Origin of the sequence: Halobacillus sp. B23F22_1, from assembly GCF_043497005.1 — a bacterium.
Lineage (GTDB): Bacteria > Bacillota > Bacilli > Bacillales > Halobacillaceae > Halobacillus_A.
Genome location: NZ_JBIEKE010000005.1, coordinates 1 through 57671 on the forward strand (window position 1 = coordinate 1; position 57671 = coordinate 57671).

The following is a 57671-nucleotide window of genomic DNA, read 5'->3' on the forward strand; positions in this document are numbered from 1 at the left end:
TCCATAGAGAGTCCACTTGTCTATCTTCGCTTTTTCTACTGTAAACAATTTAGCTTGATATTCTTCAAGTAACACAGTCCATTTATCAACCCCAACAATTCCGTCTTGGGCCAACTTCTTTTCAGCTTGCAATTGACGGACTCGTTGGTCTGTATGCGAACCAAAAACCCCATCTACATCTGTTTTAAATCCAAAGTGATTTTAGTGGTTCAGAAACACTCGACTTGGGGACTATTACTTGATGTTTAAGAAATAGACATTAGAGGAAGATTTCCTATAATTAGTAATGCATGCCTTTATTATTTGTGCATTATTCAGTTATATAGCATCCCCTCGTGTTAATGGATCCGTTCCTCTTGTAATCAGTTTAAGCATTTACTATTAAAAAAGGGGAGAGTGATGTGGAGCACAGTCGTGTATTAAACAGTTTTCTTGAGTCTATATTGATGGGTGATTATGAAAATGTACAGGTACAGGACTACCCATATCTTGCCTACGGAAAAAAAATAGTTGATCAGCAGGGCGATTATATGATTATATATTTTCATGAAGAATTCAATCGCTTTGTCTATACCTTCAAAGGGACAGAAGATATCTTTTTCTTTTTACAACTGAAAGAGAAGTAATCCAATTATTTCCTAGGGACTTACTGTTTTTTCCCGGGAGGCTATTTAACTGCAAATCCAAAAAACGTTTACGTTGATGTCAACGTAAACGTTTTTTGGTGATGGAAAGGAACTGATTAGACAGTTTAATTGATGAAATAGTTTCCATTCTATTATGTGGAAACTGTTGAATTTAGTATAGCAGTTCCACCTATCCAACTTCATCGATTATAAAAGGGCGAAAAACAACTTATATAAACTTATATATGTAAACATCAACGACAACGTTTAAAAAATTAGCAATCCAATATTTTTGATTCTATAGACGCGTTAATGAGGTGCATCGATATAAATTTAGGAAAATCTTACATATTTAATTGTATATTGTAATTATGGTACGATCATACTTTGGATATAGGAATTTGACCTTATTATATAATAAAGGAAGGAATTAATTATGGATCTTACGTACGAGACCTCAATGGATTTGAAGGCTTTTATTCAGACGAATAAGCAAAGATTTGAAAACACTTTATTATGTGAAGCTATGAATGTCAACGATAAAATTGACGAAATCCTACGTATAGGGAACATTGACCTCGTGCAAAATGCTCATGAACTTGTTGGGTATATTATTGACGAGGAGGAGGACTCTCTCAGAAGCTTTGCCCAACAGGAAGGCATTGCATGGGCTACTCATTCACTCACGTTATCTTTTAAACTTGAATGGATTTATGCCATTCGTCGGGCTTTATGGAGCTTTATTCAAAAGTTCTACGAATATACCGGCCAAAAGGATATCAAATACTTTTTCGAAGTGGAATATAAAATTAATAATAGCATTGATAATTTTCTGAACACCTTTTTTATCAGATACTCGACTTATAAGGATAAACTGCTGAAAGCACAAGAGGAAATGGTAGATAATCTCTCTGTACCTATCATTCCTATTAATCGTTCCATTTGTATTCTTCCTTTAATTGGCTCTATCGATTCTCATCGCGCCGACATATTAAATGAAAAGGTACTCACCGAAGTTGCCAGCCTCCGCATCCAAACCCTGATCCTGGACCTTTCCGGAATCGCAGAAATGAATAAAGACGTCATTGTCGATTTCATGAAGGTCATAGAGGGAACTTCCTTAATGGGATGCAAAATCGTGATCACCGGTATGAGGAAAGAAATTGTAACAGAGATCACTAAGTCCGGTATACCATTTAACCAAAATACTGACACACTGGCCACCCTGCAGCAGGCACTGACGGAGTACTGTAGTTGGTAAAGACCAACTCATCCACCTGCACAAGTAATTAGAATGCTCCACTCGTATTTTGTTACTAACTAAGTACTTCGGTGTTTTTTTAACAGCACCTCCCTCTCAACAAAATGGCATTGTATAGCCAGTTATTTTTTCTTTCATAAAAAAAGGGCGATCATTCTTATTGAATAATCGCCCCTTTAGTTTACTTCTTGAATTCGTGATACCTTACATATTATTCGATATTCAATCAATCGTGTGAAAAAATGACGCATTCCAATTTAATGAAAAACCGATCCGCCTGTACCCAAACAAATGATCCTGTGAGATAATGTTATATAGAAATAATTTATTAAACTCAAAGGAGAGTTTACCCTTATGTTTTTAATCACTAGAGTGGTTAATGAGAAAACGGAGATATTAAAGGATACAGTCAGCAATATGGCTAAAACCTTTCCTACTTCCACATCAGCCGATAAATTTTGTAAAAAACTAAATAACTCAGTTACTCCTGATAAACATTGGAAAGTGAAGAGAAGCGATTACTGTTAAATTATCAGTTAGAGGTTCTTATTTTTGAGTCATAAACATACATCTTAACTTGCAAAACGATTTTTTCCAATAAACTGCATCTTTGTTCGAACGGGTTGGAGGAAAAGTATCTCCACTCCTTAATTCAAGATGTTTTTCATCTTCAGTTAATTGGTTCTCATTTCCTTCGTTCACTAGGCCATCGAATTCATATGTTCCTTTTCAGGTGCTTTTTCTCCAGTTTAAAAACGGGGGAATTTACCTTAGTAAAGTGAATTCAATGGGAAAGCCAATTCTACTTAAGCAGTTAAGTTTTAAATTCTATAATCACACTGACCTTTCAGACCTAGACATCAAATGGATTTCACCCCAATTTCATTGTCTGAAATTAATCATTAGGGTCAGAAAATGAAAATAGATGATTTTGTAAAAGATACCACTGATTTTAAAAATTGGAATGAGTTCTTTAGTGCATCCAAAGATTTTCAACTTACGTAGGACATAGAATTGAGCACCGCCTATTATTAAGATCGGAGTGGGCAGCAGGAGAGTAAAATCGGCCAAACCCTAATGATTTTAGTTGAATATTTAGGTTAATGAAAGGTGAGAATAGTACATGAGGCAGACCGGCATCACCTTATCTACAGTAATTCCCATGTCGGTCGAGTCCTCCTCCTTGCCATGGGATTCTGTTCCTGACCAAAAATCAATGGTGGTATAAATGTGAAAGTCTTTTTATTTCTTGTATTGCTTATATTGTTATATTTGTTATTGTAGTTGGAACCACATAATTTTCTGGCCATTATGATTACTGATAAGAAATATTTTCCTCTAGAATATCCACACTCAATATAATAAAATTGAAGTCCTGCTGTTGCCTTCCTCAACTTAGAGAGGAGGTATAACTTGAAACGATATGAAGTGGGAGCCTTAATAAAACATAACTGTTTTAATTGTCGTAATCATGAGCAACAGATAATTAAGGTTGTACCCAAAGAGTTCTCCGAAAAAGTAGTGAGTATACTATGGACCCAATGCATAATCTGCGGACAAAACTATACCCGTTACAATACTTCTAAATAAAGGATCGATCATTTATCTATCCATGTGCCAGAGCTTAGGCTCTGGCATTTTCTATTGCAGTTGACCTTCAGTTAGCCTCATAAATCCTTTTCCAATTATAGGTTACTGGTCCTAAAACCTTAGCCCAGTCTTTTCCTTCTTAACACAGGTATAATTGCTGATGTAGCCAGAGTACCAATTAAATTCTTAACAAAATAATACTCCCACCTAGCAGGTCTTCCTCTTAATTGTGCTAAATGGTTTGGCAGGGTTCACCTCACACCGAGATGAGATTTATTTTCTAAAGTATAAATCTAATATATGATAATGTTATTTCCTCTAATTCAGTAATCCTATAACAGTATTGAAGGAAGAGCCGGGTATGTTTTTCACTGAGCAAGCAACTGCATTTCCATTTTTATTTCCATTGTATTTCCTACTAATTCATTTACAATTTCTAATTTGACTCTTAATGCCTTTATTTCAAACATTTAAATAGTTCTAGCTTTTTCTTTAAATAATAAAAAACGACGTTTATACGCCCCATCGCTTTTTAAAATTAAGTGGTTTTAAACAAATATTATCTCGAATTCAAGTCTTCAACTAACCTGCCCTATTGTTCAATAGAGATATATGCCTTAACGTTTTAAATTCACATTTTCCTGCCAATAATACTACTTAATATAATAAAAACAAACGTAAACGTTTACGTTTGTTAATTTTAAACCTATACTTTATGGTAATAAACTACTTTAAAGTATTTTTAGGCTCATGGTTGTTCTCTTTTCAATAATCGAAACCACAATCCTTGCTTCTGTTTTTGTTCCATGATTTCTCTCATGGTTTTGATTAATAACTGATATCGTCATCATGTCGTTTGATACGTCATCGATCGTAATAGCGGAAACTAATTTCTGTAATACCCCCGAACCCGTTCATATGTTCATCAAAATCTTTGGTGCTAAAACTAACACAAACATAAACGTTTACGTTTGTGTTTTAATGCACTCTCTTAAAGTATGTTCAGGCTTGGGGGTCTCCTCTTTACGAGAAGCATAAAAGCTGATACCAAAATTTTTGATTTTCCCTCTCGTGTTTTCCATTAACAATTCATTTCGACGGTTCATGACCACATCATCCGTTCCTTAGACATCTCGTTTGTTTCCAGAAATATTCATACTGTTCCGCCAACAATTTATTCTGCAGTTGAATTTCTTTAAAGCAAACTTCATCCCCCAATCATCGTAGTCACAATAAGGTATCGTCATCATGTCGTTTGATACGTCGTGTCTCATAATACGGATGTGGAGCTTTGTAATACCTCCGAATCCTTTCATGGGGTTCATCAAACTTTTTAATTATTTATATTTAAAAAAACACACAAACGTAAACATCAACGTTTACGTTTGTGTGTTTTTCTGATTTTATGAGAATACGCTACTTTAAAGTATGTTCAGGCTCATGGTCATTCTCTTTTCGAGAAAATAATCGAGACCAGAACCCTTGCTTTTGTTTTTGTTCCATGATTTCTCTCATGGTTTGCATTAACAATTCATCTCGACGGTTCACTTGCTGGACCATCTGTTCCTTAGACATCTCGTTTGTTTCCTTGAGATTGTTTAATTGTTCTTTTAATTCTACGTACTCTTTTTTTCGTTCTTCGTTTTGTTTGCGGAAAGATTCATTTTGTTCCATCAACAATTTATTCTGCAGTTGAATCTCTTTAAAAAAAGATTCGTATCCCTCAATCATCGTATTCACAATAGGTTTCGGCATCACATTGTTTGATACGTTGTCGATCGTAATAACGGGTACGGAGCTCTGTAATACCTCCCGAATCCGTTCATGTGGTTCACCGGCTTCTTTCATTTTCTCAATGATACAAAAAACTTCTAATGCATCTTCTTCGTAACGCATGTTCCTTCCTCTACCTACAGAAGGAAGAAACTCAGAAAACTGATCCTTCCATGATTGTAGGGTAGTGCGGGGGCGTTTCATCTTTTTTGCGATTTCAGCAAGCGTGTACGTTCGTTCGTAGTCCATCATTGCCACCCTCTTTCGTATTATCGTCATCTCAACGGCACATATCGTTAGATCAACTTTACTGGTTGTCTTTTATATTCGTCACATCGTCATTTGTTTCCTTGATAGAAAGATAGGAGCTTTTGGAATTTAAGAACGAAGTTTGTATATACCTTTTCTCGGCTCATTTAGAATTAGTTCCTTTATTAACCTTTATTAAAATGAAATCGGATTTTAAAGAAAAAAAATAAATTTTTTATAATTTATTTACGTTTACGTTTACGTAAATGTAAACAAATGTTAAAACCTCACAAGGTCAATTGTCCAGCGTGATTTTAACAAACGTAAACGTAAACATTTACGTTATGAATCCGGTTACAATAGCTGATTTGAAAGGAATAAGGGGGTAGACGAAGGGGAAGAGACCTTGTATAGTATAAATAAATTCGATAGATTACTAGAAAAGAAGACAAACAATTACATAAATAAAAAGAGCGTTGCTGACAACAACGCTCTTTAAGAAAGCTAGCCCCAAGGCTCACAACCACATGCTAGCTTCAAATAGGAACCATGATGCTGACAACATCATGTCTTTGAATATATTATATACTTTACTATATAATATCATTCATTTTTGCGCAAGAATTTTCGGCTTCTTTATTCAATTTTAAAAGTGGAAAATTCTGTGTACCTCTTATTTGAAGTTATGGTGAAGACCGTTATGGGCTAAGGCTTGTAACGGTTTTTTGTATGCCATTTTTCATTAAGGGAGGGTATGTTATGGATGTATCGAGTGTTATAGAATTTATCACCCGTAAAAGTTTAAAAACCTTCAAAACAAAAGGATCCAGGGCTTCTTTACCAAAGCAGCATGAGGCTTATAAAAGAGAATCTGATAATAAAGGCATCGTGTTTGTTTCGCCTTCTAAAGAAAAATTGAGTCAGGGAAAAGGTCATATCGTAACGTCTTATGAGACGCTGCAGGAACAATGTGACCACCTGACGCATTGGACGCCGAATACCTTTTTAGGTGGTACATACATAGATTTCAAAAAGCGTATTCTCCAAGGACATACGAAAGAGAACTTAAAACAGATCAATACCTTCGTTGTTGATGTTGATACCAAAAATACGGACTTATTTGCCTTTTTCTTAGCCTGTGAAGAAGAAGGGATCCCAGCTCCAAGTATCATCTTAGAAACGCCAAGAGGCTATCAATTTTATTTTGTGCTGGAAGCTCCCATGTTTTTGACTAAAGAGAGCAATTATCAAGTGCTCAAAGTAGCCAATCGTATTGTAGCCAACATAAAAGAAGCATTGGGCAGCCATGTTCCAGTTGATCAAGGGTGCACTCCTTTTGGGTTTTATCGAATTCCTAACAATGAAAATGTGTTGTACTTTAATGATCAACAGACGGTGTCTGCTGCTGCTTTTATTGAGTGGTCCAAAGCGTATGAGAAAAGAAAGCGTAAAGGAGCTTTTCATGTAGTCTACGCTCCGAATCAGGAAGCTCAGATTCATCAAGAATGGTATCGAACACTTCTAAACTCAACTCATATCCAACAAGGACACTACATGAGCAGTCGTAATAATGCTCTTTTGACGCTGGCCATTGCGAATTATGCGAGTGGCCGTACATATGAAGAAGCTTTTAATGAGCTGGATCAATTTAACTCTAATTTAGAAAACCCTATAAATCCAAGAGAGTTTAAACGCACGATGAAGTCTGCTTACTCAGGACGCTACAAAGGGGCTAAGAAAGAATATATTCAAGGGTTACTCGATCAATGGACCGATCAATCTATTAATCTTGCAAAGGGCAAGGGGTGGTATAAGTTTAAGAAGGCAAGAAAAGACCGTGAACGCTCTCATTATGAGGAATGGGAACAGGATATCCTAGATTATTTAAAAACGCACACAAGCTCAGAAGAGGAGCTTACAGATGTATTTATTTGTGATTCCCAAGCAAAATTAGCTGAACGACTAGGGATGGCTGTATCTACGTTAAAAGAAGTCTTAAAGCGTTCCACTAAGATTATGAAAGTAGTAAAAGGAAAAGGCCGTGGACAACAAACTTATATAGCTAGCCGAGAGGTTTTATTTAAGTGCTTTTTACAGCTACGTAAAAAGCTTATTCATCATGGAGTCACATGGAAAGCAATGTACCAGGCGTTTCTGTTTGAAGATAAATCTCTAGAAGATGTATTTGAGTTGTTCTTTCTCCCATTTGAACAGTGGACGATTGAGCATGAAAAACGATGTAGAACTCCAATGATTTGTTGAAAAAATAATAAGCCAGTCTGCCAATACATATCTGTATTCTCCTGTGTGTCGTTAACGTCTAATTAGGTTGATGGGATGTTTTAAGCTATTTTGATTATTAAAAAATAATTCTTAGATGGGTTTCATTAAAAGTATAAGCTGAATATGCAGATGAATGATTATCATAAACTTTTGAAGAAGAAAAATGCCTTTAATAAATTAATTAATTTAAGTTAAAGTCATAAAAATAATAAGTTTTTTCTTCATATAAAATTACATAAAATTATTCATTAGTTTTTAGTATGTCTAAGATTTTATTAAGCTCCTAAATTTTTTATTCAATATTTACTCTTTTTCTTCCAAAGTGTAATTCTTTATTTAGGATATATTCATCTGGAGTTGGCGTGATGGTTCAGTAAGAAAATCATATGACTTTATTTTAATTTTTTGTAAATTTGGAATTTTCAACCTTGCCCCCCTTGTTTTTCTATGGTAAACTTTGGTTATAAAATGGTAATTTAAAGGTAATTAAGTGGTTTTGATCCCACCAGTTAATTTTGGATTAAAAGGCGATATAAAAACATTATCTAACAAACACTCTCGTGACCACTCAATCACTACGTCAACGATTGAGTGGTCACGAGAGTAAAAGATAATATTTTTATATCTAAGTGTGTAGTGGTATTGGTGGGGTCAGTTTAGCTAGTTATTTTGTGGTGGAGAGTAAGGTGATAGAGATTAAGTTCAAGGGATTAAGTTCAAGAGATAAGTTCAAGGGAAAATAGTGATTTATGGAGGGAGTTTTTTATGATTTATAGTGGTAATTTAAAGGTTGTTTAGTGGTAATTTAATGGTGATTTGATTGTCGTTATTGTGGCGTTTGATTGTTCAGGGAAATTTATTCCTTTATATTTGGAGGTGCTTACATTGATTATGAAAGGGTTGTTATGATGGATTTTATTTTAAGCGAAAAACGAAAGGAAGTATTAGAGACGATTGATCGTTTTGGGGTGATTACGAATCGGCAGCTGGAAAAGTTTTTGAGTTACATGGGAGTTAATACGATCCGACGGGGGAGGCAACAGTTAAAGGAATTAGGTTTCATTGAAGAAAAGTCGTTTGGAAGAAGAAAAGTTAGCACGATTACGAAGAAAGGTTCTGAATATGTCGGTCAGATCATGACGGGAGCGAGTTCTTCTTATTCTCAATTGCAGCATGATTTGACGGTGAATGAGATTGTGCATGCTTTGGTTCAGCAATATAAAGAGAAAGGTCATTCGGTGACGTTTCTGACAGAGAGGGAGGTCATACGTAAAGCGTTTCTATCTTTATCGTATGAAGAGATCAAGAAGCCGAATAAGTTAAGGCATTTATCTAAAGAAGTCCCTGATTTTTTATTGAATTTCCGAGATCAGAGTTTTGCTTTTGAAGTGGAGCTGAACCGAAAAACTCACCAGCGTATTGAAAAGAAAGTGCAGCAGTATAAGCAGTCTGTTGAAGAAAATACTTATTCCAGGGTTTTTTATATTTGTAAAGATGAAGGGATTCGAAGACATGTGGAGTCTTTTGCCAAGGGGGTTGGAGTCGATATTCATTTTTTGATGTTACATGAGGTCATTGACGACGAGGAGGTTTGATTCCTTTTGGCTGATGAAAAGGAGAATGATGTTTTAGAGGTAATCGGAGTGGTGGCAGGGATTCTTTTAGGTGTAGCTTTATTGGCTGTACTGTGTCCCATTGTTTTACTCGCTCTTTTGATTTTTGGTCTGACGTTGAGCACGAAGAAAGTTAAATGGCTGACTTACGCTAGTATTCTAGGCGGCATTACTTTTGCTCTGACGGTTTACTTTGCCGGATGGACCGAATTGTTTCAATATCTTCCTATTGTGTTTTCTTTGTTTGGAATGGATCGTTTCATCGATCCGATTCAAGAGGCGATCAATCAAGGAGAAGGTTTTCAACTTAGTTTTGCTTCTTATGTTTTGATTCTTTCTTCTGCTTTTGTCGTTGCTCGAATCTTCCTCAGCGTTTACCAGTTTCTGAGAGGAAAAGTGGTAAAACCCAAAGAGGATTACATTCAGGAATACCGAGCATCTAAAGACTATCAATCTATCTTTAACCAGCGCTATCAGTTGAATCGTAAAGTACAGTCCAAGTATCGGAAATCTAAAAGAGCAGAAGTTCAAAAAGAAGGACGTACTACGGATGTTTTACTGGGGATTGATGAATATGGGAAGCCGGCTCATATGGACTTAAAGGAAACGAATCAGCATGTTTTGCTTCAAGGAACGACTGGAAGTGGGAAAACCATTGTCTCTTATTCTTTAGTCGAAACGACATTAATGAATGGGGAAACGGTCTTTTTCATCGATGGAAAAGGTGATCCTAAAACGATCAAAGAACTCCAGTCTTTATGTGATTCTTACGGAAGGAAACTGCATGTCTTTTCCGAGCATACGAAACTCAAATACAATCCGATCCGTAATGGCAACCGTACGAGCGTGACCGATCGAATCATGGCGATCTTCGACTGGAGTAATGAATTTTACAAAAATGAAGCTGAAAATCAATTGCAGAAGGTGATTCATTTTCTAGATGATTACGGCTTTGGGCGTGATCTTGAGAATGTGACCCACTATTTATCCATTCCTCGGATTTATGAGGTGTTAACTAAGGATTATGAAACGGTAGAAGAGACGGTTTATGAGAAGATTCCTGTAAAACAAGAGGTTCCAGATAAAGGTGATACCGATGACATTTTAGGCATCATGAGTGATGAAGAACAGCCGAAAGAAGCCACTGAATATAAAGTTCAAGAAAAAACGATTGAGCGAAGGAAGCAAACGGATCGAGCTAAAAAATACATGCGGTATTTTTTTGATAAGGAAGTCCTCTCTGATGAAGAGATAGAAGCTATCTTAAGCGGTGAAGATCAAACTAGCCAATTATTTAGAGGGATGCAGTCTCAATTAGAAAAGTTGTTGTATTCGGAACTTGGACACTTACTAGAGGATACAGAAGATGGGCTTGATCTGATGGATATTGTGCAAAAAGGAGAGAGTGTTGTATTCTCTTTTAACTCTTTAAGTTATGCCGAATTCATGAAACGTTTTGCTCGTTTCGTGATTGCTGATATCTCTAATGTGGTGCAACAACAGTTTGGAAATGAGCAGAACCACGGCATCACGGGCGTTTTTGATGAATTTGGGGCTTATGGGTCAAGTACTATTGTCGATATTGTTGCTCGGTCTAGAAGCGCTAATTTTAGAGCCGTTATTGGGATTCAGTCCTTTGCTGATTTAGATATTCAAGGTCAGGATATTTCTCAACAAGTCATTGATAACGTGAACACCTTTTTCCTCGGGCGTTCGAATAGCGATTCATCACCAGAAAAGGCATCCAATGTGATGGGTACTTTTAAAGACGTTGATATCACACACCAGCTTGAAAACAAAGGGAATTTGTTTAAACGCATCGATTTCAAAAGCGAAAAAGGGACCACCCGAAATGTTAATCGGTTTTATGTTCATCCTGATCAAATCAAGGAGTTTACTACTGGAGAATTTGCTGTTTTTCAAAAAGCTGTAAAGGAACGGGCGAAGCGTAGGATTATTTATTTTAGGAATCCTCTAGAAGGATTAGATGATTCAGCTCCTAAAAGGGGTTTTTCACTTTTGAAAGGAAGATGAGATATATGAAGGCATCGATCAAAACTCTTAAGCCAAAACTCCAAAGGTTTTTCTTTCAATTTAAGAAGCCGAAGAAAGATAGCCGAAAGCTCCCTAAAGCTAAACGTTCTTCTGGAAAAGGCCTGCGTGTCCTCTTATGGATGTTGCTTTTCTTGGTCGTTGTGGCTTCTCCCTTAGCATTTATTCGATCAGGGAATGCGCTTTTATCGTCGAAAGACAATACGGAGCGTTTGGAAGAAGTTCAAGCCAATGTTGGAATGGATCGTCAATCGTATTCTCGGGAAGAAGTTGAGATTTATGGAAATCAAGTGGTGGATGCGTATATCAATATTCCTCAAGATGGAGAGGAACGCCAGGACACTCTTGATGGACTAGAAAGCTATTATGCGGAAGACGTTCCGATTCCTTCTTATCAGGACTTAAACGGTTATCGATCCCTCGATGAAAAGACGCTTTATAACATTGAGGAACATAAAGATTGGATTGTTTTACAGTACCGTGTTGATTACACCAATGTCACCATCGAAGAGGTAGAAAAAGAAGTGGAGAAAGATGGAGACGATGATGAAAGCAAAACAGAAACTGTGGAGGAAGAAGAAGAGAATACCCAATCTGCTCTGTTGAATATTCCGATTCAAGCTGATGAACGCCAATATAGTGTCGTAGAACAACCTTACTTTACGGAAATTCCTTCCCTTATGGGAGAAGGGGAAAAGATTACGGATTCTATGGAAGGTCAGGAAGAAGTTAGTACTCAAGAAGTTCAGGAAGTGAAGACATGGCTTGAAGATTTCTTTACCACCTATGCCAATGATGAGCCAGAGGACATGGAGTATATCATGGAGGAACCTCAAACATTAGGAGGACTTCAATCCTTTGTGGCTCTAGATGATCCTACCATTTATCGAGATGGAGAGCAGCAGTATGTTGTGAAAACTGGAGCTACTTTTGAAGATGAAGATATTAAGGCTCGTCACCAAGAGAATTTCACCTTAGAGATTGAGAAGAAAGACGGTCGTTTTTACGTGAATGAATTCAATAATACCTTAGGAGGTCAATAATGATGAATTTACTTGAAATGATGAATTACTTGGTACTTGGTTCTTTGCCGACTTTGGATGGCATTGAGAGTTGGATTGTGAATGAAGGAGGAAATGCGGTTGCAATCATCTTGGTAGGCTTTGCGATTTTCTACCTTGTGAGACAAAGCTGGGGCAAACTTATTGGTTTTATGTTGATCGCTGCACTTGTATTCTTTGCTGTCGGTAATCCTGACACCATGCTTACGAACATTGAAGGCATTTGGAGGGAAGTAACAGGGGGGTAATCATGAAAGTCACTTACAATTACAAACGAGTGTTTCAACACCCGATCACCTTATACCGGATTGGCGATGTCCGGCTCCCGTACGGCATCGCCCTTCTACGGGTGACCGTTGCGGGTATCATTTTAGGGATTATGTTTTTGTTTCGTGATGTAGTGAACGCTGTGGGTTCGATCATGTCTGGTTTAACCTTGGTTCTGTATATAGGGATTCCCTATCTTTTATCAGGTTTTTTATTGAAGAAGTCCTTTAATGGCAAACGAATCCATTATTTCATGTACGACTTTATTCGGTACTTTTTTGGCTGGTATCTTCCTAAGAAACGTCTAGCCAATGATGAAGAAGTGCTTTATAGCAACACGAAAGCTATCACTTTTGAGAAAACCATTATCCTACGGAAAGAAGGGAATGCTCATGCAACTTCGAACTCCGATCAAGACCGTACACAACAATCTGATGCTTACGAAAAGCGGGGAAATCTGGGCGTATTACCGAATCTCTCCGAGCGTCATTCCAGTCGCGAATTACGAAAAGTTAGAGAATCATAAAGCTTTCTACCGGCAGCTGTTTGAACAGTTGGCTAAATATCGTGAAATCCATTTAGAAATGTACCCTCGTTCGATGGATTTAGAAAAACGTTTTGAATATTTAGAGCGTGACTTCTCAAACGATACGAAAGAAATTGGACAATATTACAACCAAGAAACGATGAAGATGCTGGAACATGAGTTAGGCTCCATTACGGATGCTGATTTTGTGTTAGGGGTTCGCTTAAAAGCCAATCTGTTAGATGAATCGGAAGATATGCGGGGGATGGTCAAAAATGCTTTTGCTAACGTGGCCGATTCCATCGTTAATTGGTTTGGGCTTGAGCGCGAATTAACCGATGAATTTTTTGATCGATTTAAAGAGGTCGAGCAAGAGTTGTTTGAACAAATCATTCGGGTAGATGGACGGAGGTTGACGGAAGACCAGCTCATTTACGTGAACCGTTATAACTTCATTCGGGATATTCATCATGCGGTCGAAGAAGAAAAGCAAAAACGAGGCACAACGAATATTACAGATGCGATTATCGATCCTACAGACATGGGATTTTTGAAGCTTCAAACGACAGAAGGAGAATCGTATATTAGTTTTATTGTCGTTGATGAGTTCCCTAGTGATTTAGAATACACCCATCTTTACCAACGAGCACAGAATATGCCCTTCCCCGTCGAGTTGCACATGAAAGCGAGATATAAAGACAAAGACCAAGCGTTACGCAAAATTGGCTTTTCGAAGCAACGGTTTAAAGAAACGGATAAGGATATGGCCGAAGCTGGGGAAGACGTTGACGATAAACTTGTTCATTATAATCGATTTCTCAATCGTTTGCAGTCAGGCATCAAAGGGAATGAGGAAGTCTTTATGGATTGGGTTGCGGCTTTTGTTGTGTCGGGCCCGACCAAAGCCGAGTGTAAGCAACGAGCGAATCATTTAATTACTTCTTTGAAGGATCAGGAAATTTATTGTGTTCGTCCGATAGCCGATCAACTCACTCTCTTCTATAAGTTTTTACATGGTGAACCGTTACGGTTTGAAAAGAATTGGGTTCAGCAGACAACGCATACAGGATTTGCGGAAAACCTCTTCGGAGTGAGTAATCAACTAGGTTCTAACATTGGGTTTTACTTTGGTCGAGTAGCCAAAAGTATAGGGAAGAAGTATCTGGATGAATCGGTTGCCTCTAGTCGTGATGTGGTGCTGTTTCACCCGTTTATCGCGAATGAAGGGATCAAGGGAGCTTCGACAGACTCCCCTCATATTTCGATTACCGGACAGACTGGGAAAGGCAAGAGCTTCTTAGTCAAATACATCTTGATGTATCTTTCTTTCTTAAAAACCAATGTATTGATTACCGACCCGAAAAATGAAATTGAAGAAAACTTTAATAAAGCCATTGAAGATCCCGAAGTCCGTGTCAATTATCCTTTATTTACTGAGCTGATCCGTTCCTTTCACTATGTGACGCTAGACCCTTCTATTCCTTCCAATCATGGCGTATTAGACCCTATTTGTTTTTTAGAAGGGTATGAAGCCAAGGATACAGCTCAAGGGATTATCGAACAAATCTATGATATGAACGGCAAAGATGATGTAAAAACCGAGCTGCTTAAAACGTTGACGAATGTGATTGAAGAACGAGCAAAAGGACAGCAGCGAGGAATGATGCATGTGGTGGAACGTCTTCAACAAAGTGAAAATCGCAACGTTCGAAATGCGGGAGACCTTTTATTTCAGATTGTCCAGAATTCGATTCTGCAGCTGGTATTTTCCGACGGTTCGTATGAAGGCTTACGATTAGGAAACAAGATCAACGTGCTTCAAATTCAAGGGCTAGATTTACCTGAAGCTACCGATGATCCGAATTTTTATAGCGATAGTGAACGGAAAAGTCTTTGCTTAATGATTCCTTTGGCTAAATTCTGTGAGAAGTTTGGCAGTCGAAGCAAACAAGAAAAAACAGCGATCATCTTTGATGAAGCTTGGATGCTGACCAAAGCCAGAGGCGGTAAAAAACTCGTGAAGTCGATGAGACGCATAGGGCGTTCGTACAGCAATCAACTCTATTTTGTGACCCAATCGGTGAGTGACGTAGAAAGTGATGATGATGTAGGGAACTTCGGGGCCAAGTTCGCATTTGATGAAGTGGCTGAACGAGAAGACATTCTGTCCTTTATGAATCTAGAAAACGTAGAAGAAAACCGAGAGCTATTAAAGAACATGACGAAAGGACATTGTCTCTTTACCGATTTTTATGGACGGACTGGAAAACTAGCGATTGACTGCTTATTTGAAGAATGGAGAGAAGCCTTTAAAACAGTCGATCAATCATACTCCGCCAAGGCTGAGGAGGAAATTATGCAATGAAGAAACTGCTTTTGATGGTCATACTGGGGGCTCTTGCGTTAGGGGCTTGTAGTCCCTCGTATGATCAAGAAATTGACGAGATCGTGGAGAAAGAGAATGAAAGACTAGAAGAAACGCCGAATGAGGATAACGTTGAAAGTATAGAGAGAGAAGATGCTCAAATAGCCGTTTACAACGATGGGAAATATATTGAGATAGCTTACATGATACGGTCGGACTATGAAGCTGATTTTGTTTATGAATCTACTGATAATGGTTATGAGCTTAATTCTAGTGGCGAGCTTCGAGAACAATTGAAGAATGAGGAACCGGATTATACGGAGAACATGGAAGACTCATAGAAAGGAGGATATGTGTGAAGGACTCCTCAAGGATTATTCTATTGTTGCTTGTGTTTTGCTTTTTTACTTTTGTTCCTTTGGCTAGTGTTTCAGGTGCCCCTAAGGTCGACCCCAAGACCGAAGAACAAGGGGGCGTGGAATTAAAAGGTGAAGAATATGATTTAGAGCAATATCAAGCGACCACTCATTTTGAAGAAAGCTGGAACCCCTTTAGTCTGGATGAACTTGACAAGATGATGAATGGGATTGCGAATATGTTTTTTGGGATGACAAAACTCGTAGCTAATATCATAGATGCGGGTTTGAGAGAATTATATGGTTTGGAAATCGTCAATCAGTTTGCAGATCAAATTGGAAGTGCCAGTGAAGAATTATGGAATGTGCTCTATGAGAATTTTGGAGTGGCTCTCTTTGTGATCGCTGTCCTTCAACTGTTCTTTTTCTATGTGGGTCAACGCAATGGCACTAAAGCAGGGCAAGCTGCGTTGAAGTTAATTTGTGTGCTTGTCGTTGCGGGGATTTGGTTTTCTCAGTCCAGTTACTTCTTAAAGACGATGAATAATATCAGCAATGAAGCCCAAGGAGCCATTATGACAGCTGGAGCCTTTTTAACCACGGAAGATATTAACCAATCCAACGGCGTGGAATCCTCCCAAGCTTTGTTGCGCAATGCTTATTTTGACATGGCGGTTTATAATCCCTACCTTGCGATGAACTATGGAACAACAGATGAAGACGCCATTACGGCTGATGATAGTAACCGAATTACTAATCTTGTAAGCACTCCTTTAACCGAAGAAGGATATTCTGAGAGGGAGCAAATTGCGGAACGAGAAGTTGAAGAGCTTGGAAACACCAGCATGAACATATCTACGATTTATGGAAAGATTGCTGTTAGTGTATTCTCCTTAGCCTTTGCGCTGATTTTGGGTTTACCTTTACTGCTGGTGGCTTTTGTGAACTTCTTGCTGCAAGTATTGATGCTTCTCATTGCCTTATTTTTACCTGTTAGCTTCGTGATCTCCATCCTTCCGAGCTTTGCGAATAGTGGATGGTTCACGTTTGGCCGTTTAATCGGAGTCGGGGCTATGAAGATATTTGTGGGGATCATCCTTTTAATGACCTTTATGATCGTGAGTATTACGGAACAAGTACTTCCTGCTACGTCTACGGAAATGTATATGTTGAATGCGATTATTACCAGCGTTCTTTTAATCTTAATGATTAAGTATCGAAACAAATTGATTGAATTCATTACAGCTGGAAAAGTTGCCAGCGTTGATATGAATTCGGCCAGCCGAGTTTATGATAAAACCATTAAGGAGCCTTCGCAAAAACTGCGGGATAAAGGAGCTAAAGTGGTCGCTGCGTATGCAGGTGCACGAGCTGGAGCCGCCTTTGCAGGAGGACAACTTGAAGATCGTGACGAGCAACGTACCCCTCAAACTTCTGATGGTCAACAAGGGTCAGATCAAAGGACAAACGATGTGGTTGATCTTTCGGGTTATCGAGAAGCTAGAAGCCAACGAACAGCTCAATCTCAACAAGAAAAGCAAAAGCCAACGTCTGAAACTCCAGCAATTGCAAAAGAACAACAAGGTTCCAAAACCTCTAACACCACTCATGATGAACAGCCTTTACAAATGGGGAGCTATAACCGCCGAGACTTAGAGAAAACAAGGAATCCGCAACAGAAGGAAAGACAAAATCAAGCGTCTGCGGATACACGAAAACGCATGAGTCGAACACCACAACAACAAGGTATCTCTCAACAAGAACGTCAATCCATCCGAGAACGCTACAAGATTGAAAAGGATAAACCTATTACTCAATGGGAAGCTCAACAGCAGATACAAGATCGAAAAGTGGGAGGGGCGTCTCGTACTATGGACCATTCCTCACAGGGGGCAGCATCGACTAGCCATGACAACAGCAACTTAAGAGAACCTTCCATTGGTTCAAAAGAAGTTGCCAGAAGCAAGGAAATCCAACAGGTGTCGAGGGATGCTGTTCGTAGGCAAGGTGTTTCCCAACAAAACCAAGACCAGAGAGAACCAACTCAGCGAATGGACGCGAATGCTAAAGGTTCTCCATCAACAGCTGCTAGACCATTAGAAAGAGAAAAAGTTAAAAATCATCCGTCCGTAAGAAAAGGTGAACCTTCAAAAAACGTGGACTATTCTAAACAACGGGAAGTGAAAGTGAATCGTACGTCTCAGGTCAAACCCGACCAGGCTCGAAAACAACAAAAACCTTTATCCAAACGGGAATCGAAGACGACAGAACGAGATTCTGTTCGTATCCACCGCAGAAATTCTAATTAAGGGGGCTTTCTTTTGAAGAAGATCATTATTATTATCGCCCTCTTTTTTATTCTCGTTTTTGGTTCCATCATCGGCCTTCTGCTTATGATCATGATGGATGAAGAAGATTCTCGGTATGGGGTGGTTTCGGAATCGGGAACCGCCCAGGTGTCCGAAGCTGTGGAACGTTACCGTCCTTTATTTGAGAAATACGCCAAAAAATACGGAGTGGAAGATTACGTAGAGCTTCTAATGGCGAAGACCATGCAGGAGTCAGGAGGAAGACTACCTGATGTGATGCAATCCAGCGAGTCGATTGGTCTTCCTCCCAATACCATTAAAGACCCCGAACGTTCCATTGATGTAGGGACCAAATACTTTGCCGAAGTCTTAGAAGAATCTGATTATGATGTGGAGTTAACCCTTCAAGCTTATAATTTCGGTGGTGGTTTTATCGATTATGTACAAGATCATAATGACGGCAAATACAGTCGAGACGTAGCCATCGCTTTTAGTGAACAAAAAGAATCTGAACTCGGTTGGGATAATTACGGAGACGTCAATTATGTAGACAACGTTATGCGCTATGTAGATGGTTTTGATTCGAGCCCGGTTGAATTTGAAGGTTCCGAGGGAGAATGGGCGTTACCTTTAAAGAATATCACGGTCACTAGTGATTTTGGTTGGAGGACGCATCCGATTTCCGGGGAACGAAGTCATCACAAGGGTACAGACTTTGATTGTTCGCTTTCGGATACCATTTATAGTGTCAAAGAGGGTGTGGTTTCTAAAGCTGTTCATTCCAATGGAGGATTAGGCAATTATGCGGTGGTTCAACATAATGACGATGAATTTAGCGTATATGGTCACCTTAGTTCTTTGAATGTTCATACAGGAGATTCCATCGATCAAGGAGATAAAGTCGGCATGTGCGGAAGTACCGGTGATTCAACAGGCCCTCACTTGCATTTAGAATATAGCACCGGCCCCCGTTATCAAAACGGTTCTGAATTTCTCGATCCTGCCGATGCTTTAGGATTATAGGAGGGAAGGTATGAAAAAAACCCCTTGGATCATCACAGCTATTCTTGCGGTCTTTTTGATTGTGGTGACCCAGAACAATCAGGAATTGAAAAAAGAAAGGACACAAGCCCAACAAGAAGTTCAGGCTCTGGAAAAAGATCAGGAAAACCAAGAGCATCGACCTTCGGAAGCCTCTTCTACGGATACCATTCATGAAGAAGCTGGGGATGCAGCTGAACAATTTGTGGAAGCTTACTTTGAATACGAACGCAATCCTATTCAAGAAGAGGTTCAACCCTATGTCACGGATCAACTCATGAAGGATTTAAGCTTTGAAGACACGGCGGGAGCTGGAGAGTACGAGGGTGAGAGTGTCGAATCCAACGTGCAAGAATTAGAGGTTTATTACGGGGATTATTCGAGCTCCACCCAGACCCTATTTATAACATTTACAAATGATCTTTCTTTTGACGGAGTACCTAGTGATGCGAAATCCTTGTTGAAGGTTGAGATGATTGAGGAAAATGGAGAATGGAAAGCCGACTCTATGGAGTTTAATCAGTATTGATGTACAGATACGTCACTTAAGTGACGGGACAAAAACTTAGGTTTTGAAAGGAGTCTCTACAATGAAAAGCACGGGAATGGTTCGCAAGGTTGATGAATTAGGGCGAGTGGTGATACCGATAGAATTAAGAAGAACGCTTGATATCCATGAGAAAGACTCATTAGAAATATTTATAGACGGTGACCAACTAATATTGCAAAAATATAAGGCGAATAAAGCTTGTGCTGTTACTGGAGAAGTTTCAGATGATAACCAGGAGTTTGAAGGTGGGATTTGGTTGAGTCCTAAAGGGATACGTATTCTTGCAGATGATTTAGATAAAGCTCGTGTTTGAAATTAAGAATTTCTTGGAATTCCTGTGTTGAAGTGAGAAAGGGGATAGGTCACCAAACTTTATTTCGATGCAACACAGACGTCCTCATTCACACACCTTTTATTACATTTATGGAATATTGTGCTAATTAATTAATGTAATAATGTTATTTTGTGTTTATGTAATATAAAAAAGGAGTGTTGATATATGCCAGCTTACTTTATACCTTCTACACCTATGCAAGTGGTTGATTTCGATTACGAAGCATTTTTTAATTCTTTTAAAAATCGATTTGAGCATCTATACTTTTATCCAGAATGGAAAAATTACTGGTTAAAGATTTTTCATGAAACGGAAAATGAGGTTTTAGACTATGTTAGAAGATTTCCTAATTCTAATCCAGTATTACAGAGGTTAAAGCATGGAGTGGCGCCGGATGCTTATGAAATGTATGTTTTTGAACATGTTACAGAAGTTGGGTCCTTCTATTTACACTTTGATGTTGAAAAGATGAAAAACTTTCAGCGAAACGCCTCTTTAACAAAAGAGACCTTATCTATTGATGAACTTTATGTAGACCCAACTACTCCCCTTAATAAAGAACAAGAGAAGGATACGAGGATGCCGTTTTTTATTCGTATGTATGGTACTCCACAACCCTATATCTGTGTAGACGGGAATAAACGAATAAAAGCTCGAATTGCAAATGGACAAGAAAAATTTGAAGGCTACATATTTGAGGACAAGGATGTAGTTGATATGTTCTTTGGCTCTCCTGATCAATATTATTATATCTTTTTAAGGGAGTGTGAATTTATGGTTAAAACACAAATTCTAGAAGAGTCCACGCAAAAGGATATTTTCCAAACGACTCAAATGTATCTTCAAGGTAAGGGTTAATTAATATTAAGGAGTGCTGTTCATTATGATGATGGTGGAAGATCGTATTCTTTAGTCTTCTATACATTTTATAGACATACTTTTAGACGAGAAACAGGGTAGATTATCGATAAAAAAATCTGATAACCTATCCTGTTTAAAAGTTTGTACCTTTTAGACACTATTCTAATATTTCTATAAAAAAGTTATGTTTCTCAAAATCCTGCTATTTATCTTTTTAGTTTATTAGGGTCTCAACCCATCCAACAATTCTTCTGCAGTAGCTGCTTGATCATTAGCTTTTTGTATTTTTGCTGTTTCTGCCATTCCTGCTTCCTTCAGCAAACTTAGTTCCATTTCGATCAATTCTTCTACTGCTATAATAAATTCTGACATAGACTCATTATCTGCATCGTTTATATGCTGGTTCGTTTCGGGATCAGCTATCATCATTTTCAGGTTATCCTTTTCTATTATGACAGCATCCAATATGGCATAAGCCTCTTCTTCATTCACACTCATTGCTACCATCTCATCATTTAAATTTTGAATCTCTGAAATCAGCTCTCCAAGGGCATCATATGCACTAGTTAAATACTGCTTACCATCCCAGTCTCCTTCTTCATTGGACTTTTCAATAGGTTCACCAGAAGTTGCTTCATTTGGAGTGTTGTCTTCCTCAATAATCGCCTCATCCGATGGCACTTGGGCCGATCCATATACATCTTCCAAAATTTCTGCAGATTCAATATCTCTCCTGATTTCATCAGCTTCTCTTTCATCTTCTTCCTGATTTCTCCTCTTCTCAATCTCCTCTACACTTGCGAATTTTTCACCTAGATTTTCTAATTTTGCACGACTTGTAGTTGTCATCGGCTCGGTGGTGAACATTCCACCATAGGCTCCAGGAATGTAAGCATTCTTCATCACTTGGTCTTCTCCAAGGTGCATTTCATATTTGAATTCTTTATCTTGATAATATGCATAAGAAGCTACATAAAAGTCACCATTAGTTCTCTCTACTACAAAAGCATTAGAAAAGTCTTCGAACTCAAGATCGTTTCTCCCCATTATGGTACCTGCATATACTTGGGAATCTTCATATGCTTTCTTAAGTTTTTCCTTTTGTTCTGGATTATCAGGTATATCAACGTTCAAAAGATTGGCCATTTCTTTTTCTTCTGTATTCAAACTTCTGATATCGTCGTAAAATATTTCAGCAGACATATAATCAAATAAAGATTCTTCCATCTCTTGGTAGGTACCGTTATAAGTCAAAATGATATTACTAACTGCCTGACTCAATTCCCACTCTTCGCTAGTTATGTCTCCTTTCTTTTTTGCTTTTCTGTGTTCCCAAGACAAATCCATTCCAGTTTCCCAATCAGTTTTTGGATCGTTCTTTTGGTCTAAATACCTTTCAAAAACCTCTTGAAGGTCACCATATACTTCTTTGCTAACATTTTTTGGTCGTTCCTCAGAATTCGAACATGCACCCAATAAAAGAAGACAAAGAATAGTCAAAAAAGCCCGATTCACATATTTCTCCCCCTACATGTTTTAACCATATTTTACTATTTTTGAAGTAATATTGGTATGAAATACACAAAAAAGCTCAAGACCAACCTAATTATTGGTATGGGAGTTAGGTTTCCTTTCGTTGGGGTGTTTTAAATATGGAATGTTCAACCCGGGTACACCCTGCACAAACAAAGCTAAATACGATAAAATCAAGGTAATCACGTGTTCAAACAGACTTGTTTAATAAGTAGGAGGAAGGAAAATGATTTTTGGCTACGCCAGAGTAAGTTCCAAAGACCAAAATTTGTCACGCCAAATAAAAGATCTTGAGGAATTTGGTTGTGAACGAATTTATGAAGAGAAGCAATCTGGAAAAGATTTAAACCGGCCTGTTTACCATGAGATGCGATCCAAAACGAATATTTTTGAGACTATGTAAATTATTTACTATGGGATTTAATCAATATTTCTTACATAAGAGGTTCGATAGGTAGTCATTGTAGGGTAGGAAAAAATCCATTGAAATCTCGGATTCGAGCCTTACAAAATTAGGCAGCATTGTTGAAGGCTCAATTTCGAGTTAATTAGAAATTTTTGCGCATTTTTATTAATTGTACTATATAATTAAATTTAGAAAATTGGTGTAGCTTAAATGAAGGGTGACAACAGTACTAAAAAGAATATAAACGAACTGGTAGCGATGATGGAAGGCTATTAACAATAACTAATATAAGGAGAATTAAAATTGAAAAAAGATTTTCCTGAAAAAAAAGATTTTGTATATTGGCTACTTATACTCTTAATTTTTATATCAGTAGTTATTGCATGGAGGACAACTGATCCTGAAATGCTGATAAATGAAATTTCACTAGGAAGCACATTTTTATCTATTCTATTAGCGGTAGTCGCTATATTCTTTTCTTTTATTCAATCAAATCAAAATACTAGACAGAGTAATGACATGATAAAAGAAATAAATAATGTTACTAGACAGATAGTGGAACTTAATGGAATTAAGGATGACCTCTCAGTTGCAATAGAGAAATACGACGCTGCTCTTGAACAAGTTGATCAGAATCTAGAAAAGATAAATAGCGAGGATTTATCAAAAGAATTTAAATCAGAAAAGGTTGAAAATGTCGCGAAAGATTTTAAAGAAGTAATAAGGGGTGTAAAATCTGGAAGAATGAAAGTAGATAAATTTATACTTGAATATGGCCTAATTGATAAAAATTACGATTTTAGTGAAGTGCTTTCAGGTATATCGAAGAACCGTAATATAAAAGCGGTATCATATAAAATCGCAGAAGAAAATATGGATGACCAGACATTTAGATCGACTATAACAATTTTTTCTACAACCGGTGTTGGTAATGAAGAAGTTCTTCAAGCAATACTTGCTGAAATGGACGATACACGTGCCGAATTTTTAAGTTTGTGGAATGTTGACTAGAAAAATAATGAATTACATGAATAATAAGACTGTTATATCGGAAGTAGCCATTATGTAGGCAGCTATGAAGGCTGCTTTTTTTATTTTTTGAAATGTGGTCATGCTAATGCTTGATACCATACTGAAAAGCTTTAGCATTAGCAAGGTATGCAAACCATTTAGAAAATATGCAAACCATTTTAATTTTTGAGGTATGGTGCTTTTTTATTGAGGATTTTTTTCATGTAGGGGAAGAGCCAAGATAATAAGAACCATTACCCTGACTCTACCTCTATAATTTTCTAATTTGTTGTTGCCCTTAAATTTATTTGCACTATTATTTGATTTGAACTTTTTCTTCACCTATTTGAATATACCATTTGCCTTGAGAAAATTTATCTTTAGAAACTTCATAAACTTCAGTTGCTGTAACACTGATATCGGGGTTTAAGTCAGACAAAATTTTAGAATTATCAATATCTGTTTCCACCGCATAACCACTACTAGCATCAACATCAGAGTCAAACTTTGTACCCTTTTCATCAACTAAGTTAATCGAAGGATAATCAAACATGCCGACGGGTTCTTCAGAGACATTTTTCATTGTATACTGAATGGCTGCAAAAGTCCCCCCATCCGATACCTTCTTACCAAGAAAATCAGGATCTCCGACTACATCCTTCTCTTCAAATTTAGTTAGACTTATTTCTAACTGATCTCCTTTGGCTGTAAAAGTATCACCAACATTATAGACGGTTTCTTCACTTTCAGACTTAGCTTTTGTGGCTTTTTCACTACTAACTGTTGAAGCTTCTTCACTTCCAGCCCCACTTAATGCACTTCCTAGGATAGATATAAGGATAATACCAGCTATAAACGTCATTATTTTGTGCCTCATAAACCAGTTACGTTGATCCTTCCCACAGTCCGGACACTTCTTAACACCCTTTGCAATATCCTTATCACACGCTTTGCATGACACCAATTTAGACATAATTGAAAAGCCCCCTAATTCTAATTTGTAATCTATTTAATATTACTTCAATACCGAGATATAATCTATAAAAATATGTATCTATTGTAAAATACTTAGAAATAAAGGGTATAAATGACCGGAATCTATTGTACTATATATTCATGTCTTGCAAATTCATAAATTTACAAAAAAGGGTAAGGGAGGTAGTCTTATGAGAAGATTGATCCTAGCCATATTACTTTTAGGAATACTTATAGGATGTTCTACAGGTACAAATGTAGAGCAACCAAAAAAAGAAGTGACAGACATGAAACCATCCACTGAAGAGCAGCCTGAAGAAAAGCCAAGAAAAAGAGGCAAAATTAACGTGGTAGAAAAAGAATATTATGCTGAGCAAGACGCTATTTTTGAATACGAAACCGCCATCCGTGAACTGCTGAATCGTTACACTGAAGAAAGTGATAAAACTTTACAATTTTTAGAGGCTTATGCTTTTGGAACCGACACACAAGATGATTATCGGTCCTTTAAAGTAACAACGGCCGAATCTCTCGCAATGCTTGATCAGATTTACGCTCTCAATTCTCCAGCCACAACGGCAGAGGCGCAAAAACACTTTCTCAAGTTTGAAGAAGATGCCCGTTTCTTTACTGAAAATATTGTAATAGCTGTAGATAAAAATGATCCTAATCTCTTTGAATTGTGTAGTGATCGTTTAAGACAAGCTAGGCATCACATGGAGGATGGCTATAAAGTATTGGATAATAAAGAATGAAACGTGCCTTTTATGGGTGAATTTCAAAAGAAAACCTAACTACCACAAAGGATAGCAGGCGTACGCCTGCTTTTTATTATGGTTATTTTTCCTTTTGCATTCCGAATCGTACTTCTAAGCTTCCAATGGGGCAGGAACTGTATGCCTTTCCCCATTGGAAACTAAGAAGATAAGGAACCCATTAATAAACTTTCACGGCATAGCCTTCACTTCGTTCCGGTATATGAGAAGTAACGGAATCTTTTATTGTATTACGCCTATTTCTTTACATATAATAAGAACAAATGTTCTAGTTATTAGGAGGAGAAACCATGGCTAATATGAAAGATCGTGGGACTATCAAATGGACGTCCATCATGATGCCAGAACACATCGAGATGTTAAAAGAAGTGTGGAAAGAAGATGAGCGAATAGAAAAGCCAGTTATAGATGAACAGCAAATGGAGGAAAACAGCTTTGCGCTGCAGCGATCCATGGCTAATGATTTAACTGTTAAAGTAAAGTACCACAATGGTTTTAATTTCAGTTATGCATCTATAAAAGTGATAGATATGAATCCTAGTACCAAAAAAGTGAGGGGCACTGACCCGAAGTCCAAAGAAGTTCTAACTCTTTTGTTTGAGGATATTTCGGAGGTTACTATCCTTTGATGCATCTGTGAATTTTTAGGAATGGGGCTATGCTAATGCTTGATACCATACTGAAAAGCTTTAGCATTAGCAAGGTATGCAAACCATTTAGAAAATATGACTACAGCCATACTTTAATTTTTGAGGTATGGCTTTTTTGTGCTTTGAGATGGATCAAGGGAGTAGGCCAAGATCAAAAGAAAAGGCCATGGACAGAGGAGTCCGCAACATTACTAGTACTAGCTAGCAATATTACTAGCGCTAGCTAGTACTAACGCTAGCACAAGGAAAATTTAGTGCTAGGGAGGTAAAAGCATTAGTACTAGCGAATAGCTAGTGCTAGTACTAATACTAGTGCTAGCATAGGAAAAGAAAATACTCTTGATGCTATTGATCTATTATTAAGACAGGAAAAGCAAAGTAAAAGGGAACGTACGTATAGAGGGTTTTATTTCGATCCTGACGTATTGGCCATTATTGACCAGGCTTCCAATAAGTCAGAATTAATGAATCAAGTGTTGAGGAAAGTTTTTAAAGACAAAGGATTGCTAAGTTGACGGGGGTAAGCAAAATTTTATTGCGTGGCTGATTAAAAAATAGGAATGGGGTAATGCTAATGCCTTTATAAAATGATTGCTCTTAGATGCTAAAGCATTAGCAAGGTATGCGAGAGTTTTAGAATTTATGCCTATTCGTATCAATTCCATAAGAAAAAAGCAGTTCACAAATTGTGGGACTGCTTTTTTCGCCTTTTACCATTTCCAGAATTTCCAACCCCACTTCTTGTGTAACTGGGCCTCTCTCATTTCTTCAAGTTCTTTCAGTGCCTTAGTTAGCTTTTCATCCATTTTACTCCACTCTTCATCCTTTTCTTTCGTTGCTGCTGTTTCTAGTGGAGCTGTTAAAAACTTTTCTACCTTCTGATTTATGCCATCCAGCAAGCGACGATCACGAGCTTCTAAACGTTCGTCTATTTTTTCGAAAAGCATTTGAGCTTCTTGTTCTCCTTGCTCTTTTCCTTTTTGGTAGGCATGTTCCACAGCTTCATTAATGAGGGACTGTACATCTTCTTTAGAAAACGGGCTATGGTCGGAATTTTCTTCGATAACGCTTAGCGTCTTTTCAGCGTTTTCTCGGTCTCTATACAGCTTGGCTACGGCTTTTATCGCGTCGTGTCTACTTCTCTTTTTTTCGATGAGTTTTTTTAACTCAAAGAACATGCTAATATCTCGATCATAATAAATGCGTTGATCTTTATCATTCCGTTGAAATTCATAGCCTTCTTCTTCTAATGCTAACGCCCATTGTCTTAAGGTACTTGACTTTATATCAAGTTTTAATGCCACTTCTTTAGCAAAAAAGCCATAATTATAGGAGTCGTTCATAACGCGATCACCTCTTTTATTAAACGTACCAATGAGGGACAAGAACAGCAAGAAGATTTCTTCTCTTTATTCTGACGATTTTTGACTAAATATGATTTCTTTATAAGTTCACCTTAAGGCGGTTCGTATTTCTTGAAGAAACCCCCAGTTGGGAAAGCGTCAGGAAAATGCATATTTACAGCGTTATGCAAAATGGAACAAAGAAAAATCGGCTCCTTTATAAAGTTTAGGAACCGATTTTTTGATTTGACTTATTAAGCTAAAGCACCCGATTGTAGTATAATCTTATATAAATTTCACCCTAAGAAACCCCTTCGGACAAGACATATACAAAGGGGCAAAACGGTTCATGTTACTTGACAACAACGTCTAATTTTTGCCGATTCTATCTGACTCTTCCTGGAATCACCAGTGTACCTCTGTTATTTTGTAGCTCCCCATAAACATCTGTAGTGTGATAAACGATATTACCAGAAAAGTCGTGAGACGTATTCAGGGTAGCATAGTTGTTGTTTACCCAGCCAGAATTCAACCAAAAATCGTTGGTTTTACCCACCCCACTACTTCCAATAAGACCATAACTTACAAAATGGACACGAACACGAGATTGATCTACTCCTTTTGTACCGTCCACAGTTCCATTGACTGATAGAGTGTGGTTCCACCAACCTACATCAATATATACGTTGCCTGACACTTGTCCCGAAATGCCAATAGAGTTATTTATTCTTGAACCAAAAAATCGCCATTCCTGATCGACAAATTGAGGCTTCACTTTGTTTTCTTCAAATCTGGCAGCAGCCTTTATTATCTTCTCATCTTTTTCAGAGAAAACTTCATTAACTTCATACGAGTTATTAATTCTTTTTGTTTGCTTATCAAAATAATTTTCTTTTTCTTTATACGTCATAGTTTCAAGATCTTCGATGGAGTCTTGTTTTTCTGTTTCCTCAGCTGCCAAAGATGCCATTGGGAATAACATCAGTCCAATTAATAAAGTGGCGGTCATTGCAAGAAACACCAAAGCTCTTTTTTGTAACATAAAAATTTTCCTCCTCTAACTTTTTTGAATTTCTTTTACCCTGTTATGTTTATAGTAAAAAAAAACAACTAGTTTCACTAGTGAAACTAGTACCAATTTTATGAAAAAAACCAATATTTTTACAAATTAACCCCTCAGACTTAAGATCTAGATTGGGGCGAGAACAATAACTGCCAAATAAAAATTCTCTACAAAAACAGTTCCCTATTCCAAGCGCCCGTTTATTGAATAAGGGTAAAGAGCTTACCATTGTAAATTCGCCTTTTCCTGACGCTACCCCTAGATCAAGACGAAGAGGAAAGCAGGCCTACGCCTGCTTTTTATTATGGTTATTTTTCCTTTTGCACTCCGAATCGTAAAACAGCACAAATCTTCTAACCTTCCAGCAGGTAGGACACCCGAACCTTTCCTGCTGGAAGCTAAGAAGATGAAAAAACCGTCAATACACTTTCACGGCATAGCCTTCGCTTTCGCTACGGTATTCCATGATGTATGGACGGTTTTTTATGTGTGTTTTGAGATTCTCCATAGCAAAAGGGAAAAATAATCCCCCTTTGGGGAACATATTTCGTTTCGGAGTTCCAAAGGAAAAACAAGGAGGAGAAAAACCATGAGCAAAAAAATCTATGAAATGATCACAAACCAAATCATTGAGAAGTTGGAGCAAGGGGTTGTTCCTTGGAGAAAACCTTGGGCGAATGGTATAGCGGTGAATTGGAAGACTCAAAAACCTTATCGAGGGATTAATACGATGCTTCTGGACGGTGGCGAGTATGCCACTTTTAAACAGATCAAAGAAGCTGGAGGAAAGGTAAAGAAAGGTGAAAAATCTCATATTGTGGTGTTCTGGAAGATGCTCAACGTAGAAGATCAAGAAACGGAAGAAGAAAAAAAGATCCCTTTGCTGCGGTATTATCGAGTTTTTGAAGTTGGCTCTCAAGTGGAAGGGTTAGAAATGAAACGAACCTATGAAACGTTCGATCATAACCCCATAGAAGAAGCCGAGAAGATTAAAAGGGAATATTTTAATGGTCCATCTTACAGCTTTCAAAGTGGCCGAGCTTATTATGTGCCGTTTGAAGATCGCGTCAATGTTCCACCTAAGAAAGACTTTCCCAATGTGCACGAATATTACAGCACCTTATTTCATGAAATAGTCCACAGCACAGGGCATAAAGATCGGTTAGATCGAGATGGAGTAACAGGAAAAATCAGTTTCGGAAGTGAAAACTATAGTAAAGAGGAATTAATTGCAGAATTAGGAGCTTCGATGCTTTGCGGATTGACCGGAATTGAGAATAACACCATTGATAATAGCGCTTCTTATATTCAATCTTGGTTGAAAAAATTAAAGGATGATAAAACCTTGATTGTCCAAGCATCTCAAAAAGCTCAAAAAGCTAGTGATCATATTTTAGGGATAGAGTTTTCTTAAACAAAGTTTCATAAATAAAATGGCCCCTGCTTGAAAGCAAGCAGGGGCTAAGGAGGAATTATAAATGGTACGAAAAACAATGGTTTCTTATGTGACGTTAGGTAGTTATGAAGGGACAATTCAACTTCCTAAAGAATGGCTAGAAGAACAAATTGACACAACTCTGGAAGAATTTTTAGATGAATATACCTGGGATGATACAGAAGTTTTGGATGGGGATTATTTCCACGATCAATAAGCCAGGAGCCCCCCTGTTTAAATAGGGGGCTACAATATAGATGAATACTTGTTATATAGAAAAAACGTGTTATGAACGGGTTTTACCTCGATAACGCTTAGTGTCTTTTGTGCGTTTTTTTATGTGTTATACAGCCTTACTACGGCTTTTATCGTGTTTTTTCTACTTCTCTTTTTTCAATTAGTTATTAAGTTTAAAGAACATGCTAATACCGCGATAAGGAGGGGGAAAATGAAAACTTGTGCTTATTGTGGTTCAGAGGTTGAAGAAAGTTATTGTTTTTATTGCAAGATGGAGTTAGAGCAGCGCTGTATTTTAAAAAACGGAAACCGTTTGGCCCATAATATTCAGCAGTTACCGTCAGAACAGGATATTTTTTTATCGACCAAAGAATTAATGCAGCGTGAAACCATCGAGTTATTATGTTTATTAAAATATGCTCGCAAGTATCGATCTGACGTGTACAATTGGCGTTTCCTCACGAATAAGGCTAATGAAGTTGAACAGGTTGCCGAAATGAAAAAGAATAGCTATAAAGTATGAAAAAGCTACTCGTAAGGTTTGGGTTATAGAAAATATTATTAAAGAGCGCATGGGGTACTATCCAACGTCGATTACAGATGATTTTATTCAAAGGTATTATCATCGTATGAAGCAATCCGAAAAAAAACGTATGGTTATGCAGAAGTCTGTTGCTAAAAATAACAAATCTTAAGATTTGTGAGGTTGCTTAAGCAAATGGGGGTAGTATGTTTAGTTTTATCAGTCTAGAGGAGGGCACAAATCAAGAGTAATAAACTCTTGGTCTGTGTCTTTTTGTTTAATTAGGGTACACCCTGTACGTACAAAATAGAATCCTGTCATATAAAAGTTACAGATTTCACCATGTATGTACAGGGTGTACTTTATTTGAGATAAAAGAAGAGAAGAAAAGGTTATAATCACATTGCAGGGGAAGTCATAAATTCTAAAAGACACCGTTTAACTGATAGATTATATTTTTCTTTTCAATAAGTTTTCATAATTATCCAGGTCCTCCATACGAGATCTTAATTCACTTAAATTTTCATCAAGATGTTTTAATCCATTTTCTTCATTCAAGCGAGAAAAAAGAACTAGCTGGACATGTACAATTTCTATCGCCCGATTAAGTAAGATAACTTTTCGTTCTGCTTGGTATGATAAATTTGAAGTATCTATTTTATTAATCTCTCTAACTATAGGGGTGTTTACCTCAACTAGCTCAATTACATGACCGTAGTCTTCATTTTGAATCCCTTTTACTATTAACCTTAGGTTATTAGTAAAAGGTGAGGTAAGCCTTTTATAAGTTTCATTAAATTTCATCAAAGTATTGTATTCATTTCTAAAACCTTTTTTATTTTCATGTTTAATTTGAGATTTAAAAATTGCTATTGAAATAATGCCGGCAATAAATGCACCAAAAAAAGTACCAATACCAGTAACCCATGCATCTGGTGAAACACAATTCCAAAACCCCTCACACTGCTGAATATTTACAGGAGTATTTCTCAAAATTCTCCCCCCTCGTTAAACTTCATCCTTCGTCCTCCCTCGGTGTGTGATTACCTTTACCTCCCCATATAGAGGGTTACTATTTTCCTTCCCTCAACAGTATACGACATAAAAAAGGAATTCCTTCAGTAAATACTTTAAAACTATGCTTTCCTCTTACAATCTACTAACTATATTTCGTGTTGAGAAAATTCAAATAATGTTACAATTTTATTATAACGGTAAATATTTCATAATATATCCATCGCATTGGGGTTGCTATTAATGGTAGATATAGAAGAAGAACTTATAGAACATTTAAAGAATATAAATACTGCTCCTTTTTTATTTGTAGGATCTGGATTTTCAAGAAGATATATCGATTTGGAGAATTGGGAAGGCCTGCTACGAAAATTCTCTGATTTAGTACCTCAAGAATTTGATTATTACTCTTCTACATCCAGTGGAGAGTGGGCTAAAGCAGCCGGAATGATGGCAGAAGACTTTCATCCCATATGGTGGAGTGATAGCAAATACGAGGAGAGTAGAGATGAATTTAGAGGTAGAATTAATGCTAAACACAGCCCATTAAAAATAGAGATCTCTAAATACTTAAGGAATCTTAATTATTCTTATGGACTGGATAAAATTAAAGATACCGAAATTAATGAATTAAAGAACATTGTCATTGATGGTATCATAACTACAAATTGGGATATGTTATTAGAACAAATCTTTCCCGATATGGAAATGTATATTGGGCAGAAAGAACTTCTTTTTTCCCAGCCTTTAGAGGTAAATGAAATATATAAAATTCATGGCTGTAGTTCAACACCAGATTCATTAGTACTGACGAATAATGATTATAGCGACTATAATGAGAAAAATGCTTACCTTGCAGCAAAATTATTAACTATCTTCATTGAACACCCAATTATTTTTATCGGATATTCGTTAACTGATAGTAATATACATAAAATTTTAAAGTCAATAACTGCCTGTTTGGATGATGATAATGCTGACAAATTAAAAGATAGATTAATTTTTGTTGAAAGATCCAAAGGGCAACCTGATTCTTTTGTATCCTCTTCATTAACTATTAACCAACTTACTATACCTATAACCAGGGTGAAAACTGATAGGTTTGATTTAGTGTATAAGGCTTTATCCAAAAATAAAAGAAAATACAGTTTGAAATTAATGAGGAGTATAAAATCACAAATATATGATCTTGTTAAGACAAACGATCCTCATGAAAGTATTCACGTCATAGACCATGAAGACAATCAAAATGCAGAGAATGTTGAATTTGTCATTGGGGTTGGTGTGAAATCAGTAGCTCAACAAATGGAAGCAAATAGTGAATTATCATCAACAGTTGAACTTTCAGAGAAAGGCTACGTTACAATCACCCAATTTGATCTGTTTAGAGAAATACTGTTTGATGAGCCGAACTATGACTACAATATAATTGTTCAGGAGACACTGCCCGAGAAGCTAAAGCTGTACCAAACTATTCCTGTTAACAAATACGTTTTATTGAGTAATATTGATGAAAGTGAACTAGATCATAAAATAAAGAAAAAACTTAATCTAGAATACTCTGACTTCCTAACCAAGGCACAAAAAGAAAAACTAGATGATCTTGCTTTTCAGTGGCAATTTAGGTCGATTAAAGAACTAATTGATGGGTATCCTGACTTTGAAAAAGCTATACAGTACATTCCACTCTTAGGTGTAGAAAATCTGGACCCGAAAGAACTAAAGGATTTTCTTGCTGATAATATAAAATTATTAGAACGAAAAGATGTGGTTGGGTCGAGTATTCGTAAGTTGTTTCGAATTTATGATTGGCTTGCATATGGGAATGAAAAGAATTTCTAAAAGGACCATTTTCAACAAACTTATTAAGCTACTAACTTTTAAGGAACAGCGCTTCACGAGATTGATTAACAAATGATAATTTATTTTCTTTCATTTAAATAACGATAAAACGTTGCCCTGCTAACTCCAGAAGCATCGAGAATTTCTTTAATACTATATTCTTTACTGTCATACATTCGAAAGGCCATATCCAACTTGGATTGGTCTTTTTTTGGTCTGCCGCCTTTTCGCCCGCGAGCTCTTGCTGCATTCAGCCCTGATTTTGTTCTTTCTGAGATAATGTCACGTTCAAACTGCGCTAATCCACTGAAAATCGTAAAGACGAGTTTCCCCATTGCCGTAGTCGTATCAATGTTTTCATTAATGGAAACGAAGTTAATACCTTTATCCTGGAAGTCATTGATTAATTCCACCAAGTGTTTTGTGCTACGACCAATTCGATCGAGTTTAAAAACTACCACCGTATCTCCCTCACGTAAATACTTCAGCATTTCATTAAATGCTGGTCGGTCTTTTTTTGTCCCCGTAATCTTCTCTGAGAAAATGTTTTTCTCTTCAACGCCATATTTCTTTAACGCATCAAATTGCATATGTAAATTTTGATCTTTGGTACTGACTCGGGCATACCCAAATAACATATTTTGTAACTCCTTTGAAATTCGTTACTTATATGTTATCAAAAAGGGTGTTGAGTGTATATATTGGTATTTTGTTTTTGATACGACTTTTAAAACTGAAATATTGAGGTTACAGATCTGAAATTCCTACTTTGGATACATGTTATCAAAAACGAACATTTTTAATACATTCTTTCATAGAGTATAAATTATTTAATCCAGAATATTTTTCCTTTCCTTTAAACAGACACATGGAAATGCTCAAAGAGATTGGAAATGAAGAAAAACGGATCAATGAAACCATTCTTGATGCGTTTGGATTTTAAATTGGATTGTAGTGACAAATCACCGTAAGGACCAGGAGATTATATGCTTCAGGAAAAAACTAATCCAAAAAAGGTAAACGTCAACGTTGAGGAACTAGGGGGGAATCATTGCACTTGAGATCTAGGAGAAAATTAGTTAGAAATCCATATGGTTTTTACGCTAAAACAAACGTAAACGTTTATGTTTACGTTTGTTAAAAATACAGAATGTTACTAGAACATATTGAATCCTGGGTTTATTAAAAAGAGCATAAAGTGTTATTCGTTTGAGAGCAATTACAGAGGATTTTATCAATAGGTATTATCATGAAAAAAAACTAAAAAAAGATAAAAAAACGTAATTTTCTGACAATAAATCAATAACTGATTTTACAACATCTTGTTATTATTGGAAGTATATTGAAGGGTAAGGGGAGGTAAAATTTAAATCCTGTAGGAGGACAAACATGGTTTCTTTCGCAGTTATTATTGATGAAGAGCATTTTTTTACTCCAATTGAGAAAGAAATTTTTTACACCAAAAATATTTTAATTGTCAACGACTATAAATTTGAAGTTCCCTTAATAAAAATAAATTTGTTTATTATCGTTGATCCTTCAAGTATTGAAAAATTAGAAAAGTTTGTTAGAGAAAAACATGATATTCCATATTTTATCGTTAATAAAAGTGAAAAGCTGAGGGTTATTTCTTATAGTTTAATGTTGAATAACATGGTGCGAACTAATGATTTTATGGAATTAACGGAGGGATTACCGACAGACTCCAATTTACATCAATGTTTAATATTTTTAGAAGACAATTTATGGGATTCTGGATTAAATTTGAAAAACGTTGCTGATGAAGTTCATTTAAGCTCTGTTCATTTGTCTAGGTTATTTAGTAAAAAATTAGGTATAGGATTTAAGAAATACTTAATTAGTAGAAGACTTCAAAAAGCAAAAATTCTTTTAAAGAATGGAAAAAGTGTTTCAAGTACAAGTTTTGAGGTTGGATTTTCAGATTTAGCTTATTTTTCTTATGTTTTCAAAAAAGAAATAGGTGTTAGTCCTTCTGCTTTTCAAAATCAAACTATTGACATTGGAGGATGAAATGATGACAAAAAAAGATATTTATGATGTATTTGGAATTGGGTTTGGTCCAGCTGGTATTGCTCTTGCTGCTGCCATAGAAGATGAAGAAGAGTTCGAGAATACAAAGTGGAAGAAAAAATTTATTGATAAACAAGTGGATTCAACATGGATGCCTCAAATGCTTTTGCCGGGCACGGATATCCAACACCATTATTTACGAGACTTTGCGACACCAAGAAACCCTCGAAGTAAATACACCTTCCCCAATTACCTTCAAAAGAAAGGAAGATTATTTTCTTTTGGTTTGTTAAACCATCCAAGTCGTATAGAATGGTCTGATTACGTGAAATGGGTGGCAAACCAATTATCTCATGATGCCTCATATAAAACAGAAGCTTTAGAAGTTGAAATTGAGGAAACTGATAGAACCAAAGAGACTTTAAAAATCATTGCTTTTAATCACGATAGTAATAATGAAGAAAGTTATTATACTCATAATTTAGTAATTAATTCTGGAAGAAAACCATTTATCCCCTCTATTTTTCAACCATTTTTAAATGATGACATTTTCCATTCCAGTAAATTTAATACTAATATATCAAAGATACTTCCACGTGATGAAGAACATACTTTTACTGTTGTAGGATCTGGACAAAACGCTATTGAGACTATCTTATATATATCCAATAAGTACCCACGAGCTAAAATTAATATGGTTTTAAGGCATACTGGTTTCCGCCTTTATGATCTAGGACATTTCACAAATGAAGTTTTCTTTCCTGAATTTACAGATTATTTTGTTAATTTAACAAAAGAGAAAAGAGCAAACTTGTTTGAGCAAATTAAACATACCAATTATTCGGCAGTGGATGAAGATGTAAGTAAAGAACTTTATTGGAAAATGTATGAACAAGAAGTCGAAAATAAAAACCAAATCAGACTTTATCGTTGCAGTGAAGTAATCAACATAAACAATGGAGACGACGGAAAATATGAATTAAGCTTACAAGATATTTATAGTAAAGACTATTCGACTATAGAAACGGATCATCTTATCCTTTGTACAGGATTTGTAGAAGAAAAAATCCCTTCGGTCTTAGCACCTATCAAGGATTATCTTGTCCTAGATGATAACGGAGAATTAATCGTATCGAAAGATTACAAAGTTAAAACAGTAAATGACTTTAATATAGGAATCTATCTGAATGGGCTTACCGAAAAAACACATGGAATTGGTGATTCAGCTTCCTTTACAATGATGGCTACTAAAGCTCAGCGTATTCTTGAAAAAATGAACAGCTCAAAAGCAAAGAATGTGGTGGAGGTTAATAACTAATGACATCTTTATTAAAGAATAAAAATTTATCATATATCTCCCCTGTTTGGCCCCAATTTACAGGTTTAGAAATTGAATACGGTAAAGGAATTTATTTATACGATATTGATGGAAAAAAATACTTGGATTTTACTTCAGGTATTGGTGTTACCAATACGGGTCATTGTCATGATAGAGTGGTTCGAACAATTCAGAATCAAGCTGAAAGATTGATTCATGGCCAATCAACCGTCATTTATAATCAACCCATGCTAAAACTGGCATCAAAGATAAATGAAATCACACCTCCTCAATTGAATTGTAGTTTTTTTACAAATAGTGGAAGCGAAGCTGTGGAAAGTGCTATCAAACTTGCCAGGCATGCTACTAATAAAACAAATATTATATGTTTTCAAGGGGGGTATCATGGACGTTCGATTGGAGCGATGTCAGTAACCACAGCTAAATCTATATACCGTAATAAATATCAACCTCTTATGGCAGGTGTATCAGTTAGCCCGTTTCCATATTCGTATAGGTACCAACAAGAAGAAGATTCTTTGGAAGATTGGTGTATTAAAGAGCTTGAATATTTATTAAAGACTCAATCTTCACCTGATGAAACAGCTGCTATGATTTTAGAACCTGTTTTAGGAGAAGGGGGGTATGTAGTTCCACCTAAAAAATTTCTTCAACGGATTAGGGATATATGTGATCACTATGGAATCCTTCTTATTTTTGACGAAGTTCAGTCAGGATTTGGAAGAACGGGAGAGTTTTTTGCATTTGAGCACTTTGATGTTCAACCGGATATCTTAGTGGTGGCTAAAGGCTTAGCTTCTGGTCTCCCATTAAGTGGTATTGTTTCTTCTAGAGAGCTAATGGAAGAGTGGATACCAGGATCCCACGGAGGCACGTACGGTCCGAATCCAGTTGCAGCTTCGGCAGCCATCGAAACTATAAAAATTATTGAAGAAGAAAAATTGGTGGAAAACTCAGCTTCTTTAGGGAGAGTGTTATTAAAATCTCTCTACAAGCTGAAAAATGAATATCCTTTTATAGGAGAAGTTAGAGGATTAGGATTAATGGTTGGGTGTGAGTTTTCGTCTCACCATCCTTCGTCCTCAAAAATAGCCGAAGAGGTAAGGAAAAAATGTTTAGAGCAAGGATTAATTTTATTAACTTGCGGGAGTGATAATCAAGTAATAAGGTGGATTCCTCCTTTAACTTTAGATGAGAATTCACTAGAAAGAGCCTTGAAAATATTTGAAAATGCTTTGATCAAAGTCGAGGAAATAATACATGAACTTTGATGTTTTAGTGATAGGTGGAGGAGTTATAGGATCGAGCATTGCGTATCATTTAACTAAAAGCAGGCGTCTTAAAGTAGGTTTGATCGAACAAGATACGTCTCCTGGAAAGGGGGCAACTAGTAAATCAGGTGGACTCTTTCGTATGCATCACACTTTACCATCTAATTGTCTTCTTTCCCTGGAAAGTTACAGTATTTATTCTCGTTGGAGGGAATTTTTAGCAGGCGATTGTGAGTTCATACAGAATGGGTTTTCATTGATTGTGGGGGATCAGCACTTAAGTCAACTAAGAAAAAATATAGATATGATGAAATCAGAAGGGATAACAGTTTCCACATACACCCCGGAAGAATATCAGAGGATGGAACCTAATTTTTCTAAAAAAAACGTGGGAGCGGTAGTTTATGAACCGTGTGGGGGACATGCCAATCCAGTAAAGGCGACTGATGGATTTTTACGAACTGCTCTTACAAACGGGATGGATATTATAGAAGGCACTAACGTCCATCGTCTTATTAAACAAAGGAACCATATTGTAGGGGTAGATACAAATATAGGAGAGATTAATGCACCAAAAGTGATTCTTGCGACAGGAAGTTGGTCCAACTATCTTACTGAATCTGTAGGCATTTCTGTACCCGTAAGGGCTAAACGGTTAGGGGTAGCATTTATCAAGTCGAGAAATGATTATAGAGGAATCGAACATTCTTACATCGATGATATAACAGATTCCTATTTTCGCCCCATAAATAAATCCAACGTCCTAGTGGGAATTAAAGCAGATGAATGGGATGTTGATTTAGAAACCAATTATAGGAAGGTTGGGTTAAATGAAGTGAATGAAGCTATACAAAGAATCTCAATAAGGTTTCCTCATCTCCAAAATGCTTTGCCTTATGGAGGAAGGGTTAGTTTTGATGGATACACGCCTGATCAAAACCCCATTATAGGGAGTTCACATATAGAAGGTCTATATTATGCTTTTGGTTTTAGTGGCGGAGGATTTAAAGTAGCTCCAGCTGTAGGGAGAGCTGTACAACATGAAGTAGAATACGGAAGTAAAGAAAAAATTTTAGAACCCTTTAGGCTAAACCGTTTTAGGAAGATGACACAAGATAAATTTCTGTATAAAAATGGAGGTAATATATATGGAAGTACGTAATGCTCATCCATATTTTATGTATGATGATATTTTAAAACAACCGGAGTATATAGAAAAAACTTTATCCAAGTATAAAGAAACCTCTTTTATTACTAAAATCGCTCATCAAATCTATAAATCTAAGCGCCTAATTTTAATTGGTTGTGGGACTTCCTTTAATGTTGCTTTATCTGTCAAAGACGTTAGTTCTCATATTTTTGGAAAAACTAATCTTGTTGAAGCCGTACCTTCTTTTGAGCTAGTTCACTCTCAATTCAGTCTTAGTAACGAGGATTGTATTATTTCTTTTTCACATTCGGGTGAAACCCACATGACAAATAAAGCACTAAAATTAGCTCGAGAAAATGGTTGTAAAACAGTAAGTGTTACTGCATTTCCCTCAAGCACATCTGGTCAGACTGCAGATTATGTATTACCTACTTTATATCAAGATGAAAGGTCACTTGCCCATACCATCAGTTATTCCCTAAGTTTTGTTAGTGCTTTATTGCTACTAGGAGCATTAGCAGAAATACAAGGATTCGTTGGGATAGATACTTTTGTGCAAGAAGAAGTGGATAAACTGTCCCAACTAATAAAAAGCATTCTAGAAGATGAAGAACAATTCAAAAATATAGCGTTAAATATGGCGGAAAAAGACTTACTAGTGTTTGTAGGTACAGGAACGAGTTTAGGAGTTGCTTCAGAAATTGCTCTTAAATCTATTGAAACTCATTATACCCCGTCATTTAACTATGATTTGGAACATACTCTCCATGGACCCTTACCAATGTGTAACGAAAAGACACAGTTTGTTTTAATTTTACCAAATAATCAAGTAAACGAGAGGACTAATGAACTGTTAATGGCTTTAAAGCACATCAAATCAGATTCATTTATCCTTTCCCCTTCTCAACCATTTAATGAGGCAACCAATCATTATAAATTACCACCATTTAATGAAATTATAAGTCCGATAATCAGTGTGGTCCCTCTACAACTCTTAACCTATTTTACAGCAACAAATAAAAAATTAAATCCAGATTTGATTAGAAGAGATAATTCTAAATATCATCTAGCCAGGGGCGCCTATGTTTAATCAATATGTACAGCCCTATGATCCTGTTAAGATATTGTCTGTTTCAGATCTAAATCCCTCCTTTTTTAATAACGACACTATAAAAATTGGTGTAAGTGCTAATTTAGGAGGTCATACAAGAGAATTATGTGCGGGAATATCAGTAGCCCTTGAAAAATGGATGCTAAAACAGCGAGATTATAATGTGCAGATACTATGGGAGGAATGCACATTAGATAAAAATGATTCGATCAAAGCAGCCAATTCTCTAATAGCCAGAGGAGCTGACGTAATCATTGGACATTTAAGTGCCACCCAGGCTCTTTATTGCTTGCAGGTATATGGAGAAGCTGGCATTCCTTTTTTAGCCCCTGGCACCTCTCATCCAGATCTTACTAGATATGGATATAAAAATGTTTTGAGATTCTGTGGTTTAGACACGGATATGGCTCAAAAAATGATAGAAGTCGTTAAGCGAGAAAATGCTAAAAAAATAACCTTAATCTATGAAAACAAAGAGTACGGGGAAAAGCTCGGTTCTTTATTAACTAGGAATGCTAAAAAAGAGACAACTATTGATATCACACAAACTATTAAATGGGATCAGGTTATTAAAGAGAAATTAGAAAATAAAATCATTCTGTTTGCCGGTCGTTATGAACTAGCTATAGAAGTTATTAAATATCTAGAAGCGATAGGCTTCAAAGGAATGGTGGTTTTAGGGGACGACAGTTATATTTCAGATTTGTTGGAATTTGTAAATGAGGTTAACGAAGACATAGATATACGTATCGTTTCGACTCCATTAAATAATAAGAGTGAGCTGTTTAATGAATTTCAAAAAGCTTATATTCAAAAAGCAGATGCACCTTTAGGTGCTTATTCGATTACAAGCTATGCAGCAACAAAATATTTATTGCAATCTTTAGATCAACTGAAACACACGTCTTTAGAAAATTTGATTTCCCATATAAAAAAAATAGCTACTAGCTATGAAGATCCCTTGCTGGGAAAGTTGGAGTTTACCTCTAATGGAGACCCTTGGAATTTTAAGTGGATAGAATACAAATTAGAAGGTGGAGAATTTAAAAAAATTGAGGAGTGATTGTATGGTTTGGATTTTCACCTATGGACTAAGTAATCATCCGGAAACAATAAAAAAAGATATTGGCCATTTCAATAGTTTCGAAAAGACTGTTTTAGCAGATCATGTTTATACATTTACAGGATACCATGAAACATTTAAAGGTGGTACTTCTACCATAATTCCAATGGAAGGAGGACAAGTTTTAGGAGTAGCTTACGAAATAGACGATGAGAAATTAAAAAACCTGGTAAGCAATGGCCATGGGTACGAGCTAAGAACACACACAGCTTTAATAAATAACAAAAGCCAGGAAGTTTATATTCTTCAGCCAAAAGAAGTAAAAGAAGTGAACTTACCAGCATTAGATTATATTGAAACCGTAAGAGAAGGCCTTTATTATCATTATCCCAAAGAAATGGTAGACCTATATTTAAAAAGAGCTCTCAATAGAGCTAAAAAAGAAGAACTTCCCATTCAACGAGAGACTAATAATTCCTATAAAAAGGAATATGGAGCTTTTTTAAGAAGGTTATATCCTTGGAAAAGGGCAAATAAATCTCCTTTTGGATCCGGTCTATTAGTTGTAAATCCGAATGAAAGCACGTCTCCACATAGCCACGATGAAGAAGAAACTTTTGTAATTTTGGAAGGAGAAGGAGTAGTAAGTATTGATAATCATTCTGAAAACGTTAGTAAAGGTGACGCTATTTACTTTGAGCCATATTCAGTGCATTCCATAAAAAATATAGGTGCAGAACCATTAAAGTTTATAGCAATATGGTGGGGAGCTGTAGGGGTTGAACAATATGTGTTGGAAAACTATTAAAAAACATGAAAAAGGATGAAATAAATGAAAAATATTTTTGTTACTGCTACTCCTCCGACTCCTAATGGAGGATTGCATCTAGGACATTTAGCCGGGCCCTATTTAGGGGCTGATGTTTTTTCAAGGTTTCAAAAAATGCAAGGACACAAAGTAACTTATCTCACATACGGTGATGCTAATCAAAGTTTTGTAGTTACTACAGCGAAAAGGAAAAACTTAACCCCTCAAGAGCTTATAAAACGAAACAATGTTTCTATTGTATCAACTATGCTTAAAGCTGATATTGAAATTGATGGATATAAATACGTTTTGGACAATAAACACCATTCCAAGTTTGTTCAAGAATTCTTTTTAGACTTATATGAGAAAGGAATCATTATCGAAAAATACTACCAGGCCTTACACTGCGATGATTGTAACCAATATTTGTTTGAATCGTTTATAGAAGGTTTATGCCCTTTTTGTAAAAAGAAATCATCGGGAAATTTATGTGAAAATTGTGCGCGAATTAATAACCCGAATGACTTAGAAAGTCCAATATGTAATATATGTAAGAACCCAGCTCAAGCAAAAGAACAAAAAGGATTCTTTTTCTCTTTCAGAAATCTTTATACAATATTAAAAGATTTTTATGAATCTCGTACTACATGGAGACCTACCCTTATTGAATATTGTCGGCAATTAATTGATAAAGGAATTCCTGATTATCCAGTTTCGTACCCCACTAATTGGGGCATCCCTGTGCCTGTAGGTGGGAATAAGGACCAGTCAATAAATGTATGGTTTGAAATGTACCCAGGAATTATAGATAGCATTAAATCTTCTTCATCTTACGATGACTCTACAGATGAAAAATTAATGGTTCAATTTTTAGGTTTTGATAATTGCTTCTTTAATTCTGTTCTTCATGTTGCTTCAGCATTAGTAAAAGATGATGAGCAATATTTAGTTCCCGAACATATCTATACGAATCATTTCTATTTATTAGAAAAGAGCAAATTTTCTACTAGTAAAAATCATGTGATATGGGCGGAAGACTTTCTTCAAGATGTAGAAGCTGATACTTTACGATATTATTTAAGTCTGACCAATCCTGAGCATAACCAAACAAATTTTGAATTACAAGAGTATTTCGCAAAGAGTGAAAAACTAAAAACATCATTAGATGAAGTTATCGAGAGCTTTTTGACTCTTACTTATGAATACAATAGTCGATTTAACAACTTACTATCAAATCAAGAGATAGATTACGAAGCTATAGGGTTATTAGAAAATACTAAAGCCCAGTTAGATGAATTTTTAGGGTTTGAACATTTTAGTCTGCGTAAAGCAGCTATAGCTATAAAAGATTATTTGGAAGGCATTGAAAATTATATCGCTAAATACAAACATTTATCTCATTCTCAATATGAAATTCCGTTTAAATCTTTTGTACTATCAATTGGATATCTTATAAAAGGTTTGGCTTATTTTACTAAACCTATTATGCCTAAAACATCTGATGAGATTTTTGCCCTTTTTTCTATTAGCACTTCTGAGGAACCTCGGTGGGAAAACGTTAATAACGAATTGAAAGAAGGAGAATGGTTATCCAATAATAACCGGGAAAAACAGGTAGAGAGTGTCTTCTATGAAAACTAAAATAATGAAGTTTGGCGGCACCACATTGGATTCTTCATTGAAACGTATGGAAATCGCCCATCTCATAAAAGAAGAGGGACAGAAATATAAATTGGTAGTGGTGGTTTCCGCAATGGGAAGGATGGGAAGTCCGTATGCAACCGATACTTTGATTAATTACTTGAAAGAAAAGAAATTTTCAAAAAAAGAATACTCCATGCTTTCTTCCTGTGGGGAAGTAATTTCAAGTGTGGTTTTAAGTGCTGAATTACAAACTATTAATATAAAGTCCATTGCGCTAACCGGAGGTGAAGCCGGGATTCAAACGCACTATAAAGATGACCAAACTAAGATTAAATATATAAATTCTAAGAAACTGGAAGGATATTTAGATGAAGGATATATCCCTATCGTTGCAGGATTTCAAGGGGAAAGAGAAGATAGGTCTATAACTACTTTAGATAGAGGTGGTAGTGACATAACAGGAACTTCTTTAGGTAATTCTCTTAACGCTGATTTAATTGAAATTTATACGGATGTTGCAGGCATACGAACCACTGATCCAAGTATCGTAAATGATTCCATGTTGATTTCAAATTTAACTTATAGTCAAGCTGAATTAATGGCTAATAACGGAGCTGAAATTATTCACCCTGAGGCAATTAAGTGGGCTTCTATTCGGAAAATACCTATTCTTATTAAAAAAATCGCTTCTAATGAAGAAACAAGAATAGAATACGCCCGCACTAAAAGCATTTCAAAATCCAATAAAGCATTAGGCATCACTATTGATACAAATCATCAAGAGAGCAAAATAACCATTATAGAACCATACAAGGAGCTGGACTCCCATCACATTCATTTATTTCTGCTAAAAAATATTGTTTACAGCTATGCTTATAAAAACAAAGGGAATTGTATTTCATTTAAAGTTTCTAGTGAAGATATGCCTAAGGCAATAAAACTGATTCACAAAGCGTTGTTTATGAAGAAATCACAAGAAGTATTGAATGTTTAATCATTGTGTTTTGCTGAGAATCTAAATTAAAAAGCAATAATTAAAAAGCAATTCACCGCACTAAATGATAATTTTAGTTAAAAGAAAGAGGTGAATTCTTTGAATAATCAAACCATCGGCTTGTATCAAGGTATTGCATTATACATTGCAGCTATACTTGGCTCAGGAGTATTGTTTTTATCGAGTGTTACAGCATCTATTGCAGGACCTGCTTCTATAATGTCTTGGATTATCGTTATTTTAATGAATATTCCAATTGCCTTCTCGTTTGGCTACTTGGCAAAGCTATATCCAGATGCAGGTGGGGCAGCTACTTTTGTTCGAAAATCATTTGGTTACCATTTAGGTAATTTGGTTGGGTGGTTTTATTTTGTAACAGGGACAATTGGTCAAACTATTGTTTCTCTGACAGGAGCATATTATTTATGTGAATCTATAAGTGTTTTAAATGGTAAAACAATATATATGGCGCTTGTAATATTAACGTTAGCTGGTATTTTTAATTACCTAGGTGTTAAGACAAGTGGAAAGGTCGCCTTATTCCTGAGTTCTTGTCTTCTGTTTCTGTTAGTAACAACCGTGGTGATAACGTTGCCCAAAATTAGTTGGGGAAATTTTACACCTTTTATGCCAAACGGTTGGTTTTCAATTGGATCAGCCATAACAGTTATTTTTTGGGCTTTTTTTGGGTGGGAAGCCATCTGTAATTTGGCAAAAAATTTCAAGAAACCAGAAACTAATATCGTTAGAAGTACTATGATCAGTGCAGGTATCATCGGGGTTTTGTTCTTAATTTTAAGCTTTGTAACAATTGGGACTGCAACCTATGGAAATACAGAAAGTAATCTTTCTCCAATTAGTATAATGATGGGTGAAACTGTAGGTCTTAATGCTAAACTGCTTACTGGAATTTTAGCATTTATTATATGTACGGGCACATGCAATGCTTTTTTTGCAAGCTTAACACAATTAGGGTATTCTCTCAGTCGAGATGGAGCCTTTCCAAAATATTTTGCTAGCGTGGATTCTAAAAGTGGGCTTCCTAAAAGAATGGTTGTTTTTGTTGTTTTTATTGCTATGGGGGGAGTTTTAGGAACTTCTGTTCTTTCTTTAACATTTGAAGATATTCTCTTCATTCCTACTTCCTTAGGAATTTTAGTGTATATTCTTTCTATGGCAGCTGGACTGAAATTAATGGATAAGTCCCAAATTGCTTGGTGGACTTCTCTGGTGTCTTTTATTTCATGTGTATTAGTTCTTCCTTTTTTTAAACTATATATCATTGTTCCGGCCATTATTACTGGATTATATATCGTATATATGATTATTCGCCCTAAAAAAAATGAGGTAGAACAGCCTTTATATCAGAAAATAAATAGGTAGTATGGAGTAAAAGCTCATTTGGTCTTTATATCACTTGTAAAGGAGATAGAGTACTATGATGATTCCAGGGGAACATACAAAATTAAAAACTCAGAAAATCACCCCTTATAGAGAGGGGACAACTGAAGTTGAAGTAAAAGGAATCTCGGATATGCCAGTTTATCATCATGATTTAAAAGTGAAAGCCATAATTTCTTTGCTTGAGACTATTAATACTCAAGAATATATTTATGCTAATAAAACTAATCAAGCAGAAGAACACTATTCCCAAATTATAAATGCTACTAAATACTCGTTTAATAAGTGCAACAATCGTAAAATTAGGAGGTGAAAAAGGATACGATGGAAAAGGTAGTTTGTTGTTTTACAATTTTATTTAATAAAGAAGGGAGAATGCTTTTAATAAATAAAGAAAATACAGTATGGGATTTGCCAGGAGGTAATTGTAGAATTCAAGAAACACCCGAGCAGTGTGCTATCAGAAAAACTAAGGAAGAGACAGGCTATAGAATGAAAGTTATAGAAAGTTTAATCGCATATGGAATAACTCATGCTCCGTATAAACATTACTTGTTCGTAGGTCAGTTAAGAGAAGATGAAACTTATATTAATGATAAAGAAATCAACTTCGAATGGTTTTATCCTAACCATTTACCTTTATCGCTCCTTCCACACAGGAGGAACCAAATTAATTTATTTCTTCAATTCCTTTGAAATAATTGTGCTCCTCCTGTTCTTTTTAATTTTTATTCCTTTTAAAAAATTATTGCACATACTTTATTTTTAAGTTAGTTGCTCAAACTTTAACAGTTCTTCTTTCCTCCATTTCCCCCATGCATAGCCACGGAGATCATTATTTTTTCCAATAACTCTATGACAGGGAATAATTATAGCAATAGGGTTTTTACCGATTGCATTTCCAACTGCTCGAATAGAGGTAGGTTGTCCAATAGCTCTTGCAATTTGAGAATAATTCGTTGTATGTCCAAAGGAGACTCTAGATAAATCATCTAGTACTTTTTTTTGAAAATTACTTAGATGAGGACTTAAATTTAGAGAAAAAGTTCTTCTTTCTTTTTTAAAATATTCATCTAATTGTCGAATGCAATCTTCAATATGCCTATTTCTTTGAGAGTTTTTAAAATCCTCAACGAATTGAACACTTATTATTCCATAGTCTGTACTTTTAATCTCTATATTTCCTAAGGGAGATGAATAATTCTCTTTATAAATTTCCATTATGTATAAACTCCTTCTTGTTTGCTTTTATTATAACTATAATTATTACTACTAACTGTTTTATAATTGCTCTCTAATTTTAATCTGAAATATTAGCTGGATAATTATGTTAGAATACGGAGAGAGGTGATTTTAATGAATAACGTGTATTGGAAGGCTATAAAAGATTGTGACTCCCAATATGATGGTAAGTTTTATTATGCCGTCAAAACCACAGGGATTTTTTGTCGCCCTTCTTGTAAATCAAAATTACCAAAAAAATATAACATTGACGTATTTTTAACTAAAAATGGGCCAATAAAGTACGGATATCGTCCATGTAAACGTTGTAGACCAGATAAAGTTGAGTTCATATCAAATCAAGAAGAGCTATTAGTTCAAGCATTTCAATATATAGATAATCATTATAAAGAAGATTTGAAATTAGAACATATAGGTGATGAGTTATATGTTAATAAGTTTTACCTACTGAAGATTTTCTCAAAACGTACAGATATGTCACCAATCCAATATGTTCGTTATAAAAGAATAGAGGAAGCTAAAAGCCTTATAGAATCCTCTGCTCGTTCTATTACCACGATTGCTTTAGATGTGGGTTTTAAAAGTCCTTCTCACTTTTCAACTGTCTTTAGTAAATTTGTTGGCATGACCCCAACACAATACAGAACAGCCTTACATTCTCCTAATAAGAAATCTTATCAGGAGAACCCGGATACTGAAGTTATAACTTAATCTAAGTTCATGAGAAATCTTTATTTAAGAGAGCAGACTTGCGTCTGCTTTTTTATTTTGGTTATTTTCTTTTCCCTTCGAGTCGTAAAACCCCACATTTTCTAACCTTGCAACAGGCAGGAAACCCTTACTATGAGAACACTTCATGTTTTCCCCCCGATCCATGTCTTTTTCTCGCAGGATACCTATTTGATGAAAAACCCTACATTTCATGTAATTCGAGAAAGTGAGGAGTACAAAAACCAAACGCAATTTGCTCAATATTTAAAAGAACATGGTCTTCATTATGATCGATCTAAAATCAATGTTTACTTAAAAAGAGAAATGATTCCAAGTCCTGATTTAGAGATTTAAGATGTAAAATATTGGAAATTATCAATGTGTAAAGGATATTTAAAAAAAGAATTAGAAAGGGTCAAACCATAAAAGAATGGTTATTGTGGCTCTACCCTCAAGCAAATATCAGAGGATGAAGAAACGCTCTGTGATACGAGATGATATATATATACAATTTATTCTGAACTCAAGTCCTGAAAAATTCCAGAAGGAAAAAGGGGGGTACCAAGAACATACGCACCAAAAGAATATAACAAACGTAAACGTTGATGTTTACGTTTGTGTGATAAATGGCGTCTCCTTCATCGTTTTTAATCGTTTTCTCAAGCATTAGTCTGCTTGAATTATGCAGATTCTGATCATTATTCTTTAGAAGTTCTATGATGTTTTTTGTTAATTAAGAAGAAAATTTTCTAATTATATTGAAAATTGCAACAAATAATGGTTTAATTAAAGGAAATTGGTTGGGTCACTGAGACATGGGAGTTAAATTCTTCAAACTAGTTAAAAAACTACATTTTTTGACAGCGCTTACATAATGGAGGTGTCTTAGTTTTTTTCCAATCATATTTCGTTAGGGCGTAAGGATGAATGTTTAGTGTTTGGACAAGGCGAAGAATAAGTTCACTAATTTAAACTTCTAGGAGGAGAAAAAGATGAAAAAGGTTTATCTAATTGCTCTTTCATTATTTATGATGGTGATTGTTACTGCGTGTGGAAACCTGGGAAGTGAAGTCAGTAGCCAAGATATAGAATCGTATCCTGATCAGGATGTGACAAACCTTGTCCCATTCAGTGCAGGAGGGACGACTGATGTCAATCAGAGAATTATCGAGTCCTTTTGGAAAGACCATTTTCCAGAAAATATGGTCATTGAATATCGTGAAGGTGCTGGAGGAGAAGTTGGTTTCGCTGAATTAGCAAAAGCAAAACCTGATGGATATATGATGGGATCCATTAATACTCCTCATATCATTTTACAGCCGTTGGCTCGTGAGACTCAGTTTGAATCTGATAGTTTTGATGTTTTAGCCCGTCTTGTCCACGATCCCCAAGTGTTGGCGGTCAAATCTGATAGTGATATAGAGACCCTGGACCAGTTTATTGAACAAGTAAAAGAAAAACCTAAAAGCTTATCTGTTGGTTTGACAGGTACTTACACAGGAGACCACTTAACAACATTAAAATTAATGGATGAAGCAGGGATTGAGGTTACAATGGTACCCCTTGCAGGTGCGGCTGATCAGGTCAAGCAATTACTTGGAGGGCATATTGATGCCATTATGGGGAACGTGGGAGATGTCACGAAAAATAAAGACCAGTTTAGAGTGCTAGCAATTGGTACGGAGGAGAGGCATGACTGGCTCCCAGAGGTTCCTACGTTTGAAGAACAAGGAGTCGATTTGGTCGCAGCGATTGACCGCGGGTTAGCCCTTCCAAAAGATACGCCGCAGGAGATTCAAGATGAGTTGTTCAAGGCTTTAGAGGAAATTACAAGCTTACCTGAATATCAAAAGCAAATGGAAGAGGCCGGATTGGTTGCCGATTTCTTGCCGGGTGATGAATGGGCGGAACTTATAAGTGAACAAAAGGTTGAAGCAGAAGAAACCCTAGAGAAGTTTGATGCAGATGAAATAGAAGAATAAAACCTACTTTCATAACTATACAAACGTTAAGGATAGGTGGGATAACATGCTTGGCGATCTATTAAATGGGTTAATTAATACACTCGACATAACAATTTTATTAATCATGACATTAGCTACTATGGGAGGAATAGTCGTGGGGACACTCCCTGGTTTATCAGCAACTATGGGGGTAGCCCTGCTGGTCCCATTGACCTTTGGGATGGATGCTGGAACAGGTCTCTTAGCATTAGGTGCCTTATATATAGGGGCTATGTTCGGTGGGGCTAATTCTGCAATTCTTATAAATACCCCAGGGACTCCAGCCGCCGTAGCTACAACCTTTGATGGCTACCCCCTTACAAAAAAAGGGCAGGCAGATAGAGCACTAATCACTGCATTACTAGCCTCGGTTGTTGGTGGTATTGTTGGAACTATCTTTCTTATTTTTTTAGCTACCCCTTTAGCAAATTTTGCATTAGGTTTTGGTCCTCCAGAGAATTTCTGGCTTGCTATATTCGGTTTAACCATTATTGGAGCTCTTGCTGGAAAATCTATTATTAAAGGGTTTATCGGTGGAACGTTTGGTCTGATGCTGGCTTTAATTGGGATGGATCCAGTGTCTGGGTATCCTCGTTTTACGTTTGGATTTTATAATTTAGTTGAAGGAATAAACCTCCTTCCTGCGATGATCGGATTTTTTTCCATTCCCCAAGTCATTAGTATGATGGAACGGAAGGATAAGTATATTGCTAAATATGAAGAACGAAAAGGAATCTACAAAAAAACAATCACTGAAACGCTTAAGAGGCGTGTGGTTTTATTAAGGAGCTCATTGATTGGCACATTTGTCGGGATGTTACCTGGTGCAGGAGGCAATGTGGCCGGATTTGTGGCTTATAATGAAACCAAACGTTTCTCCAAAACACCTCAAGAATTCGGAAAGGGCAATATCGATGGCGTTATCACGAGTGAATCTGCTAATAGTTCCACAGTAAGTTCATCACTCATTCCTCTATTGACCTTAGGGATTCCTGGTAGTCCGGTTGCTGCAGTCCTTTTAGGTGGATTACTCATCCATGGCTTACAGCCTGGAGCTGATCTATTCACAGAATCAAGTGGAGTTGCCTACACGTTTTTAATGGGATTATTGGTAGCCAACATTTTGCTTTTACTAGTGGGGTTGATGGGAACGCGTTATTTTGCCAAAGCTATAGCGATTCCCGTTCATTATTTAGCCCCAATAATAGCCGTATTAGCCGTGATAGGCTCTTATTCAATCCGAAACAGTATGTTGGATGTTTTTGTTATGTTAGGGTGCGGCCTACTAGGGTACTTTGCCCTTAAGGTAGATATTACTCCAGGACCTATTGTGTTGGGGTTAGTGTTAGGGGTTATTGCTGAGAATGGCTTTGTATTATCGGCAGTTATATCTGAAACCGGTCCTAGCTTGTTTGTTTTATTCTTTACTCGTCCCATCTCTTTGATATTAATTATTCTTACGGTACTTTCCATTATCACTCCCCTATGGATGAACTTCCGTAGAAAGAAAAAGGATCAAGAGTCCCAAGATATAGAATCGTTACCCCATAAAAATGCGAGGTGATTAAGGTGAAAAATGAAAGGTTGAAGGATATTTTAGTCGCAGTCATTGTTTTAGCGATAAGTGGTTTGTTCTATATCAATACGAGAACAATAACTCCACCCGCCGACATTTTCCCTAAAGTGGTTATTCTCATTTTTTCTACCTTAGGTACCCTCTTGCTTTTAAAAGCAATCTTTTATAAAAAACATGGCCAAGTAGAAGAGGGTGAAGAGGATGAAGAAGATACAGAAAAGATTAATGTTAAAAGAAGATGGATTAGCATCATTAGCGTGATCGCTTATATGTTCCTTGTGCCGATTCTGGGTTTTTTTATTGCTAGTGGTTTGTTTTTGACCGCGATTAGTATCTACTTAAATGATGAAAAGATTAGTTTTAAATCATTGATTAAACCGGTGGCTATTTCAGTAGTGTGCATGTTGGTACTTTACGGGACATTTGATGTATTTTTGAAAGTCCCGATACCAGGAGGTATCTTTCTTTAAAAAATCTAGGGTAAGTATTTGAGTGGGAGGTGCGGAATGTACATAATTATGTTAGGAATCGGTTTGTTTTGTGGAATGATTACCGGTTTGCTGTCTGTCGGAGGGGGAATCATTCTGGTATTCTCCCTTATGTTGCTCCTCCCTCTGATTTCTGGTACCCACTTTACCATGCAAACCATTGCTGGATTATCTATAATGCAAACTGTTTTTTCTACAGCCTCAGGTGGCTATTTTTATATTCAAAACCAGTTAGTAGATAAAATAGTGGTGTTGAGGCTAGGAATTCCTGCATTTATAGGAGGAATGATTGGGGTCATCATAGCAAGCAACTCCTCTGATTTTATTTTACGTGTTATTTTTGCTGGTTTAGCTATTGCGGCTGCTGTCATTATGCAAATTCCCAATAAACCTCAAGAGAAGCACACTTCCTTTCACTTTTCACCTTTATCCTCTACTTTAACCGTAATAGCAGGTCTTTCTATTGGTACCATAGGTGGATTAGTAGGTGTAGCTGCTGGTTTTATTTTTGTTCCTCTCATGATTTTTGTTTATAAATTACCCATTAAAAAAGCCATTGGTTCAAGTTTGATTACTTGTTTTCTTTTGGCCGTAGGAAGTTTTATTACGAAATTAAGTGTGGAAGCTGTTCCTCTTGGTTATGGAATCATGTTGATCATAGGAGGAGTTTTAGGAGCGCAAATTGGCGGTCGTATAACGTTAAACTTAAGGTCCATTACCCTAAAAAGGTTTGCAGCATATTCAATCTTAATCATAAGTATCAAACTGTTTTATGACCTATTTTGATTATAATATAAATGTCTAGAATCCAAAGAAGAGGTGACGTTTGATGCAGGTGAAAACAGGAAATTATAATAAGACGGATCAAGGAAAAAGGAGGAGAAATAGGGCCTCGCTGAAGGTAATACTTATGACGCTGATGGTCAGTCTCGTATTTGGGCTGACCGCCTGTGGAGGCTCAGAAGAAGACACAGGTTCAGAAGAAATGGAAGAAACCGGCGGAGAAGAGAATACGTCGGGGAATAATCTTGATATCTCTGCGACGAATTTTGAATTTGACCAGTCAGAATATACTGTAGAATCCGGAGAAGAGGTTACGGTGAATTTAACGAACGAACAAGGAGCCCACGGGATAGTAATCGATGAGTTTGATGTTAATATGGAAGGAGAAGGTTCTACTACTTTTACTCCTGAAAAGCCGGGAGAGTATACGATTGAGTGCAGCATACCTTGCGGTGAAGGACATGAAGATATGCAGTCTACGTTGGTTGTTGAATAGGATTTAATAAAACATAACTAGCTAAAAATAACAAAAAAAGGTTTCGATCAAAGAACGATGATCGAAACCTTTTTTTGTTATCTTTTATATCTCACTTAGTATATTATCTAGGTTTTGCCTCGCTATTTTTTTTATATCTTTGTACTTATTATTCCCGTGAGAATCGATAGAGACAATCAGAGGACCGAAATCTTTTACTCTGAATTTCCATATGGCTTCAGGCATAAGGTCTTCCCACCATATATCTTCAATAGCTTCTACTTGTGTTGTTTCTAATGCTGCAGAACCACCAAGAATGGTAAAGTAACACCCCTTATGATCAACGAGAGCCTGGCTTCCTTCATCTAACAGACCTCCTTTTCCTACAATGACACGAACACCATAATCTTTCATCAATCCCCTTGTAAAACGATCCATTCGGTAGCTCGTAGTCGTACCGATGCTCACTTTTTCGTATGTTCCATCTTCTAGTTTTCGCACGCCAGGTGCTGTATGAAGACCAATGGCCCCTTTTAACTGGGGTTTCAAATCTTCTGGTAAATCTACCTTATGATCAAACAGACGAATTAAATTTGCATCCCTTATCCCAAAGATAATCCCTTCCAGAGTAACAGTATCACCCGTATATAACTTGTCTATATCTTCATCGGTTAACGGGGCTTTTAATTGGTAATGAGCCATACATTTCTTCCTTTCCGTTAATAGGTGATTTCTGGTTTTGCTTCGTGACTTTTAAAGGTAGCTCTCATTCTTCGTGCTGGCCAGCACATCATATTTACAGCGACGGGGTTACAGGTCATATGGGTATCAGCAGCCTCGATTTGGACAGCTAAAGCCGTGGTGTTGCCTCCTAATCCATGTGCTCCAATCCCCATTTTATTAATAGCTGTATATAATTCTTCTTCCAATTCTTGAACATCCGGGTCAGGGTTCTGGGAACCCACCTCACGTGCGGCTGCCTTTTTAGCTAGGGCTGCGCATTTGTCTGCGGATCCACCAAGACCAATTCCTACAATGGTAGGAGGGCAAGGGTTGGCACCCGATTCAAACACACATTCAAGTACATATTTTTTAATGCCTTCTATCCCCTCGGCAGGGGTCAACATTTTAAGGTAACTCATATTTTCAGAACCGGATCCTTTGGGAACAATCATTATTTCTATTTCATTTCCTTCCACAAACTCATAATGGATGACGGGAATCTGTTCTCCAGTAGATGTGCCGTGATTTTTTCTCGTTAATGTATTGACGATACTGCTTCGAAGAGGATGTTCTAATGTTGCACGCTCTGTTCCTTTTCGTATCGCTTGCTCTAATCGTAATCCATCAAACCGAACTTGGTTTCCAACTTTCACAAAATAAACGGGTATGCCCGTATCCTGGCAGATCAACAATTTTTCATCATCAGCAGTCGATACGGTTTTAATAAGTGTCGCTAAAATATCTTTTCCACTTTCCAATTGTTCCTTTTCATGAGCTTTTTCTAAAGCTACCCTTACATCAGGCGGTAAATCCTTAAGGGATTCAATATATAGAGTTTTACATGCTTCTTCTACCTTCTGATAAAAATTCTCATCCACTTCCCAAGCATTTTTATAGGAAGCAACATAATCGGCAACAGCCATGTGAGAAACACTCCTTTAAAAATTATTTTGAAATCGCAACAATTTTGTATCCTTGAATTTCCTTCACATTGATATGGGTTTGGTTTGTCTGCTTAACGCTGTATGCGGGCTCACCGTTTTCATTCTTGGTTACATAAATATTACTTAGCCAATCTTCATCGTTACTCTCTGGATAGTCTTCTCTATAGTGTGACCCCCTGCTTTCTGTACGCATCAAAGCACTTGATGTGACCATTTTGGCAACGGTTACAAGATTTCGAACATTTAATAACTCTTGTAAAGTAAGGTTGTACTTTCTGGAACCGTGTACGGCTACACGGCTCACACGGTCTTCTAATAATTCCAATTCCTCCACAGCTTCCATCAAATCTTTACCGTTACGTACAAGTCCTACCTTTTCCCACATTAAGTTTTTCAAATCGTTACGAATATAGAAAGGGTTCTCTCCATCCATTCGATTAAAGGGTTCGATAATATCTTCAATGATGGCATGTACCTGTGTATCAGAAATCTTTGCAACGGTCTCTATAGAACTGACGTATGTTGCGGCAGCATCTCCTGCTCTTGCCCCAAAAACGGTAGAATCACAAACGCCATTTCCACCTAAACGGTTTGCTCCATGCACTCCCCCTGCATCTTCTCCAGCAACAAACAGGCCGGCAATGTTCGACTCACAATCATTGGAGACTTTTACTCCTCCCATTTGAAAGTGAGCAGCAGGTGAAATTTCTACTGGCTCCACACTTAAATCTTTCCCAACGTCTTTGCAGCGTTCCACCATGCCAGGGAACATTTTTCGTACGTTTTCCTTTCCAAGATGCGATACATCTACATGAACCCCTTCAAGAGGAGTACCTCGACCTTCCATGATTTCCATATAGGCTGCTCGGGAAACCCTATCTCTTGTAGAACGTTCCATCCGTTCAGGGTCGTAATTTTTCATAAATCTTTCTCCCAACGAATTGACCAAATAACCACCGGCCCCTCGGAGTCCTTCCTCTAAAACACCACCGTTCAAACGTGAATTCTCTGCTAAGAGTCCTGTCGGATGAAACTGCATCATTTCCATGTCTAAGAATTCCGTACCTGCCCGATAACACATGGCAAGGCCATCGCCTGCCTTTTCAAGACTTGGCGTTGCAATTTTATACATAGTAGCAGCTCCACCGGTACCAACAATGACAGCTTTACAATGAATAATTACAAATTCTCCGGTCTGCATATTTAGCATTAAACAACCTGCAACGCGACGACTCTCTTCATCTATTAATAAATCAATAGCTCTTACCTCATCCCAAGCCTTAACGGTCGGTTTAGCATAGAGCTGGTCCCGCATACGTGAAATAATTTCTATGCCTGTTAAGTCTCCTTTGTGGACCGTTCGATCAAAGGATTGACCTGCAAAGGGCTTTTGATGAACGGTTCCATCTTCATTGCGATCAAAGAAAACCCCCATTTTTGTTTCTAATTCTCGGATTCTCTTAGGAGCATCATTGACAAGCGTCCATGCCATTTCTTGATTATTGATACCGCCTCCACCTTTTATTGTGTCTTTAAAGTGCTTTTCTACTGAATCATCCGGATGGAGAACAACATTATAACCACCTTGAACCATGCGCGTACAACCACTTTTTCCAATCAACCCTTTAGCAGAAACAATTACTTTTAAATTGGGGTTTTGGTCTACTGCATGATGAGCGGCAAACAAACCAGCTCCACCACTACCTAAGATCAGGATATCCGTTTCAACATGTTCCAAGTTATTCACCTTCTTCTATTGGTATTTAGACTACTCGATTTAAGAAACCAGGAAATAAAATGTTAACGCACATAAAACTGAACCAATAATTGTGAAAACCTTAAAGATATTCCGATTATCCTGTACTACTCCTATATCGATTAAGATAACTCGAATCCCGTACAAGGCATGGAAAATAAGCGCAAAAATTAAAAAAGCATCGACAGTGGCATTTAAATGCAAGGAGGAAATTGTACCGGCCCCCGGTAACT

The 57671-nt window shown here is 36.7% G+C and carries 54 protein-coding genes and 2 pseudogenes (1 of these 56 running past the window's edge); 42 read left to right on the forward strand and 14 right to left on the reverse strand.

The window, feature by feature from the left end; all coding sequences use genetic code 11:
* A pseudogene (locus ACGTNH_RS20045) lies at window positions 1–189 on the reverse strand (peptidoglycan-binding domain-containing protein); the annotation flags it as partial.
* A 212-nt stretch (window positions 190–401) separates the two neighbouring features.
* Here ACGTNH_RS20045 and ACGTNH_RS20050 point away from each other — a divergent pair.
* Window positions 402–626 carry a hypothetical protein gene (locus tag ACGTNH_RS20050; RefSeq protein WP_394588818.1) on the forward strand — a complete coding sequence of 75 codons (225 nt, stop codon included), beginning with the start codon at window positions 402–404 and terminating at the stop codon, window positions 624–626.
* A gap of 436 nt (window positions 627–1062) precedes the next feature.
* The gene (locus ACGTNH_RS20055; protein WP_394588820.1) at window positions 1063–1887 is read left to right on the forward strand and encodes an STAS domain-containing protein; all 825 of its coding nucleotides are present in this window, start codon (window positions 1063–1065) and stop codon (window positions 1885–1887) included.
* 546 nt (window positions 1888–2433) lie between these two features.
* Here ACGTNH_RS20055 and ACGTNH_RS20060 read toward each other — a convergent pair.
* Window positions 2434–2589, reverse strand: coding sequence for a YjzC family protein (locus ACGTNH_RS20060; protein WP_394588821.1), 156 nt, complete (start codon window positions 2587–2589; stop codon window positions 2434–2436).
* Window positions 2590–4893: 2304 nt separating this feature from the next.
* Window positions 4894–5499, reverse strand: coding sequence for a MerR family transcriptional regulator (locus ACGTNH_RS20065; RefSeq protein ID WP_394588823.1), 606 nt, complete (start codon window positions 5497–5499; stop codon window positions 4894–4896).
* Between the two features lie 759 nt (window positions 5500–6258).
* Here ACGTNH_RS20065 and ACGTNH_RS20070 point away from each other — a divergent pair.
* From ACGTNH_RS20070 to ACGTNH_RS20130, 13 genes are all read left to right on the forward strand, one after another.
* Window positions 6259–7761, forward strand: coding sequence for a primase C-terminal domain-containing protein (locus ACGTNH_RS20070; RefSeq protein ID WP_394588825.1), 1503 nt, complete (start codon window positions 6259–6261; stop codon window positions 7759–7761).
* A gap of 929 nt (window positions 7762–8690) precedes the next feature.
* Complete coding sequence (locus ACGTNH_RS20075) at window positions 8691–9377, forward strand: replication-relaxation family protein (protein ID WP_394588826.1); 687 nt, start codon at window positions 8691–8693, stop codon at window positions 9375–9377.
* 6 nt (window positions 9378–9383) lie between these two features.
* Entirely contained in the window at window positions 9384–11429 is a 2046-nt protein-coding gene (locus ACGTNH_RS20080; RefSeq protein ID WP_394588828.1) for a type IV secretory system conjugative DNA transfer family protein, read from the forward strand.
* A gap of 5 nt (window positions 11430–11434) precedes the next feature.
* The gene (locus ACGTNH_RS20085) at window positions 11435–12490 is read left to right on the forward strand and encodes a conjugal transfer protein (RefSeq protein WP_394588829.1); all 1056 of its coding nucleotides are present in this window, start codon (window positions 11435–11437) and stop codon (window positions 12488–12490) included.
* Window positions 12490–12756 (forward strand): TcpD family membrane protein, encoded by a 267-nt coding sequence (locus ACGTNH_RS20090; protein WP_394588830.1) that lies wholly within the window; start codon window positions 12490–12492, stop codon window positions 12754–12756. Before ACGTNH_RS20085 ends, ACGTNH_RS20090 begins: the two co-directional genes overlap by 1 nt.
* A gap of 2 nt (window positions 12757–12758) precedes the next feature.
* Window positions 12759–13301 (forward strand): conjugal transfer protein, encoded by a 543-nt coding sequence (locus tag ACGTNH_RS20095; protein WP_394588831.1) that lies wholly within the window; start codon window positions 12759–12761, stop codon window positions 13299–13301.
* Window positions 13302–14163: 862 nt separating this feature from the next.
* Complete coding sequence (locus tag ACGTNH_RS20100; protein WP_394588919.1) at window positions 14164–15666, forward strand: ATP-binding protein; 1503 nt, start codon at window positions 14164–14166, stop codon at window positions 15664–15666.
* On the forward strand, window positions 15663–16007 hold the full coding sequence (locus ACGTNH_RS20105) for a cystatin-like fold lipoprotein (protein ID WP_394588833.1): 345 nt from the start codon (window positions 15663–15665) through the stop codon (window positions 16005–16007). The genes ACGTNH_RS20100 and ACGTNH_RS20105 overlap by 4 nt, the downstream gene beginning before the upstream one ends.
* A gap of 14 nt (window positions 16008–16021) precedes the next feature.
* Window positions 16022–18331, forward strand: a complete 2310-nt coding sequence (locus ACGTNH_RS20110) for a CD3337/EF1877 family mobilome membrane protein (protein ID WP_394588835.1) — start codon at window positions 16022–16024, stop codon at window positions 18329–18331.
* A gap of 12 nt (window positions 18332–18343) precedes the next feature.
* The gene (locus tag ACGTNH_RS20115; protein WP_394588836.1) at window positions 18344–19354 is read left to right on the forward strand and encodes a lysozyme family protein; all 1011 of its coding nucleotides are present in this window, start codon (window positions 18344–18346) and stop codon (window positions 19352–19354) included.
* A gap of 10 nt (window positions 19355–19364) precedes the next feature.
* Entirely contained in the window at window positions 19365–19901 is a 537-nt protein-coding gene (locus ACGTNH_RS20120; RefSeq protein WP_394588837.1) for a YddI family membrane protein, read from the forward strand.
* A 61-nt stretch (window positions 19902–19962) separates the two neighbouring features.
* Window positions 19963–20235: an AbrB/MazE/SpoVT family DNA-binding domain-containing protein gene (locus tag ACGTNH_RS20125; protein WP_394588838.1), complete on the forward strand. Its 273-nt coding sequence runs from the start codon at window positions 19963–19965 to the stop codon at window positions 20233–20235.
* A gap of 186 nt (window positions 20236–20421) precedes the next feature.
* A complete protein-coding gene (locus tag ACGTNH_RS20130) occupies window positions 20422–21114 on the forward strand; it encodes a hypothetical protein (RefSeq protein ID WP_394588839.1) in 693 nt (230 codons plus the stop codon).
* 225 nt (window positions 21115–21339) lie between these two features.
* On the opposite strand, the gene ACGTNH_RS20135 is transcribed toward ACGTNH_RS20130, so the two are convergent.
* Window positions 21340–22632 carry a hypothetical protein gene (locus ACGTNH_RS20135; protein WP_394588841.1) on the reverse strand — a complete coding sequence of 431 codons (1293 nt, stop codon included), beginning with the start codon at window positions 22630–22632 and terminating at the stop codon, window positions 21340–21342.
* Between the two features lie 244 nt (window positions 22633–22876).
* On the opposite strand from ACGTNH_RS20135, the pseudogene ACGTNH_RS20140 reads away from it, so the two are divergent.
* A pseudogene (locus tag ACGTNH_RS20140) lies at window positions 22877–23029 on the forward strand (recombinase family protein); the annotation flags it as partial.
* A 330-nt stretch (window positions 23030–23359) separates the two neighbouring features.
* Window positions 23360–24067, forward strand: a complete 708-nt coding sequence (locus tag ACGTNH_RS20145; RefSeq protein ID WP_394588842.1) for a coiled-coil domain-containing protein — start codon at window positions 23360–23362, stop codon at window positions 24065–24067.
* A 316-nt stretch (window positions 24068–24383) separates the two neighbouring features.
* On the opposite strand, the gene ACGTNH_RS20150 is transcribed toward ACGTNH_RS20145, so the two are convergent.
* Complete coding sequence (locus ACGTNH_RS20150; protein ID WP_394588921.1) at window positions 24384–25043, reverse strand: DUF4352 domain-containing protein; 660 nt, start codon at window positions 25041–25043, stop codon at window positions 24384–24386.
* 190 nt (window positions 25044–25233) lie between these two features.
* Between ACGTNH_RS20150 and ACGTNH_RS20155 the strand changes: the two genes are divergently transcribed.
* Both ACGTNH_RS20155 and ACGTNH_RS20160 read left to right on the forward strand, forming a co-directional pair.
* Window positions 25234–25797: a hypothetical protein gene (locus ACGTNH_RS20155; protein WP_394588844.1), complete on the forward strand. Its 564-nt coding sequence runs from the start codon at window positions 25234–25236 to the stop codon at window positions 25795–25797.
* A 311-nt stretch (window positions 25798–26108) separates the two neighbouring features.
* Complete coding sequence (locus ACGTNH_RS20160) at window positions 26109–26447, forward strand: YolD-like family protein (RefSeq protein WP_394588845.1); 339 nt, start codon at window positions 26109–26111, stop codon at window positions 26445–26447.
* A gap of 731 nt (window positions 26448–27178) precedes the next feature.
* On the opposite strand, the gene ACGTNH_RS20165 is transcribed toward ACGTNH_RS20160, so the two are convergent.
* Both ACGTNH_RS20165 and ACGTNH_RS20170 read right to left on the reverse strand, forming a co-directional pair.
* Window positions 27179–27811: a MerR family transcriptional regulator gene (locus ACGTNH_RS20165; protein ID WP_394588847.1), complete on the reverse strand. Its 633-nt coding sequence runs from the start codon at window positions 27809–27811 to the stop codon at window positions 27179–27181.
* Between the two features lie 385 nt (window positions 27812–28196).
* Complete coding sequence (locus tag ACGTNH_RS20170) at window positions 28197–28853, reverse strand: hypothetical protein (RefSeq protein ID WP_394588848.1); 657 nt, start codon at window positions 28851–28853, stop codon at window positions 28197–28199.
* A gap of 610 nt (window positions 28854–29463) precedes the next feature.
* Between ACGTNH_RS20170 and ACGTNH_RS20175 the strand changes: the two genes are divergently transcribed.
* The 3 genes from ACGTNH_RS20175 (at window position 29464) to ACGTNH_RS20185 (ending at window position 31069) form a co-directional block, all read left to right on the forward strand.
* Window positions 29464–30288: an ArdC family protein gene (locus ACGTNH_RS20175; RefSeq protein ID WP_394588849.1), complete on the forward strand. Its 825-nt coding sequence runs from the start codon at window positions 29464–29466 to the stop codon at window positions 30286–30288.
* A gap of 64 nt (window positions 30289–30352) precedes the next feature.
* Complete coding sequence (locus tag ACGTNH_RS20180; protein ID WP_394588851.1) at window positions 30353–30526, forward strand: hypothetical protein; 174 nt, start codon at window positions 30353–30355, stop codon at window positions 30524–30526.
* 231 nt (window positions 30527–30757) lie between these two features.
* Window positions 30758–31069, forward strand: a complete 312-nt coding sequence (locus tag ACGTNH_RS20185) for a hypothetical protein (RefSeq protein ID WP_394588852.1) — start codon at window positions 30758–30760, stop codon at window positions 31067–31069.
* 450 nt (window positions 31070–31519) lie between these two features.
* Here the strand turns inward: ACGTNH_RS20185 and ACGTNH_RS20190 are convergent, their stop codons facing one another.
* Entirely contained in the window at window positions 31520–32062 is a 543-nt protein-coding gene (locus ACGTNH_RS20190; RefSeq protein ID WP_394588853.1) for a hypothetical protein, read from the reverse strand.
* A gap of 264 nt (window positions 32063–32326) precedes the next feature.
* On the opposite strand from ACGTNH_RS20190, the gene ACGTNH_RS20195 reads away from it, so the two are divergent.
* On the forward strand, window positions 32327–33925 hold the full coding sequence (locus tag ACGTNH_RS20195; protein WP_394588854.1) for an SIR2 family protein: 1599 nt from the start codon (window positions 32327–32329) through the stop codon (window positions 33923–33925).
* An 80-nt stretch (window positions 33926–34005) separates the two neighbouring features.
* Here the strand turns inward: ACGTNH_RS20195 and ACGTNH_RS20200 are convergent, their stop codons facing one another.
* Window positions 34006–34563 (reverse strand): recombinase family protein, encoded by a 558-nt coding sequence (locus tag ACGTNH_RS20200; RefSeq protein ID WP_394588855.1) that lies wholly within the window; start codon window positions 34561–34563, stop codon window positions 34006–34008.
* A gap of 751 nt (window positions 34564–35314) precedes the next feature.
* On the opposite strand from ACGTNH_RS20200, the gene ACGTNH_RS20205 reads away from it, so the two are divergent.
* The 12 genes from ACGTNH_RS20205 to ACGTNH_RS20260 all read left to right on the forward strand — a co-directional run bounded on the left by ACGTNH_RS20205 (window position 35315) and on the right by ACGTNH_RS20260 (window position 47433).
* Window positions 35315–35956 (forward strand): helix-turn-helix transcriptional regulator, encoded by a 642-nt coding sequence (locus ACGTNH_RS20205; RefSeq protein WP_394588856.1) that lies wholly within the window; start codon window positions 35315–35317, stop codon window positions 35954–35956.
* A 4-nt stretch (window positions 35957–35960) separates the two neighbouring features.
* Window positions 35961–37274, forward strand: a complete 1314-nt coding sequence (locus tag ACGTNH_RS20210) for a SidA/IucD/PvdA family monooxygenase (protein WP_394588858.1) — start codon at window positions 35961–35963, stop codon at window positions 37272–37274.
* Window positions 37274–38566 carry an aspartate aminotransferase family protein gene (locus ACGTNH_RS20215; protein ID WP_394588860.1) on the forward strand — a complete coding sequence of 431 codons (1293 nt, stop codon included), beginning with the start codon at window positions 37274–37276 and terminating at the stop codon, window positions 38564–38566. The genes ACGTNH_RS20210 and ACGTNH_RS20215 overlap by 1 nt, the downstream gene beginning before the upstream one ends.
* Complete coding sequence (locus ACGTNH_RS20220) at window positions 38556–39728, forward strand: NAD(P)/FAD-dependent oxidoreductase (protein WP_394588861.1); 1173 nt, start codon at window positions 38556–38558, stop codon at window positions 39726–39728. The genes ACGTNH_RS20215 and ACGTNH_RS20220 overlap by 11 nt, the downstream gene beginning before the upstream one ends.
* The gene (locus ACGTNH_RS20225; protein ID WP_394588863.1) at window positions 39715–40806 is read left to right on the forward strand and encodes an SIS domain-containing protein; all 1092 of its coding nucleotides are present in this window, start codon (window positions 39715–39717) and stop codon (window positions 40804–40806) included. The genes ACGTNH_RS20220 and ACGTNH_RS20225 overlap by 14 nt, the downstream gene beginning before the upstream one ends.
* On the forward strand, window positions 40799–41890 hold the full coding sequence (locus ACGTNH_RS20230; RefSeq protein WP_394588865.1) for an ABC transporter substrate-binding protein: 1092 nt from the start codon (window positions 40799–40801) through the stop codon (window positions 41888–41890). The genes ACGTNH_RS20225 and ACGTNH_RS20230 overlap by 8 nt, the downstream gene beginning before the upstream one ends.
* Window positions 41891–41894: 4 nt before the next feature.
* Window positions 41895–42698, forward strand: coding sequence for a cupin domain-containing protein (locus ACGTNH_RS20235; protein WP_394588866.1), 804 nt, complete (start codon window positions 41895–41897; stop codon window positions 42696–42698).
* 24 nt (window positions 42699–42722) lie between these two features.
* Window positions 42723–44339, forward strand: a complete 1617-nt coding sequence (locus ACGTNH_RS20240; RefSeq protein WP_394588867.1) for a class I tRNA ligase family protein — start codon at window positions 42723–42725, stop codon at window positions 44337–44339.
* The gene (locus ACGTNH_RS20245; protein ID WP_394588868.1) at window positions 44329–45336 is read left to right on the forward strand and encodes an amino acid kinase family protein; all 1008 of its coding nucleotides are present in this window, start codon (window positions 44329–44331) and stop codon (window positions 45334–45336) included. Before ACGTNH_RS20240 ends, ACGTNH_RS20245 begins: the two co-directional genes overlap by 11 nt.
* 99 nt (window positions 45337–45435) lie before the next feature.
* The gene (locus ACGTNH_RS20250; protein ID WP_394588870.1) at window positions 45436–46719 is read left to right on the forward strand and encodes an APC family permease; all 1284 of its coding nucleotides are present in this window, start codon (window positions 45436–45438) and stop codon (window positions 46717–46719) included.
* A 55-nt stretch (window positions 46720–46774) separates the two neighbouring features.
* Complete coding sequence (locus ACGTNH_RS20255) at window positions 46775–47050, forward strand: hypothetical protein (protein ID WP_394588871.1); 276 nt, start codon at window positions 46775–46777, stop codon at window positions 47048–47050.
* An 11-nt stretch (window positions 47051–47061) separates the two neighbouring features.
* The gene (locus ACGTNH_RS20260; RefSeq protein ID WP_394588873.1) at window positions 47062–47433 is read left to right on the forward strand and encodes an NUDIX hydrolase; all 372 of its coding nucleotides are present in this window, start codon (window positions 47062–47064) and stop codon (window positions 47431–47433) included.
* Window positions 47434–47502: 69 nt separating this feature from the next.
* On the opposite strand, the gene ACGTNH_RS20265 is transcribed toward ACGTNH_RS20260, so the two are convergent.
* Window positions 47503–47958 carry a methylated-DNA--[protein]-cysteine S-methyltransferase gene (locus ACGTNH_RS20265; RefSeq protein ID WP_394588875.1) on the reverse strand — a complete coding sequence of 152 codons (456 nt, stop codon included), beginning with the start codon at window positions 47956–47958 and terminating at the stop codon, window positions 47503–47505.
* 135 nt (window positions 47959–48093) lie between these two features.
* Between ACGTNH_RS20265 and ACGTNH_RS20270 the strand changes: the two genes are divergently transcribed.
* From ACGTNH_RS20270 to ACGTNH_RS20300, 7 genes are all read left to right on the forward strand, one after another.
* Entirely contained in the window at window positions 48094–48690 is a 597-nt protein-coding gene (locus ACGTNH_RS20270) for a bifunctional transcriptional activator/DNA repair enzyme AdaA (protein WP_394588877.1), read from the forward strand.
* 192 nt (window positions 48691–48882) lie between these two features.
* Window positions 48883–49044, forward strand: coding sequence for a hypothetical protein (locus tag ACGTNH_RS20275; RefSeq protein WP_394588879.1), 162 nt, complete (start codon window positions 48883–48885; stop codon window positions 49042–49044).
* Window positions 49045–49682: 638 nt separating this feature from the next.
* Window positions 49683–50672: a tripartite tricarboxylate transporter substrate binding protein gene (locus ACGTNH_RS20280; protein WP_394588882.1), complete on the forward strand. Its 990-nt coding sequence runs from the start codon at window positions 49683–49685 to the stop codon at window positions 50670–50672.
* 46 nt (window positions 50673–50718) lie between these two features.
* Window positions 50719–52257, forward strand: coding sequence for a tripartite tricarboxylate transporter permease (locus ACGTNH_RS20285; protein ID WP_394588883.1), 1539 nt, complete (start codon window positions 50719–50721; stop codon window positions 52255–52257).
* 5 nt (window positions 52258–52262) lie between these two features.
* Window positions 52263–52739: a tripartite tricarboxylate transporter TctB family protein gene (locus ACGTNH_RS20290; RefSeq protein WP_394588884.1), complete on the forward strand. Its 477-nt coding sequence runs from the start codon at window positions 52263–52265 to the stop codon at window positions 52737–52739.
* 48 nt (window positions 52740–52787) lie between these two features.
* The gene (locus ACGTNH_RS20295) at window positions 52788–53543 is read left to right on the forward strand and encodes a sulfite exporter TauE/SafE family protein (RefSeq protein ID WP_394588885.1); all 756 of its coding nucleotides are present in this window, start codon (window positions 52788–52790) and stop codon (window positions 53541–53543) included.
* A gap of 43 nt (window positions 53544–53586) precedes the next feature.
* A complete protein-coding gene (locus ACGTNH_RS20300) occupies window positions 53587–54036 on the forward strand; it encodes a cupredoxin domain-containing protein (RefSeq protein WP_394588886.1) in 450 nt (149 codons plus the stop codon).
* Window positions 54037–54120: 84 nt separating this feature from the next.
* Here the strand turns inward: ACGTNH_RS20300 and ACGTNH_RS20305 are convergent, their stop codons facing one another.
* The 4 genes in view from ACGTNH_RS20305 to ACGTNH_RS20320 are tightly spaced (at most 39 nt apart) and all read right to left on the reverse strand, a layout consistent with a single transcriptional unit that may run on beyond the window.
* A complete protein-coding gene (locus ACGTNH_RS20305) occupies window positions 54121–54717 on the reverse strand; it encodes a fumarate hydratase C-terminal domain-containing protein (protein ID WP_394588887.1) in 597 nt (198 codons plus the stop codon).
* 17 nt (window positions 54718–54734) lie between these two features.
* Window positions 54735–55661: a fumarate hydratase gene (locus ACGTNH_RS20310; RefSeq protein ID WP_394588889.1), complete on the reverse strand. Its 927-nt coding sequence runs from the start codon at window positions 55659–55661 to the stop codon at window positions 54735–54737.
* Window positions 55662–55683: 22 nt separating this feature from the next.
* A complete protein-coding gene (locus ACGTNH_RS20315; protein ID WP_394588891.1) occupies window positions 55684–57420 on the reverse strand; it encodes an FAD-binding protein in 1737 nt (578 codons plus the stop codon).
* 39 nt (window positions 57421–57459) lie between these two features.
* Window positions 57460–57671: the 3' portion of a succinate dehydrogenase/fumarate reductase transmembrane subunit gene (locus ACGTNH_RS20320; protein ID WP_394588893.1), read on the reverse strand. The gene runs 163 nt beyond the window's last position; 212 of the gene's 375 nt are visible here — the last part of the coding sequence; the start codon falls outside the window, past its right edge; the stop codon is at window positions 57460–57462.

What these genes read in the sequence shown, in the direction of transcription:
- ACGTNH_RS20055 (WP_394588820.1), top strand. Translation starts at nt 1,063, where the DNA reads ATGGATCTTACGTACGAGACCTCAATGGATTTGAAGGCTTTTATTCAG.
- ACGTNH_RS20065 (WP_394588823.1), bottom strand. Translation starts at nt 5,499, where the DNA reads ATGGACTACGAACGAACGTACACGCTTGCTGAAATCGCAAAAAAGATG.
- ACGTNH_RS20070 (WP_394588825.1), top strand. Translation starts at nt 6,259, where the DNA reads ATGGATGTATCGAGTGTTATAGAATTTATCACCCGTAAAAGTTTAAAA.
- ACGTNH_RS20075 (WP_394588826.1), top strand. Translation starts at nt 8,691, where the DNA reads ATGGATTTTATTTTAAGCGAAAAACGAAAGGAAGTATTAGAGACGATT.
- ACGTNH_RS20085 (WP_394588829.1), top strand. Translation starts at nt 11,435, where the DNA reads ATGAAGGCATCGATCAAAACTCTTAAGCCAAAACTCCAAAGGTTTTTC.
- ACGTNH_RS20090 (WP_394588830.1), top strand. Translation starts at nt 12,490, where the DNA reads ATGATGAATTTACTTGAAATGATGAATTACTTGGTACTTGGTTCTTTG.
- ACGTNH_RS20095 (WP_394588831.1), top strand. Translation starts at nt 12,759, where the DNA reads ATGAAAGTCACTTACAATTACAAACGAGTGTTTCAACACCCGATCACC.
- ACGTNH_RS20100 (WP_394588919.1), top strand. Translation starts at nt 14,164, where the DNA reads ATGGATTGGGTTGCGGCTTTTGTTGTGTCGGGCCCGACCAAAGCCGAG.
- ACGTNH_RS20105 (WP_394588833.1), top strand. Translation starts at nt 15,663, where the DNA reads ATGAAGAAACTGCTTTTGATGGTCATACTGGGGGCTCTTGCGTTAGGG.
- ACGTNH_RS20120 (WP_394588837.1), top strand. Translation starts at nt 19,365, where the DNA reads ATGAAAAAAACCCCTTGGATCATCACAGCTATTCTTGCGGTCTTTTTG.
- ACGTNH_RS20125 (WP_394588838.1), top strand. Translation starts at nt 19,963, where the DNA reads ATGAAAAGCACGGGAATGGTTCGCAAGGTTGATGAATTAGGGCGAGTG.
- ACGTNH_RS20130 (WP_394588839.1), top strand. Translation starts at nt 20,422, where the DNA reads ATGCCAGCTTACTTTATACCTTCTACACCTATGCAAGTGGTTGATTTC.
- ACGTNH_RS20155 (WP_394588844.1), top strand. Translation starts at nt 25,234, where the DNA reads ATGAGAAGATTGATCCTAGCCATATTACTTTTAGGAATACTTATAGGA.
- ACGTNH_RS20160 (WP_394588845.1), top strand. Translation starts at nt 26,109, where the DNA reads ATGGCTAATATGAAAGATCGTGGGACTATCAAATGGACGTCCATCATG.
- ACGTNH_RS20165 (WP_394588847.1), bottom strand. Translation starts at nt 27,811, where the DNA reads ATGAACGACTCCTATAATTATGGCTTTTTTGCTAAAGAAGTGGCATTA.
- ACGTNH_RS20170 (WP_394588848.1), bottom strand. Translation starts at nt 28,853, where the DNA reads ATGTTACAAAAAAGAGCTTTGGTGTTTCTTGCAATGACCGCCACTTTA.
- ACGTNH_RS20175 (WP_394588849.1), top strand. Translation starts at nt 29,464, where the DNA reads ATGAGCAAAAAAATCTATGAAATGATCACAAACCAAATCATTGAGAAG.
- ACGTNH_RS20180 (WP_394588851.1), top strand. Translation starts at nt 30,353, where the DNA reads ATGGTACGAAAAACAATGGTTTCTTATGTGACGTTAGGTAGTTATGAA.
- ACGTNH_RS20185 (WP_394588852.1), top strand. Translation starts at nt 30,758, where the DNA reads ATGAAAACTTGTGCTTATTGTGGTTCAGAGGTTGAAGAAAGTTATTGT.
- ACGTNH_RS20195 (WP_394588854.1), top strand. Translation starts at nt 32,327, where the DNA reads ATGGTAGATATAGAAGAAGAACTTATAGAACATTTAAAGAATATAAAT.
- ACGTNH_RS20200 (WP_394588855.1), bottom strand. Translation starts at nt 34,563, where the DNA reads ATGTTATTTGGGTATGCCCGAGTCAGTACCAAAGATCAAAATTTACAT.
- ACGTNH_RS20205 (WP_394588856.1), top strand. Translation starts at nt 35,315, where the DNA reads ATGGTTTCTTTCGCAGTTATTATTGATGAAGAGCATTTTTTTACTCCA.
- ACGTNH_RS20210 (WP_394588858.1), top strand. Translation starts at nt 35,961, where the DNA reads ATGACAAAAAAAGATATTTATGATGTATTTGGAATTGGGTTTGGTCCA.
- ACGTNH_RS20215 (WP_394588860.1), top strand. Translation starts at nt 37,274, where the DNA reads ATGACATCTTTATTAAAGAATAAAAATTTATCATATATCTCCCCTGTT.
- ACGTNH_RS20220 (WP_394588861.1), top strand. Translation starts at nt 38,556, where the DNA reads ATGAACTTTGATGTTTTAGTGATAGGTGGAGGAGTTATAGGATCGAGC.
- ACGTNH_RS20225 (WP_394588863.1), top strand. Translation starts at nt 39,715, where the DNA reads ATGGAAGTACGTAATGCTCATCCATATTTTATGTATGATGATATTTTA.
- ACGTNH_RS20230 (WP_394588865.1), top strand. Translation starts at nt 40,799, where the DNA reads ATGTTTAATCAATATGTACAGCCCTATGATCCTGTTAAGATATTGTCT.
- ACGTNH_RS20235 (WP_394588866.1), top strand. Translation starts at nt 41,895, where the DNA reads ATGGTTTGGATTTTCACCTATGGACTAAGTAATCATCCGGAAACAATA.
- ACGTNH_RS20240 (WP_394588867.1), top strand. Translation starts at nt 42,723, where the DNA reads ATGAAAAATATTTTTGTTACTGCTACTCCTCCGACTCCTAATGGAGGA.
- ACGTNH_RS20245 (WP_394588868.1), top strand. Translation starts at nt 44,329, where the DNA reads ATGAAAACTAAAATAATGAAGTTTGGCGGCACCACATTGGATTCTTCA.
- ACGTNH_RS20255 (WP_394588871.1), top strand. Translation starts at nt 46,775, where the DNA reads ATGATGATTCCAGGGGAACATACAAAATTAAAAACTCAGAAAATCACC.
- ACGTNH_RS20260 (WP_394588873.1), top strand. Translation starts at nt 47,062, where the DNA reads ATGGAAAAGGTAGTTTGTTGTTTTACAATTTTATTTAATAAAGAAGGG.
- ACGTNH_RS20265 (WP_394588875.1), bottom strand. Translation starts at nt 47,958, where the DNA reads ATGGAAATTTATAAAGAGAATTATTCATCTCCCTTAGGAAATATAGAG.
- ACGTNH_RS20270 (WP_394588877.1), top strand. Translation starts at nt 48,094, where the DNA reads ATGAATAACGTGTATTGGAAGGCTATAAAAGATTGTGACTCCCAATAT.
- ACGTNH_RS20275 (WP_394588879.1), top strand. Translation starts at nt 48,883, where the DNA reads ATGAAAAACCCTACATTTCATGTAATTCGAGAAAGTGAGGAGTACAAA.
- ACGTNH_RS20280 (WP_394588882.1), top strand. Translation starts at nt 49,683, where the DNA reads ATGAAAAAGGTTTATCTAATTGCTCTTTCATTATTTATGATGGTGATT.
- ACGTNH_RS20285 (WP_394588883.1), top strand. Translation starts at nt 50,719, where the DNA reads ATGCTTGGCGATCTATTAAATGGGTTAATTAATACACTCGACATAACA.
- ACGTNH_RS20295 (WP_394588885.1), top strand. Translation starts at nt 52,788, where the DNA reads ATGTTAGGAATCGGTTTGTTTTGTGGAATGATTACCGGTTTGCTGTCT.
- ACGTNH_RS20300 (WP_394588886.1), top strand. Translation starts at nt 53,587, where the DNA reads ATGCAGGTGAAAACAGGAAATTATAATAAGACGGATCAAGGAAAAAGG.
- ACGTNH_RS20305 (WP_394588887.1), bottom strand. Translation starts at nt 54,717, where the DNA reads ATGGCTCATTACCAATTAAAAGCCCCGTTAACCGATGAAGATATAGAC.
- ACGTNH_RS20310 (WP_394588889.1), bottom strand. Translation starts at nt 55,661, where the DNA reads ATGGCTGTTGCCGATTATGTTGCTTCCTATAAAAATGCTTGGGAAGTG.